The 57,671-nt window shown below is 50.4% G+C and carries 49 protein-coding genes, 1 other RNA gene and 3 pseudogenes (2 of these 53 cut by a window edge); 23 read left to right on the top strand and 30 right to left on the bottom strand.

The window, feature by feature from the left end; genetic code table 11:
- From gltA to QT397_21020, 5 genes are all read left to right on the top strand, one after another.
- Nucleotides 1-1,183, top strand: partial view of a citrate synthase gene (gltA, locus tag QT397_21000; protein ID WNZ55317.1) — the 3' portion only. Its footprint begins 107 nt before the window's first position; 1,183 of the gene's 1,290 nt are visible here — the last part of the coding sequence; its start codon lies off the left edge, out of view; it ends in the stop codon at nucleotides 1,181-1,183.
- A gap of 317 nt (nucleotides 1,184-1,500) precedes the next feature.
- Complete coding sequence (locus QT397_21005) at nucleotides 1,501-2,037, top strand: hemerythrin domain-containing protein (protein ID WNZ55318.1); 537 nt, start codon at nucleotides 1,501-1,503, stop codon at nucleotides 2,035-2,037.
- Nucleotides 2,038-2,525: 488 nt separating this feature from the next.
- Entirely contained in the window at nucleotides 2,526-4,553 is a 2,028-nt protein-coding gene (locus QT397_21010) for an FAD-dependent oxidoreductase (protein ID WNZ55319.1), read from the top strand.
- Nucleotides 4,554-5,906, top strand: coding sequence for a cytochrome c3 family protein (locus QT397_21015; protein ID WNZ55320.1), 1,353 nt, complete (start codon nucleotides 4,554-4,556; stop codon nucleotides 5,904-5,906).
- Between the two features lie 11 nt (nucleotides 5,907-5,917).
- On the top strand, nucleotides 5,918-6,466 hold the full coding sequence (locus QT397_21020; GenBank protein WNZ55321.1) for a DUF3365 domain-containing protein: 549 nt from the start codon (nucleotides 5,918-5,920) through the stop codon (nucleotides 6,464-6,466).
- A gap of 368 nt (nucleotides 6,467-6,834) precedes the next feature.
- On the opposite strand, the gene QT397_21025 is transcribed toward QT397_21020, so the two are convergent.
- Nucleotides 6,835-7,044, bottom strand: a complete 210-nt coding sequence (locus QT397_21025) for a DUF3820 family protein (protein WNZ55322.1) — start codon at nucleotides 7,042-7,044, stop codon at nucleotides 6,835-6,837.
- A gap of 148 nt (nucleotides 7,045-7,192) precedes the next feature.
- Here QT397_21025 and QT397_21030 point away from each other — a divergent pair, with 148 nt between their 5' ends.
- Complete coding sequence (locus QT397_21030; protein WNZ55323.1) at nucleotides 7,193-7,462, top strand: hypothetical protein; 270 nt, start codon at nucleotides 7,193-7,195, stop codon at nucleotides 7,460-7,462.
- Between the two features lie 457 nt (nucleotides 7,463-7,919).
- Here QT397_21030 and QT397_21035 read toward each other — a convergent pair whose 3' ends face one another.
- Entirely contained in the window at nucleotides 7,920-8,387 is a 468-nt protein-coding gene (locus tag QT397_21035; protein ID WNZ55324.1) for an Rrf2 family transcriptional regulator, read from the bottom strand.
- Between the two features lie 1,289 nt (nucleotides 8,388-9,676).
- Here QT397_21035 and QT397_21040 point away from each other — a divergent pair.
- Nucleotides 9,677-11,435: pseudogene (locus QT397_21040) on the top strand (nitric-oxide reductase large subunit).
- A gap of 240 nt (nucleotides 11,436-11,675) precedes the next feature.
- On the opposite strand, the gene QT397_21045 reads toward QT397_21040, so the two are convergent.
- From QT397_21045 to dcd, 3 genes are read right to left on the bottom strand one after another with little or no spacing between them, the layout of a single operon-like run.
- Complete coding sequence (locus tag QT397_21045; protein ID WNZ55325.1) at nucleotides 11,676-11,861, bottom strand: hypothetical protein; 186 nt, start codon at nucleotides 11,859-11,861, stop codon at nucleotides 11,676-11,678.
- Nucleotides 11,861-13,069, bottom strand: a complete 1,209-nt coding sequence (locus QT397_21050) for an NAD(P)/FAD-dependent oxidoreductase (GenBank protein ID WNZ55326.1) — start codon at nucleotides 13,067-13,069, stop codon at nucleotides 11,861-11,863. The genes QT397_21045 and QT397_21050 overlap by 1 nt, the downstream gene beginning before the upstream one ends.
- 33 nt (nucleotides 13,070-13,102) lie before the next feature.
- Nucleotides 13,103-13,672: a dCTP deaminase gene (dcd, locus tag QT397_21055; GenBank protein ID WNZ55327.1), complete on the bottom strand. Its 570-nt coding sequence runs from the start codon at nucleotides 13,670-13,672 to the stop codon at nucleotides 13,103-13,105.
- A 205-nt stretch (nucleotides 13,673-13,877) separates the two neighbouring features.
- Between dcd and imuA the strand changes: the two genes are divergently transcribed.
- The 5 genes from imuA to QT397_21080 all read left to right on the top strand — a co-directional run bounded on the left by imuA (nucleotide 13,878) and on the right by QT397_21080 (nucleotide 19,368).
- Nucleotides 13,878-14,585, top strand: coding sequence for a translesion DNA synthesis-associated protein ImuA (gene imuA, locus QT397_21060; GenBank protein WNZ55328.1), 708 nt, complete (start codon nucleotides 13,878-13,880; stop codon nucleotides 14,583-14,585).
- Between the two features lie 21 nt (nucleotides 14,586-14,606).
- The gene (locus QT397_21065; protein WNZ55329.1) at nucleotides 14,607-16,112 is read left to right on the top strand and encodes a DNA polymerase Y family protein; all 1,506 of its coding nucleotides are present in this window, start codon (nucleotides 14,607-14,609) and stop codon (nucleotides 16,110-16,112) included.
- Between the two features lie 81 nt (nucleotides 16,113-16,193).
- Nucleotides 16,194-16,553: a PHP domain-containing protein gene (locus QT397_21070; protein ID WNZ55330.1), complete on the top strand. Its 360-nt coding sequence runs from the start codon at nucleotides 16,194-16,196 to the stop codon at nucleotides 16,551-16,553.
- Nucleotides 16,481-19,102: an error-prone DNA polymerase gene (locus tag QT397_21075; GenBank protein WNZ55331.1), complete on the top strand. Its 2,622-nt coding sequence runs from the start codon at nucleotides 16,481-16,483 to the stop codon at nucleotides 19,100-19,102. The genes QT397_21070 and QT397_21075 overlap by 73 nt, the downstream gene beginning before the upstream one ends.
- A gap of 35 nt (nucleotides 19,103-19,137) precedes the next feature.
- Nucleotides 19,138-19,368: a hypothetical protein gene (locus QT397_21080; protein WNZ58574.1), complete on the top strand. Its 231-nt coding sequence runs from the start codon at nucleotides 19,138-19,140 to the stop codon at nucleotides 19,366-19,368.
- Nucleotides 19,369-19,514: 146 nt separating this feature from the next.
- Here the strand turns inward: QT397_21080 and QT397_21085 are convergent, their stop codons facing one another.
- Both QT397_21085 and QT397_21090 read right to left on the bottom strand, forming a co-directional pair.
- The gene (locus QT397_21085; protein WNZ55332.1) at nucleotides 19,515-20,255 is read right to left on the bottom strand and encodes a hypothetical protein; all 741 of its coding nucleotides are present in this window, start codon (nucleotides 20,253-20,255) and stop codon (nucleotides 19,515-19,517) included.
- A 65-nt stretch (nucleotides 20,256-20,320) separates the two neighbouring features.
- Nucleotides 20,321-20,878 (bottom strand): pilin, encoded by a 558-nt coding sequence (locus QT397_21090; GenBank protein WNZ55333.1) that lies wholly within the window; start codon nucleotides 20,876-20,878, stop codon nucleotides 20,321-20,323.
- Nucleotides 20,879-21,263: 385 nt separating this feature from the next.
- Here QT397_21090 and pilB point away from each other — a divergent pair, with 385 nt between their 5' ends.
- From pilB to yacG, 5 genes and pseudogenes are all read left to right on the top strand, one after another.
- The gene (gene pilB / locus QT397_21095; protein WNZ55334.1) at nucleotides 21,264-22,976 is read left to right on the top strand and encodes a type IV-A pilus assembly ATPase PilB; all 1,713 of its coding nucleotides are present in this window, start codon (nucleotides 21,264-21,266) and stop codon (nucleotides 22,974-22,976) included.
- A gap of 156 nt (nucleotides 22,977-23,132) precedes the next feature.
- A complete protein-coding gene (locus tag QT397_21100) occupies nucleotides 23,133-24,347 on the top strand; it encodes a type II secretion system F family protein (protein WNZ55335.1) in 1,215 nt (404 codons plus the stop codon).
- Nucleotides 24,348-24,352: 5 nt separating this feature from the next.
- A complete protein-coding gene (locus QT397_21105) occupies nucleotides 24,353-25,237 on the top strand; it encodes an A24 family peptidase (GenBank protein ID WNZ55336.1) in 885 nt (294 codons plus the stop codon).
- A gap of 111 nt (nucleotides 25,238-25,348) precedes the next feature.
- Nucleotides 25,349-25,956: pseudogene (gene coaE, locus QT397_21110) on the top strand (dephospho-CoA kinase).
- 52 nt (nucleotides 25,957-26,008) lie between these two features.
- On the top strand, nucleotides 26,009-26,224 hold the full coding sequence (yacG, locus tag QT397_21115) for a DNA gyrase inhibitor YacG (protein WNZ55337.1): 216 nt from the start codon (nucleotides 26,009-26,011) through the stop codon (nucleotides 26,222-26,224).
- 53 nt (nucleotides 26,225-26,277) lie between these two features.
- Here yacG and mutT read toward each other — a convergent pair whose 3' ends face one another.
- The 22 genes and pseudogenes from mutT to rsmI form a co-directional block, all read right to left on the bottom strand.
- Entirely contained in the window at nucleotides 26,278-26,676 is a 399-nt protein-coding gene (gene mutT / locus QT397_21120) for an 8-oxo-dGTP diphosphatase MutT (protein ID WNZ55338.1), read from the bottom strand.
- A 9-nt stretch (nucleotides 26,677-26,685) separates the two neighbouring features.
- Nucleotides 26,686-27,888, bottom strand: coding sequence for a bifunctional glutamate N-acetyltransferase/amino-acid acetyltransferase ArgJ (gene argJ / locus QT397_21125; GenBank protein ID WNZ55339.1), 1,203 nt, complete (start codon nucleotides 27,886-27,888; stop codon nucleotides 26,686-26,688).
- A 232-nt stretch (nucleotides 27,889-28,120) separates the two neighbouring features.
- A pseudogene (gene secA, locus QT397_21130) lies at nucleotides 28,121-30,870 on the bottom strand (preprotein translocase subunit SecA).
- Between the two features lie 163 nt (nucleotides 30,871-31,033).
- Nucleotides 31,034-31,969: a peptidoglycan DD-metalloendopeptidase family protein gene (locus tag QT397_21135; GenBank protein ID WNZ55340.1), complete on the bottom strand. Its 936-nt coding sequence runs from the start codon at nucleotides 31,967-31,969 to the stop codon at nucleotides 31,034-31,036.
- A 157-nt stretch (nucleotides 31,970-32,126) separates the two neighbouring features.
- Complete coding sequence (gene lpxC, locus QT397_21140; protein WNZ55341.1) at nucleotides 32,127-33,041, bottom strand: UDP-3-O-acyl-N-acetylglucosamine deacetylase; 915 nt, start codon at nucleotides 33,039-33,041, stop codon at nucleotides 32,127-32,129.
- A 394-nt stretch (nucleotides 33,042-33,435) separates the two neighbouring features.
- Nucleotides 33,436-34,677, bottom strand: coding sequence for a cell division protein FtsZ (gene ftsZ / locus QT397_21145; protein WNZ55342.1), 1,242 nt, complete (start codon nucleotides 34,675-34,677; stop codon nucleotides 33,436-33,438).
- 87 nt (nucleotides 34,678-34,764) lie between these two features.
- A complete protein-coding gene (ftsA, locus tag QT397_21150; GenBank protein WNZ55343.1) occupies nucleotides 34,765-36,000 on the bottom strand; it encodes a cell division protein FtsA in 1,236 nt (411 codons plus the stop codon).
- Between the two features lie 115 nt (nucleotides 36,001-36,115).
- A complete protein-coding gene (locus QT397_21155) occupies nucleotides 36,116-36,604 on the bottom strand; it encodes a cell division protein FtsQ/DivIB (GenBank protein ID WNZ55344.1) in 489 nt (162 codons plus the stop codon).
- Between the two features lie 327 nt (nucleotides 36,605-36,931).
- Nucleotides 36,932-38,395 (bottom strand): UDP-N-acetylmuramate--L-alanine ligase, encoded by a 1,464-nt coding sequence (murC, locus tag QT397_21160; protein WNZ55345.1) that lies wholly within the window; start codon nucleotides 38,393-38,395, stop codon nucleotides 36,932-36,934.
- A gap of 29 nt (nucleotides 38,396-38,424) precedes the next feature.
- Nucleotides 38,425-39,522, bottom strand: coding sequence for an undecaprenyldiphospho-muramoylpentapeptide beta-N-acetylglucosaminyltransferase (gene murG / locus QT397_21165; GenBank protein ID WNZ55346.1), 1,098 nt, complete (start codon nucleotides 39,520-39,522; stop codon nucleotides 38,425-38,427).
- Nucleotides 39,522-40,298 carry an FtsW/RodA/SpoVE family cell cycle protein gene (locus tag QT397_21170; GenBank protein ID WNZ55347.1) on the bottom strand — a complete coding sequence of 259 codons (777 nt, stop codon included), beginning with the start codon at nucleotides 40,296-40,298 and terminating at the stop codon, nucleotides 39,522-39,524. The genes murG and QT397_21170 overlap by 1 nt, the downstream gene beginning before the upstream one ends.
- Before the next feature lie 38 nt (nucleotides 40,299-40,336).
- On the bottom strand, nucleotides 40,337-40,744 hold the full coding sequence (locus tag QT397_21175) for an FtsW/RodA/SpoVE family cell cycle protein (GenBank protein ID WNZ55348.1): 408 nt from the start codon (nucleotides 40,742-40,744) through the stop codon (nucleotides 40,337-40,339).
- A complete protein-coding gene (gene murD, locus QT397_21180; protein WNZ55349.1) occupies nucleotides 40,741-42,123 on the bottom strand; it encodes a UDP-N-acetylmuramoyl-L-alanine--D-glutamate ligase in 1,383 nt (460 codons plus the stop codon). The genes QT397_21175 and murD overlap by 4 nt, the downstream gene beginning before the upstream one ends.
- Before the next feature lie 8 nt (nucleotides 42,124-42,131).
- A complete protein-coding gene (gene mraY / locus QT397_21185; protein ID WNZ55350.1) occupies nucleotides 42,132-43,217 on the bottom strand; it encodes a phospho-N-acetylmuramoyl-pentapeptide-transferase in 1,086 nt (361 codons plus the stop codon).
- The gene (gene murF / locus QT397_21190; protein ID WNZ55351.1) at nucleotides 43,217-44,596 is read right to left on the bottom strand and encodes a UDP-N-acetylmuramoyl-tripeptide--D-alanyl-D-alanine ligase; all 1,380 of its coding nucleotides are present in this window, start codon (nucleotides 44,594-44,596) and stop codon (nucleotides 43,217-43,219) included. The genes mraY and murF overlap by 1 nt, the downstream gene beginning before the upstream one ends.
- Entirely contained in the window at nucleotides 44,589-46,121 is a 1,533-nt protein-coding gene (locus QT397_21195) for a UDP-N-acetylmuramoyl-L-alanyl-D-glutamate--2,6-diaminopimelate ligase (protein WNZ55352.1), read from the bottom strand. Before QT397_21195 ends, murF begins: the two co-directional genes overlap by 8 nt.
- On the bottom strand, nucleotides 46,118-47,818 hold the full coding sequence (locus QT397_21200; GenBank protein ID WNZ55353.1) for a penicillin-binding transpeptidase domain-containing protein: 1,701 nt from the start codon (nucleotides 47,816-47,818) through the stop codon (nucleotides 46,118-46,120). The genes QT397_21195 and QT397_21200 overlap by 4 nt, the downstream gene beginning before the upstream one ends.
- 247 nt (nucleotides 47,819-48,065) lie before the next feature.
- Entirely contained in the window at nucleotides 48,066-48,341 is a 276-nt protein-coding gene (gene ftsL / locus QT397_21205) for a cell division protein FtsL (GenBank protein WNZ55354.1), read from the bottom strand.
- Nucleotides 48,342-48,345: 4 nt separating this feature from the next.
- The gene (rsmH, locus tag QT397_21210) at nucleotides 48,346-49,278 is read right to left on the bottom strand and encodes a 16S rRNA (cytosine(1402)-N(4))-methyltransferase RsmH (protein ID WNZ55355.1); all 933 of its coding nucleotides are present in this window, start codon (nucleotides 49,276-49,278) and stop codon (nucleotides 48,346-48,348) included.
- A gap of 12 nt (nucleotides 49,279-49,290) precedes the next feature.
- Complete coding sequence (gene mraZ, locus QT397_21215) at nucleotides 49,291-49,734, bottom strand: division/cell wall cluster transcriptional repressor MraZ (protein WNZ55356.1); 444 nt, start codon at nucleotides 49,732-49,734, stop codon at nucleotides 49,291-49,293.
- Between the two features lie 455 nt (nucleotides 49,735-50,189).
- Nucleotides 50,190-50,546: RNase P RNA component class A (rnpB, locus tag QT397_21220), an RNA gene on the bottom strand.
- A 59-nt stretch (nucleotides 50,547-50,605) separates the two neighbouring features.
- Nucleotides 50,606-51,448, bottom strand: coding sequence for a 16S rRNA (cytidine(1402)-2'-O)-methyltransferase (rsmI, locus tag QT397_21225; GenBank protein ID WNZ55357.1), 843 nt, complete (start codon nucleotides 51,446-51,448; stop codon nucleotides 50,606-50,608).
- 39 nt (nucleotides 51,449-51,487) lie between these two features.
- Here rsmI and QT397_21230 point away from each other — a divergent pair, with 39 nt between their 5' ends.
- The 4 genes from QT397_21230 (at nucleotide 51,488) to QT397_21245 (ending at nucleotide 54,999) form a co-directional block, all read left to right on the top strand.
- On the top strand, nucleotides 51,488-53,401 hold the full coding sequence (locus tag QT397_21230) for a penicillin-binding protein activator (protein ID WNZ55358.1): 1,914 nt from the start codon (nucleotides 51,488-51,490) through the stop codon (nucleotides 53,399-53,401).
- On the top strand, nucleotides 53,388-53,750 hold the full coding sequence (locus QT397_21235) for a YraN family protein (GenBank protein WNZ55359.1): 363 nt from the start codon (nucleotides 53,388-53,390) through the stop codon (nucleotides 53,748-53,750). Before QT397_21230 ends, QT397_21235 begins: the two co-directional genes overlap by 14 nt.
- Nucleotides 53,751-53,814: 64 nt before the next feature.
- Complete coding sequence (locus QT397_21240; protein WNZ55360.1) at nucleotides 53,815-54,405, top strand: SIS domain-containing protein; 591 nt, start codon at nucleotides 53,815-53,817, stop codon at nucleotides 54,403-54,405.
- A gap of 3 nt (nucleotides 54,406-54,408) precedes the next feature.
- The gene (locus tag QT397_21245; protein WNZ55361.1) at nucleotides 54,409-54,999 is read left to right on the top strand and encodes a BON domain-containing protein; all 591 of its coding nucleotides are present in this window, start codon (nucleotides 54,409-54,411) and stop codon (nucleotides 54,997-54,999) included.
- 70 nt (nucleotides 55,000-55,069) lie between these two features.
- On the opposite strand, the gene QT397_21250 is transcribed toward QT397_21245, so the two are convergent.
- The gene (locus QT397_21250) at nucleotides 55,070-56,260 is read right to left on the bottom strand and encodes an acetyl-CoA C-acyltransferase (GenBank protein ID WNZ55362.1); all 1,191 of its coding nucleotides are present in this window, start codon (nucleotides 56,258-56,260) and stop codon (nucleotides 55,070-55,072) included.
- A 174-nt stretch (nucleotides 56,261-56,434) separates the two neighbouring features.
- Here QT397_21250 and QT397_21255 point away from each other — a divergent pair, with 174 nt between their 5' ends.
- Nucleotides 56,435-57,031: a LemA family protein gene (locus QT397_21255; GenBank protein ID WNZ55363.1), complete on the top strand. Its 597-nt coding sequence runs from the start codon at nucleotides 56,435-56,437 to the stop codon at nucleotides 57,029-57,031.
- 2 nt (nucleotides 57,032-57,033) lie between these two features.
- Nucleotides 57,034-57,671: the 5' portion of a M48 family metallopeptidase gene (locus tag QT397_21260; protein WNZ55364.1), read on the top strand. The gene runs 1,270 nt beyond the window's last position; 638 of the gene's 1,908 nt are visible here — the first part of the coding sequence; the start codon lies at nucleotides 57,034-57,036; its stop codon lies beyond the right edge, outside the window.

A 57,671-nucleotide genomic window follows, 5' to 3' on the forward strand; every position in this document is an offset into this window, starting at 1 on the left:
GACCAGTAAAGGCTTATTTACTTACGACCCGGGCTTCGTATCTACCGCCTCATGTGATTCCAAGATCACCTTTATTGATGGCGGCAAGGGCCAACTGCTGCACCGCGGCTACCCCATCGAGCAACTGGCAGAAAAATCCGATTACCTGGAAACCTGCTACCTGCTGATGAATGGCGAACTGCCCAACGCAGAAGAAAAGAAGAAGTATGTAGACACCATTATGTCTCACACCATGGTTCACGAATCCCTGGTGAGCTTCTTTAAAGGCTTCCGTTACGATGCCCACCCAATGGCGATGATGTGTGGCGTAGTCGGTGCCCTCGCTTCCTTCTATCACGACTCCCTGGATATCACCAATCCGGAGCACCGCGAGATTTCCGCCCACCGCCTGATTGCCAAGATGCCAACCCTGGCAGCCATGTGCTACAAGCACTCCCAGGGCATGCCTTTCATGTACCCGGACAATAGCCGCAGCTATTCCGAGAACTTCCTGCACATGATGTTTGGCAACCCCTGCGAGCCAAGCAAGATAGACCCGGTTGTCGCCAAGGCAATGGACATCATCTTCCTGCTGCACGCAGACCACGAGCAGAATGCGTCCACCTCCACTGTCCGCCTGGCTGGCTCTTCTGGTGCCAATCCGTTCGCCTGTATTTCTTCCGGCATTGCCACTTTGTGGGGACCCGCTCACGGCGGTGCCAATGAAGCGGTATTGAACATGCTGCAGGAAATTGGCGACGAAAGCCGTATCGACGAATTCGTGAAGCGCGCCAAAGATAAGAATGACCCCTTCCGCCTAATGGGCTTTGGTCACCGCGTCTACAAGAACTTCGATCCACGCTCCCGCGTAATGCAGGGCATCTGTGATGAAGTTTTGGGCGCCATGGGTGCAGAAAATGATCCTCTGCTGAAGATCGCCAAGAAGCTGGAGAAAATCGCCCTTGAGGACGATTACTTCGTAGAGAAGAAACTCTACCCGAACGTAGATTTCTACTCCGGCATTATTATGAAGGCTATCGGTATCCCCACCGATATGTTCACCGTAATTTTCGCCACCGGCCGTACTTCAGGCTGGATTGCACACTGGAATGAAATGATTTCCAATCCGTACAAAATTGGTCGTCCTCGCCAGCTGTATACCGGCTACCCGCAGCGCGATTATGTACCGCTCGAGCAACGCTAAGCTCAAGCAATTAAAAAAACCCGGCTATGCCGGGTTTTTTTATTAATTAGATATTTAAATTTATTTTGATTCTACCGGCAATAATCAACTGCATTTCGATAAAAATTAAAAAGCAAAGATCTAAAATGTGACACAAGTCCCACTTTGAAAATTTTGCTTTACTCGCCCCTTCCATAACAGTTAAACCAACTGTCATCCAATGTAAAATCCGCCACGCCCGCCGGGACCCAAATAGCTTTGCTTTCTTTAAGTTACCCCCAACTTCGCGGCGCGATCAAACCTAATAACAAACCTTTAAATTTACTGAGACTAAATTCATGCTTAGTTTTATTTCTGGAATGTTCCGAAGTAACAAAACAGAAGACGCGGCGGACCTTGAGGAAAAATATACTCGCAGCTCTTATGCAGGAGCTAAAGGTGCCCGCACAATCTCTTACGATCCCACTCTAATTAAAGCCCTTGAAGACGATCACCGCACCTTGATCAGTATTTTTCAGCGCATGTGGTCAGAGGGTTATGAGAAGCAGAACTACCGCCAGCTATCGCAGCTACTGACCCAATTTAAATCTGGCTTCCAGGCCCATCTAATCAAAGAAAATGTACGTTTTTACGTATACCTGGAGCAAGCACTGGCTGGCGATGCCCACACACTGCAAGTAGTTAAAGATTTCCGCACCGATATGAATGAAATTGCAAATGCTGTTGTGCAATTTTGCAAGCGCTATAACCACGAAGCCTTCACTCCTGAAATGGTTCGCGACTTCAAAATGGATTATCAGAAAATCGGTGAAGCGCTAACTCGTCGTACTGCCCTAGAAGAAAAAGAACTCTACGTCCTTTACCAGCCCTCCTAAAAGCAACGTTTAGTTTTTTTATCAGGAGTAGTGAGATATTTAACCTAGGAATGCCGATAGGAAACAAATCTTTACAATAGGCATACTATTTTACAGTCCGCAGCCCACAAGGACGGGGCCGCATATTTTTTGGCCGCTCAGCGGTCACAAAGTAACTGGAAAGCACTCCCCTCACCCCACCAATTTTTCACAGCCAAATTAAATTTAAGCACTGAATTTGGGCAAGATACATTTAGCCCCCCAAAAAAACTGTGCGCATCAGTTAAATCCAGCCTTATTTTCCGACCTGACCTTACTTTACACCCAATTCTCTATCGTCATGTTCTAATCGGTACTAGACGTTTATTTAATTTTGTTTAAACATATAGGGATTAGAATTCAAAAAAACACCTAAGAGTGGGATATTAGTCTAAGAAAATTAGCAGGCCATCTGGCAGACAAATTAAAAATACAAAGACTAATAGAAAATCAAAGCAGTCGGGGGAGGTATGACTGAGCTAGACGACACACTTGTCGAGCAATTACCAAGCGGCATCCACACTAATGATAACAGTTACCCAATTTATGTAATTATCGGTACTGGTCCGGTGGGTGTGCGTTGTGCACAAAAATTATTAGAATTCTGTGATGAAGCTCAAATTGTTATCTATGGAGCAGAAACAGAGTCTCCCTACAACCGGGTTAAACTTTCTCAATATCTATCAAGCCATGTAGAGTTGGAGGAGCTTGATAACCCTATTCTCAGTCAAAGTGACCACCGCCTGGCAGAATATATTGACCGTAAAATAGTCTCTATTGATCGCTCCAAAAAAACAGTCACCGATGCTGCAGGGAATATACAACCTTATTCCAAGCTAATAATAGCGACTGGATCAAATCCTATTATTCCGAAGATTCCGGGTGCGGATCTGCCTGGTGTTTACCCTTTTCGAAGTCTGCGTAACACCAATGATTTACTTGAGTTAAGGGAGCAGAATGCAGACATCTGTGTTATCGGTGCTGGTGCTCTGGGCCTTGAAGCTGCAACCGCGTTAAAAACACCTAAAAACAACATCACTTTACAATCCAGAGGACACTTACTCAGCGGGCTCCTGGGTGAAGAAGGAGAGGAGTTCCTAAAGTCCGCACTCACTGCACTGGGTGTAGAGTTAAAAATTTCGGACTCCCTAACATCCATTGAAGAGAGCGATAGCAAGCGCCTACTCACTTTTGAAAGTGGCGAAAAAATTCCCGTCGACGCTATCGTGTTGTGCACTGGAATTAAGCCGGAAATTAGCCTGGCCGAACAGAGCGGACTTTCAACTAAACGCGGAATCGTAGTCAATGAATGGATGCAAACTTCCGACCCGGATATTTACGCCGTAGGCGAGTGCGCTGAGTTTGACAAGAAAGTCTACCAATTGGTCCGACCGGGCTACGAACAAGCTGAAAGCTGCTGCTCACATATTCGTCGCAACCATAGCGGTAAATCTCTCTCGCAGCCCTACTCCGGCACTTATACCGATATTCAGCTGAAAATTGCCCATATTCCCTGCGGAATAATGGGAGAGGTAACCCCGGAAAACCTCAATCAGCAAGAGGGCGTTGAGAGCCATGTCTATCGCAATCGTTTTAAGGGGATCTATAGACGCTTATTTATCAAAGGCGAATACATCGTTGGGGCCATTTATATTGGCAGCTGGGATGAAGCCAATGAATTGCGTCAGACTGTAGCACAGGAACAAAAAATCTCTCTGCGCACACTGAAAGACTTTGAAAGCGAAGGGCGAGTGTTTGCCAAAAAAAGCGGCAATAGCATTAAAGATTTTCCCGATAGTTATCTAGTCTGCCAGTGCAACTCTGTCACCAAAGGGGAATTATGCAAGGCTATTTCCGCTGGGAAGCGCAATTTAAATGAGCTGCAACAAGCGACAACAGCCGGGTCTGTTTGTGGTAGTTGCCGCCCACTAATGGCTGAGCTTCTGGATGTGCCAGCTCCCAACTTGGTAATGCGGCACTCCAAGGGGATATTGATAACTTCTGTTCTGTCATTAATCCTGATAGCCCTGGCTTTCCTGATGCCGCCAGCTCCAGTTTCCCCCTCAGTACAGACTGCACTTTTTTGGGAAAAGCTCTGGTACGACAATTTTTGGAAGCAGGTTACGGGCTATACCATTCTCGCTATGTGCTTGTTTACTGCCGCTCTCAGTATCAGGAAACGTTGGAATAAACTTAGCCTTGGGCATGTCGATCACTGGCGCTATGCACACAGCGTTACAGGTTTAATCGCTCTACTTGCTCTCGCTGTACATTCAGGCTTCCGCCTTGGTGAAAACCTGAATTTGGCATTGATGCTGGTATTTCTAACTGCAACCGCAACTGGTTCTCTCGTCGGCGTTTTTATGGCGCGCAACCACCACTGGACTGACCTGAAACTTCGCGAACACCGAAAATGGTGGTCCCGAGTTCACTATGCCCTGCTCTGGGCCTTACCGGTCCTTCTCGCCTACCATATTTTTGCGGTTTATTACTTCTAGATGAAATCATATCAATTTAAATTCTGGCATTACGGTGTATTGCTAACGCTGGCTATCGGCTCTGCGGTGGCATACAACCTTAACGTTGACGATAAATCTCTATTTATCAGTGGAGATGCCACGCACGGTCACCATCAAATTGAGCTGGCTTGTACTTCCTGCCATACCGATGGCTTTGCCGGTGAGGATGCTGTTCAGCAAGCTTGCCTGAATTGCCATGCGGAAGAACTGGAGCTTGTAGACGACTCACACCCCCGGCAGAAATTTTTAGATCCGCGCAATGCTGTACTTCTGGAGACTCTTGACGCCCGGCTATGTGTAAGTTGTCACACTGAGCACAAACCACAAATCACCGGAGAGATGGGAGTAACCCTGGCGGGCGACTTTTGCTTTCACTGCCACAGCGATATTGCCGAAGAGCGCAGTAGTCACAAAGACCTGGGATTTGAAACCTGCGCAAGTGCGGGCTGCCACAACTATCACGATAATGGCTCCCTCTATGAAGACTTCCTTATCGCCCATGTTGATCAACCTGATCTATTGGAAACTGCAAAGCTTCCCGCTCGTACAGCAGTTCAGTCCTGGCTAAATGAGCATTCAGATAAAGCCCCTTTAAAAGTTAGCGAAGCAGACATTAGCAGCTCTAGCCAGACTGCAGAAATCGCAACGGTCTGGGCACAGAGTATTCACGCACAAACAGAGGTGAACTGCAGCAGCTGTCACGTCGATGGGCAAATGCTATTCAGTAGCGTTGAGATTGTCGAGCAATGTGCTAGTTGCCACAGCGATCAAAAAGAATCCTTCACTCAAGGAAAACATGGAATGCGCATGTCCAACAAGCTGGAAGAAGGCTTTATCCAGCAGGTCGGTGCCATCTCCCCGCAACAGGCCCGCCTTCCCATGAATACCAGCGCAACGGATGAATTGAGCTGTGTCAGTTGTCACGGGCCCCATGAAGTAAATCTGCAATTTGCCGCTGTAGAGGCTTGCCTGGGTTGCCACAGTGATGAGCACAGTCTCTCTTACAAAGAGTCCCCTCACTTCGATACCTGGAATTCAAACCCAGAGGGTGGCGTAAGCTGTGCCAGCTGCCATTTACCACGGGAAACCCATGGCGAACAGGTTGTAGTTAACCATAATCAAAATCATAACCTTCGCCCCAATGAAAAAATGATGCCCGTTTGCCTGAGCTGTCATGGAGCCGAATTCTCCCTTGCTGCCCTGGCTGACAAAACTCTGATTAACAATAATTTCAAGCATAAACCCGCAGAGAAGCATGAAACCTTCGAGCTGATCCGCGAGCGTATTGCAAGGATTACCAAAAGCAAAAACAAGCAAAATCAATCCCAATAGGAGGGGAAAATATGCGTATTGCCGCTTGTATTATCGCTGGACTGGCACTGCTCACCGGCTGTGAGAAAAACCAGGGAGTTGCTCCGGAGCGAATGGCGGATGCCATCTTTGCCGTTATCGAGGCAGACAGGGCCAACTACACCAACAAGGTTGTAAACCGCCTGCAGAACGAGGAGAAAATCCTCGACGCTGATGAGCACTGGCAAGATAAGAAATTGCTACCACTCCCCGCGCAGATGATGCGTATGGGAGCTGAGCGTGTTGCCGAAAATGAGTCTGGCTTTAACTATGCCCTGCTCTCTCTGTGGCCAATCAACAAGCAAAACAAACCGCGCACTGAGATGGAAAAAGAGGGCTTGCAGTACGTAATCGACAACCCAGGGAAAAACTTTTACGGCCGCGAAAAACTAGGTGATACCGAGTACTTCACTGCAGTATATGCGGATGTAGGTGTTTCACCTGCTTGTGTGAGCTGTCACAACGATCACGTAGACAGCCCGCGCACTGACTTTGAGCTGGGCCACACTATGGGTGGTGTTGTTATCCGAATCCCACTCTGATCAGTTAGTTAGTAGATAGTTGCGTCCGACTTTCGAGTCGGGCAACTCTCTCACAAAATATTTCCGGCGGATATTAGTCGGTGAGAACTGAGTTTAGAATAATTTAAAAGAGTGGCGGCCGAATTCGTTTCGACCGCTCCCTCTTTTAAGCTGACTGGCTCTACTCCCGCTACTACCTCGCTGAAATCATTCAGACCAGTGGTTACCCGCTGTGGGCCTATTTCCGGGTCAGTCCAGTCTCCATTACGGCCCGCTTTTTCTTGGGCTTCGCTCCGCAAAGCACACCTAGGCATTACTATATTAATGTCAAAGTCCCGCAGAGCAAACCGACCAAGGTGATTGCAATACTGGGAAAACCTGCTAAAAGGTCAGCGCAGTGGATCAATAAGCCCCTGCAATCCCGCTACTTTTATCTCCAAGGCTAATGCCATCAACTGTCCTAGACGCCCCTCTGGAAACCCCTTTTTTGCGAACCAAAGCAGGTACTCCTCAGGCAAATCTATTAAAACCCGGCCCGAGTATTTTCCAAATGGCATTTTGAGTCGAGCCAGTTCTACCAAGTCTTGTTTTTCGAACACCTTAACAACCACCTAAATATCGACAAAAAAAGGGAATGAAACTCCCAATTTGGATTTGTTGCCAGTGCATGCGGACTCTACACTGGCTCCGAAATAGTCGGCCTGCGCCGATTCTTTATACCTCAACCTTCCAGTAACAGAGGTGTCTATGCGTATCAAAGCTATCAAATATCTCAGCTTGGCCGCAGTATTGACTGCAAGCCTTGGAGTTACGGGCTGCGCCAATATGAGTGATACCGACCGCCGAATCGGCACCGGTGTCGGTATAGGCGCAGTAACAGGTGCCTTGATCAGTGGCGGGCGCCCTGGTGGCACTGCCGCAGGTGCGGTTATTGGTGCCGGTGCAGGCTACCTCTATGATAGGGAAAGAAAGCGCAGAGATTACTATCGTTATCGCGGTCGCTACTATCGTTATTAATTCGCTGCTGCTTTTAAGTTGTTAATCAGTATCGTGCGGGTTCGTAGTACTTCGATACTCGCACTACTCAGGCAGGGAAGCCGACTCCCGATTAAACTGATTCCTTTAAGACAAAATTGACACAATCCTCGCTTTCGTTTTGCCACAGCACTCATAACGATATTCAGTAACCATCTCCCAGAACAAGGAGTTGCGCTTGTGCAGGAGCAATAAATTTGTGCGCTGAGTATTTCCCTACTCCAGGAAGCACTCCCAATACCCCCTAAAACCTAAAAGTCAGACCAACGTGCATTGAGTGGCTATCCTGATATAGGGTGAAAGGAAATTGAAGATCGGCTTTTCATCTGGTGGGATAAAAAGCCCCTTATGTAATAAAGATCCTAGAGTATGAATATTCCAGGCTTTGAATGGAAAACTGTACTTTTTCTCCCTCAAGCAAATATTAGATAAGCCTAACCTAGGGACCTTGCTGCGCCCTCTCAGTTTTCGCAGGAAAAGCTAGTATATTGATAAGGTCAGTCTGACTCGGGCCTGATACCAGGTCTTCCAAGGTGTATTGCTCCAAACAAATAAAAAAATTTTCCATAGCCTCGGCGAACATTTTCTTTAACCTACACGCAGGAGTTATGACACATTGATTATTTGTCCCAAAGCATTCTACTAACACGGTATCTTGCTCCAATAATCGAACTAGCTCTCCAACATTAATGTCTTCAGGAGTTCGGCTTAGCCGAATGCCACCATACTTACCCCGGGTTGCAATCAAGTAGCCTTTGAGATTCAACTCTTGTACCACCTTCATTAGGTGGTTTTTAGATATTTGGTAGCGCTCAGCAACTTCTCTGATGGTTACTAACTCTCGATCCTGTATAGCAAGGTACATCAACACTCGCAAAGAGTAGTCGGTAAATTGCGTGATCTTCATTGGCAAAGTCCCTCATTGTGAAGCCAAGAATTTTCATCCCTTGAAAATTTAAAGATGCATCTAGTTTACATCATTGGGATTTAGGTGTAAATTGCCACGCAAAAGATGCATCTTATATGCATGTATAGATAAAGGGGTAGAGAATGCTCAGTCTCAAATGTTCGTTCAACCTAGCCCTTAGGCTGCGGTTACAGCCGAATGTGCTATTTATGACTGCCCCAAAAGCTATTAGAGGAATTTCGAGCGAAAGCACCCTGAAGTCAGAGGCTGCTTTCCTGAATTCAAGGTCGCTAATTAATCCAAGAGGCCGAGAAGTGAACATCGATATATTCGCTTACGTAAACTCTACCCAGGAGCGGCAGATTAACAACGATTAATGGTCACTTTTCATTACCCAAATACAAGGTATCAGTCACCTAAAAATTCAATGTCTTACAAGACCAAACATTATTTTGAGAAACCCATTCTCAATTTGATTTATTCAAGCAACACAAGGAAAAGGAGAGTTTATGTTTTTTCTGTTGCAAGTTAACGCCTCTACTGGAGGCCAATCTCGTGAGATCAACACAGCTAAGCAAGAACGTGAAAAGTCAGGCTTAAAACCTATTAACACTCAATCAGGTAGCATAGATCCACTCCAAAAAATTAGAGATACCCGATGTTTACGTTGTTTTGTTTTACAAGCAGCCTAGGGAGATATACAAAAATTAATAGTTTAAATAGCATATTGCTAAAAAAGCCAATTTATATTGGCAAGGATAATTCTGATGAGAACTTACAAATCTCTTTGGTGGACATTGATCGGCGTTTTAGCTGTAACCTTTTCAATACTCGGATATTTTGGCAGTGAAATATATCGGAAAGCACCTCCGATACCTGACGCCTTTGTCTCAGAAAATGGCAACATACTGACCACTAAAGATAAAATTTTAGATGGTCAAACTTCTTGGCAATCCGTTGGAGGAATGCAACTGGGATCTATTTGGGGACATGGAGCCTATCAAGCCCCAGACTGGACCGCTGACTGGTTACATCGAGAGCTAATTAATTGGTTATCAATAGCGGCAAAAGAGGAATTTGGCCTACCATATGAATCTTTATCCAAAAGAGAAAAACACAAACTTCTGTATGATCTTAAATTAGATTATAGAACCAACACCTATAGCAGCGAATCTGGAATTGCCACTTTATCTAAGCGAAGAATCACAGCTATAGAGAAAACTGCAAAATATTATAATGCACTTTTTGGAGGTGATCCCGCTTTACAGCCAACCCGCGCAAATTACGCAATGAAAGAGGTTACACTGCCCGATGCTGATCGCCGAGCACGACTTACTGAGTTCTTCTTTTGGACATCCTGGGTAGCTTCAACCGAGCGTTCAACAGGTGGCGCAACCTACACTAACAATTGGCCCCACGAACCATTAATTGACAACAAGCCAACTAGCGAAAATATTATTTGGTCTATTATTAGTGTGGTCTTATTGATTTCCGGTATTGGCGCCCTAGTTTGGGCATGGGCGTTCCTACGCACCGAAGACAAACACCCAACTGCCCCCAAGCAAGATCCAATCAGCACCTTTAAATTAACTCCCTCACAGAAAGCTCTTGGAAAATACTTACTAGCTATAGTAGGACTATTTACTTTCCAAGTTTTCTTAGGTGGTTTCACTGCACATTATACCGTCGAAGGACAAGGATTCTACGGGATAGAAACATCGGAGTGGTTTCCATACAGCCTGGTACGCACCTGGCATATACAGGCTGCTCTATTTTGGATAGCTACAGGATTTTTAGCTGCCGGACTATTTCTTGCTCCAATTATCAACGGTGGAAAAGATCCTAAGTTCCAAAAACTTGGTGTTGATATATTGTTTTGGGCATTAATAGCAGTCGTTATTGGATCATTTGTCGGCAATTATCTAGCCATTGCGCAAACTCTGCCACCAGAACTCAGCTTTTGGCTAGGTCATCAAGGATATGAATTTGTAGATCTTGGCAGACTATGGCAAATCGGTAAATTTACCGGCATCGTATTATGGTTGGCATTAATGCTGCGCGGCATTGTTCCAGCATTAAAGCAAAAAGGTGATAAAAACCTGCTAGCCCTGTTTACTGCCTCCGTAATTGCCATAGGATTGTTTTATGGTGCTGGCTTCTTTTATGGCGAGCGCACACACATATCGGTCATGGAGTTTTGGCGCTGGTGGATAGTGCACTTATGGGTAGAAGGTTTCTTTGAAGTTTTTGCTACAACTGCGCTTGCATTTATCTTCTTCAGTATGGGCCTTGTATCTAAACGCATGGCTACTGTGACTTCTCTAGTATCAGCGTCATTATTTCTACTAGGGGGTACCGGGAACTTTTCACCACCTATATTTCTCAGGGACGACAACACCCGTTATGGCGGTAGGGGCCACATTTAGTGCGCTCGAAGTGGTCCCACTTATCTTATTGGGTTATGAAGCCTGGGATCACTATAGCTTAAAAAATCGTGCACCCTGGATGGTGAAAATCAAATGGCCTTTGATGTTTTTTGTAGCTGTTGCTTTCTGGAATATGTTAGGAGCAGGCGTACTTGGCTTTACCATTAATCCACCGATAGCGTTATATTATCTTCAGGGCTTAAATACCACAGCCACACATGCCCATGGTGCATTGTTTGGAGTATATGGGTTCTTGGCATTGGGCTTTAGTTTACTCGTTCTTAGATATATTCGTCCCCAGTTTATATTTAGCGAGAAATTGATGAAAACGGCATTCTGGTGGATGAATATAGGTTTGGCTTTAATGTTGTTCACCAGCCTTTTGCCGGTCGGTATTATCCAGTTTATGGCGAGCGCTTCAGAAGGCCTTTGGTATGCCCGCAGTGAAACCCTAATGCAAAGTGGAACGCTAGTTACTCTAAGATGGATACGAACTATTGGTGATGTCGTGTTTATCGTCGGTGCACTGGCTATCACATGGCAAGTAACACAAGGCGTGCTGAACCTAAAGAGGCACAGTTCAGTAGACTATCTATCAGGGCAAACCAAATCAGTCTCTTAATCTACTTATAAACCTATGCAACGTTGCTGCGCAACTCATCAGTAACGTTGCATTATTTGCTAACCCCGTAATCATAGATAGGTGAATTATAGAAATTCCTGAGACCCCAAAATATCTTTTCGCAGTAATCACCCGTATTAGAGATGTTGAATTTTGACAACTCTCTTAGTAGGGGAAAGTAAATTACCTAATTATTAATTGAGTCGGCCTATGAATGCCCGATCTGGCGGGAATGAAAATTTACAAGTGTTTAATTTTCTTTTTTCCGCAGCGTTCACAGCGATATTCAGTAACCAACTTTCCCTGCTTTACGTCAAACTTGCGCTCGGTGACCACTTTCCATTTATGAAAACCTTCCCTGCACAGGGTGCTGCCCTTGTGCTTTTGCCAAGCGGTTTTTCTTTTGAAAGGAATAACATCTCCCATTAAGCCACCTCTCCTGCAGCATGACCTGAAGCCCAAGCCCATTGGAAGTTAAACCCGCCGAGCCAGCCGGTTACATCGAGAACCTCACCAATAAAATAAAGCCCCTGCCGGGTTTTACATTCCATAGTACGAGAAGAGACCTGTGCAGTATCGACTCCACCTAATGTTACCTCAGCAGTGCGATATCCCTCAGTGCCCGCCGGTACCAATTTCCAGCTTTGTAACTTTTCCCCAGCTTGCTGTAACTCCCCCTCCCCAAACTGTTTTAGGGGGCGGCTAACAATTTGCGCTCGCTGCAGGAAAAACTGTACTAACTTTTTGCTCCAAACCTCAGCCAAAACGCTGTGTAAGTGGCTATCCGGGCTCTGTTGTCGGCGCAGCGGTAACCACTCTGCCAGATTTTTCTCTGGAGCCAAGTCAAATATTACCGTTTGACCTTCTCGCCAGTGGCTGGAAATTTGCAAAACCGCAGGGCCACTTAGCCCCCGGTGAGTAAACAGCATCTGCTCGTGAAAACTGCCCTCAGCACAAGAGGCTGTCACCGAAAGAGAGGTACCGGGCAGGGTGCTCTGGCGCTCCAACTGGCGTTTATGCTGGGTAAACGGCACCAGTGCGGCTCGTGTCGGGACTATCTCCAGTCCAAACTGCTGGGCAATCTCATAGCCAAATCCACTCGCCCCCATGGTGGGAATAGAAAGGCCTCCAGTAGCCACGACCAAGGATTCACAGGTAACCGTCCCCATACTGGTTTCGACCTTATACCCCTGCCCCAAAGCTCGAATTTGAGTAATGCTACAGCGCGTGCGGATCTGTGCCTTGGCCGCACGGCATTCCGCTAGTAACAAGTCGACAATATCCCTTGATTTATTGTCGCAAAAGAGCTGACCGAGGGTTTTCTCGTGGTAGGTAACCCCGTGCTTCTCCACCAGTGCAATAAAGTCCCACTGGCTATAGCGAGCCAAGGCGGACTTACAAAAATGGGGGTTATTACTGTAGAAGTTCTCTGCACTGGTGTAGAGATTGGTAAAGTTGCAGCGGCCACCACCAGACATCAGGATTTTCTTTCCGACTTTGTTGGCGTGGTCTAGGACCAACACGTTGCGCCCGCGCTGGCCCGCTGTAGCCGCGCACATTAGTCCAGCTGCCCCAGCGCCAATGACCAATACATCGACGCTTTCCGGTAGCTGGCTGGTAGAAACCTCTGTCATAGGTAGGAAATAGTACTGCAGTAAGACCGGTGATCAGGTGCGAGGCAGGGTAACGCCGCGCTGGCCCTGGTATTTGCCACCACGATCGGCATAGGACACATCACAAACTTCATCGGATTCGAAGAACAGCATCTGTGCCACGCCCTCGTTGGCATAGATCTTCGCGGGCAAGTTAGTGGTGTTGGAGAACTCCAAAGTCACATGACCTTCCCACTCCGGCTCCAGTGGCGTCACATTGACGATAATACCGCAACGGGCATAAGTGGATTTACCCAGGCAAACCGTCAATACAGAGCGCGGGATACGGAAATACTCCACCGTACGCGCCAGGGCAAAGGAGTTTGGCGGAATAATGCAGTGGTCGCCTTCAACATCCACAAAGCTGTTTTCATCGAAGGTCTTGGGATCAACTGTCGCTGAGTGAACATTGGTGAAAATCTTAAATTCACGAGCACAGCGAACATCGTAGCCATAGCTGGAGGTGCCATAGGAGATGAGTCGATCGCCATTATCGTTATGACGCACCTGACCAGCCTCAAAAGGCTCAATCATACCGTGCTGCTCTGCCATGCGGCGAATCCACTTGTCGGACTTGATACTCACTCCGTCCCCCTGAATAGAATAATTAGTGCTCAATTAAAGAGGCGGAATCATAGCCGGTTTAGGCTGTGCAAAAAAGTGCCTATCCAATGAATTCTCACTTGTTGCCACTGGATGGATACTGTATAAATTAACAGTATCACTGTATACACATACAGATTAAGACGAAGACAGTGGCCAGATCGGACTAAAATTCAGTGGTGGAATCGTGGGCAGCGCAGAAAACTTCATAGAAAACAATCAGTTAGAAAGCCAGGCAAAACACCAGAAACTGGCACAGCTACTCACCAGAGCCGATATCTGGCAAGCAGCGAATGAACCCCGACGACAGCGAAACGGCATCGCCAGTGGTTTTCCAAGCCTCGATGCCCTCCTAGCGAACCACGGCTGGCCAAGAGGGGCCACTACTGAGCTACTCATGGACCAGATGGGTATCGGTGAACTCACCTTAATACTACCGGCCCTGGCAGGCCTCACTCAGAGGGGGCAAATGGTCATACTGGTCAATCCACCCCATATCCCCTATGCGCCCTCATTGGCCAACAGTGGTATCCGCCTTGAGAACCTGCTGATCCTGCACCCCCGAGGCCCCAAGGATACTCTCTGGGCGATCGAGCAATCCCTACAATCCGGAAGCTGTGGTGCCTTACTCAGCTGGCAGGGGCGGCAATCCATGAACCATAAAGATCTTCGTCGCCTGCAACTCGCTGCCCGCAATGGGGACTGCCTGCACTTCCACTTTCGCCCTCAGTGTGAATCAGCAAACCCCTCACCCGCGAGCTTGCGCCTACAGCTCACCCCCAGGGAAGGAGAGCTGGCACTAAGGCTTTTAAAGCAATTGGGTGGAAATTCAGGCCAAAACCTCTATTTGGCAAGAGCAGCAAAACTGGTCCGACGGGACCAACCAATGCACTGAACGGTTTCGAGGGATAGCTCCATGCTCTGGCTTTGTATTCAATTCCCCAGGCTTCCGTTAGAGGTTCTGACCCGCGCTCAGCTACAAGGAGAAGAGGCTCTAGCCCAAGTTGTGGTTGAAAAACAGTTGGTGATTGATAGAAACCCAGCGGCATCCCAATGCGGCGTTGAGACCGGGCTCAGTATTGCTACTGCGTCTGCTCTCTGTGCAGACTTACAGCTGCTACAACGCGATTCCCAGCGGGAACAACAAGAATTACAGCAACTGGCCCAGTGGGCATACAGCTTTACACCGCTTGTATCACCTCAGTCCGCAGGGCCTATGAGCAATGCTGAGAGCACTCCCGCCCACCTCTACCTGGAACTGAGCGGCTGCCTAAAGGCCAGCGGTGGCTTCAAGGCATTGATACAACAGCTGAGCGATGAGCTTGAGCAGATGGGAATCCACAGCCTGATGGGCCTCAGCCACAGTCCCAGTGCGGCTCATATGCTAAGCCAACTGACCGAACACCGGCGCTGGCTTGCGCAATCAGATTCTCCCCCCAGCCCTCAGCAGTGGAGACAGTGGATTAGCTTTGCCCCATCCAAGCTCCTTAATTGCGACAACAAAACTATTTCCAAGCTCTACGCATGTGGTATCAAGCGAGTAAGCCAGCTGCTCGCTATTCCACTCTCTGAGGTAGGCTCTCGTTTTGGTCGTCCATTTGTGGACTACCTGGCACGCCTGAACGGAACTCGCCAAGATCCAGTCTGTAGTTATCAGCCCCCAGCACAATTCCGCAGCGAGCTATTTTTCCCCAGCCCCTTGGATAATAGCGAACAGCTGCTATTTCCTATCGGTCGCCTACTAAGGGAATTATGCTCCCAGTTGCAGCGGCGCCAGCTCTACACACAACAGTTAAATTGGCATATGGATTTCGGCCAAAATAAATCTCAGGAAATAACCGTAGAACTCTCCACTCCGCAGTTGGACCCTCAACGCCTAATAGCACTAACCAAACTGCAATTGGAAAGAGCAACTCTTGATCAGCCAGTACAATCGATCAGCTTAAATTGCAAGCATTTACTCCCCTTGGAGCAGGGATCACTGGATGAAGATTTATTTGGTGAAGGCAGCCAACACAAACGCAACCAACAGCTATTAGACAAATTAAAAGCCCGCCTCGGTCATCAAGCACTCTCGGGAATCGCCCTGAGAGAAAGCTACCTACCGGAGCAGGCCTGGCAAAATACAGATACCCTGATAATTAAAAGTAACGCTAAGGGACAGCAAATTAAGCCCATCCAAGCACCGCGCCCCAATTGGCTATTAGCTCGTCCAACCAAACTGGAAAGTAGCGAGCACAAATTATTTTATCAGGGAGAGCTACAACTATTACAGGGGCCAGAGCGAATTGATGGCTATTGGTGGCAGCACGGGCGTCACGGGCGGGATTACTATATCGCAAAAAATAGAAGAGATGAGCTCTACTGGGTCTTTCAGGATCTTACAACCGAAGAGTGGTTTTTACATGGTGTTTATAGCTAAGCCTAAACCCCTTCGTAATACTGATCTTCACCAAAATCCAAATCCCATCACAATCAACAGATAGACGCCGAGAGAATCAGCATGAGGTACGCCGAACTCTTTTGTCAAAGCAACTTTTCTTTTCTGCAGGGGGCATCGCATCCGCAGGAATTGGTCTACACTGCTTACAATCTGCAATATACAGCCCTTGCTATCACCGATGAATGCTCTCTTTCCGGAGCCGTTAGAGCCTATAAAGAACTTGAAAACATCAAGTCTACAGACTCTAAAAACCCTGAGTTTAAATTAATTTTTGGCAGCTATTTCCGGCTGCATGACAACATAGAAATAGTTCTACTGGCTCCCGACAAAACTGCCTACAGCGAGCTATGCCAGTTAATTTCAAAATCACGCTTAAGGGGGAAAAAGGAACCTACATTACTTATCAAAGTGACTTGGTAGAGTTATGCAAAAACCTAATTGCCATCTGGATTCCAAATTTTATTAAGATAGAAATACCTGAAGAAATCAAGAAAACCTTCAGCGAACGGTTTTACATTGCCATCAACAACCACCTACACGCAGAGGAAAGCCTTAAGTCCAATAGAATTACTGAGCTTGCAAGAAGAGAGAATATTTCCTTGGTTGCAACCAATCATGTGTTGATGCACTGCTATAGCCGAAAGCCATTACAAGATGTACTCAACGCAAATTATCATAACTGTACCCTGGATAATCTAGGGTATCGTATTGAGCAAAATGCTGAACGTTACCTTCGCAGCTTAGGTGATATCCAGTCATTACACTCCAAAGAATCTATAGATAATACCAACTTCATTGCCAAACAGTGTACTTTTTGCTTGAGTGAACTCAGCTATGAATACCCATCAGAAGTTATCCCCCAAGAAAGTAATGCGAGCAGCTATTTAAAGAAGCTAGCTCAAATAGGAAAGGCTGCTCGCTGGCCACAGGGCCCTGAAAAGCGAATTGATGAGATTATTAATAAAGAGCTCGCAATAATAGCAGAGCTGCAATATGAGCATTACTTTCTAACCATTTACGATATAGTCCAGTTTGCCCGGAAAAATCATATCTTGTACCAGGGCCGTGGCTCCGCAGCCAATTCAGTAGTTTGCTACTGCCTATTCATCACAGAGATAGATCCTCATAAAATTGGATTACTATTTGAACGGTTTATCTCACGGGAACGCAATGAACCCCCCGATATTGATGTAGACTTTGAGCACGAACGACGTGAAGAAGTTATTCAGTATATTTACACAAAATATAGCCGCGAAAGAGCTGGACTTACCGCTAGCAAGATCACCTACCGCTTTAAAAGCGCCGTAAGGGATATCGGCAAAGCCCTTGGTATCAACGCTGCCACAATAGAACAACTTATTGCTGAACGCGCCTGGTGGGACACTCTAGATGGTTTCCCCCAGCAGATGCAAAAAGTGGGAATAGATCCGAGCAGCGCAATAGGAAAAATGTTCCCGCAGTTACTGCAGCAAATATATGGTTTTCCAAGACATCTATCGCAACATGTAGGCGGTTTTGTTATTACAGAACAACCATTACACCAGCTGGTTCCAATTGAAAATGCCGCTATGGAGGATCGCACCCTAATCCAATGGGACAAAGAGGATATCGAAGATTTAAAACTAATGAAGGTCGATGTGCTCGCCCTGGGTATGCTGACTGCACTGCGTAAATCCCTGAATTATATTGCTCTATACGGCCCCAAATTGCGATTGCAGGATATTCCCGGCGAAGACTCACAGGTCTACGAAATGATGTGCAAGGCCGATACCGTTGGAGTCTTTCAAATTGAATCTCGCGCTCAAATGAGCATGCTGCCAAGATTACAACCTCGAAATTTTTATGAGCTTACTATAGAAATCGCCATTGTCCGCCCCGGGCCAATTCAAGGCGGCATGGTACACCCCTATCTGAAACGCAAGCAGGGATTGGAGACCGTGCGCTATCCTCATAACAGTTTACGCCCAGTGCTTGAGCGCACTCTCGGTGTCCCTATATTTCAAGAACAAGTTATTCAACTATCGATGGTCGCAGCAGGGTTTAGCGGCGGTGAAGCAGATGAGCTTCGCCGAGCCATGGCCAGCTGGGGAAAAAATGGGGACTTGTATAAATTCAGGGATAAGCTTGTGCGGGGAATACAAAGTAATGGCTACAAAGAAAATTTTGCTGAGCAGCTCTTCAACCAGATGAAGGGGTTCGGCTCCTATGGCTTCCCCGAATCTCACTCTGCAAGCTTTGCGCTTTTAGCCTATTTTTCTGCCTGGATTAAATATCATCATCCAGCTGCCTTTTACTGCGGACTACTCAATAGCCAACCGATGGGCTTCTATGCACCGGCACAACTGGTTTATGACGCCCAGCGGCATGGGGTGAAGGTTTTGCCTATTGATGTACTTTATAGCTATTGGGATCACAGCTTAGAGATACAAGAGCTCTCTTCACCTCAACAAAGAGCCTCATCAAAAAATTACGATACTAAAGGAAAAACATCAGTTAATACGCCGGCAATGCCGTCCAAGGAAAATTCAGCATTCAGCAATAAAACTCCCGCTTTACGCCTGGGCATGCGTCTAATTAAAGGGCTAAAAGAAACCACAGAGAAAGCTATCCTAAAGCTTAGAGCGGATGCAAAAGTCCATTCTTTAGAACAATTTCAAGAACTTTCAAAGCTAAGCCATGAGCAGCTTTCCTGCCTTACTAAGGCTAATGCATTTATCAGCTTGACTCGAAATCGCCATAACGACAATTGGACGTCTATAGAAACCGATCACAGCAAGCCACAGACAAAATTTTTACCGCGAAATTATATAAAAGACAGTAGCGATATTGACTATAGCAGTACAGGGCTAACCCTTGGTGAACATCCTGCCGCATTACTAAGAAGGCAAAAAAGTTTCAGAAATATACTAAAGCAAAGGACCTTACCCACTGCCGTGATCGGGAAAGAATTGAGATCATTGGACTGGTAACTTGCCGACAACGGCCCGGAAGCGCATCTGGAGTGATGTTTTTAACCCTCGAAGATGAAACAGGCTGCATAAATGTAGTGATTTATGAGGCCTATCAAACCTTATATAGAGCAGAGATTATCCATGGAGGCATATTGATTGTTCATGGGGAGCTACAAGTCTCTAAAGGGGCCAATAACAACAGTTATAAGACCACCCATGTCATCGCCAAAAGAATATCAAGTATCAGTGAGAAAAATCACCAGAAGACAAGAAATTTTCATTGAAGAGACTTCCCCTAGACGTACTCCAGTGACCTTATCGAGCAACCCTCACTCAAGTAACTCTACTTCACTTAGTAAGGGAGGAGTTTACATCTAAGTATAAGAAGACAGAAGGCTGTAAACTCACATCACTGGCAACCCTAAAGTCATTACTGCTCAAAAGGATAGATATTATAGTAGGTCGCGTTATCAACTCCCTCTTCCTTCGTAAAAACGGCGGTCCAAGCCCCAAATCGTGTTACAACGGGCAACCATAAGAAGTCTTGATCCTGTAGATCTGAAGGTAGAGATTGCTGTTCGGCCTTGGCAATAAGTTCAAAATTGTCCCTTCCAAAGGCCCTACCAGCTATTTCACCCTTAAAGCAGGGTCGGTAATATTTAGGGTACAACTGGATGTCTTTACCTTTCAACGCTGAGATAAGCAAATCTGATTTTTCCTGAGCATCCACTGGCCCCTCTGTACAGACCAGCTTTGGGCCGAACCAGGGCTTATCCGTATAGCCATTAGCTCCCGCTTTCATATCAACGGCATCCAACTCAGAGGCGGCAACAACTTCTATTCGATCTTTAACAAAAACCAGATAGACCGGCCGCGATAGTGTGACTACATACAACCCATAAATTAATGCCGCCAGCTGTACAGCTCCCACCAAAAGATAATCACGGACTAACTCACGCCTGGGCTTCTGGGGATTAAAGATCACGAGGGACATCAAAGGCCCCATAGCCAACTCTACCCCCATTACAAGCAAAAAGAGATTCGCCCCCGCCATCATGTCGGCAAGTTCGCCTGGATACCAAATCCCATAAACGGCAACCAGCATCAAAGCCGCTACCGATAATGTAATCAGAGCGTGGTAGCCCGTCGCTTTTAACTTTGCTTGTAACATCTACCTACCTTATCAACAAAAAAAGCCCCCTATAAAGGAGGCTTTTTATCACAACTTAAGCAGGATTATGCGCGACATTCAGCCGGTGCAATATTGCCTGGCAGAGTTGCCTGTGCTGGAGCATTAGCCTTACCTGCAGCGTAGCAAGTCCAGATAATTGGTGCGGTTGGGCGAGTACCTACCACTAGGGCAGCGCCTGCAGCAGTGGGAATCAGGCTCAGGGTCTCAGTACCTGCAGCGGATACACGAGTACCGAAAGCGATATCAATCTGACCAGTAGAGGTTGTTACCGCAATGGTGTTTACATTCTGGGAGCCACCTACAGCACCGTTATTACCCAGAGTCAGGGTACAAGTACCGGCAGCAGCACAAGGGGTAGTCGCAGCATTAATTGCAGCAGAGGTTGGGTAACCGGCTGCAAAGCCACCGGCAGCATCCGGCACTACGTTAGCTGCGTTGTCAGCAACAATTGCGCGCGCTTCAGTAGCCAAAGTGAGGCCCTCTGCTACTCGGGAGCGAGCGGTGTAATCTTGGTAAGCCGGCAGAGCTACGGCTGCCAAAATACCGATGATCGCGACTACGATCATTAATTCAATAAGAGTAAAACCCTGTTGCTTTTTCATTGTAACCGTCTCCATACAGACTATTTGAAATAGTGAATCCCGTGAGGAAGTCGCAGAACAATATACAAGCTTTGTGCCAACGTTAACAAATACTAATTACAACCCCATCCTGCAACTGCGTTACTGATCACACATTCGTTCTCTGCATCAGATTCACCCTATGGAGATTGACACTAATCTTCGATATCCGACAAAAATTGTCACTCTTTAGCAGTTGACGGCTATACCCGAGACATTTAGTCAAGCTTTCAATTTATTGGCTCTCGTTCATTATTTCGCTATATTCCGTTCGATATCCTAAATATACGCTTTGGATGTAATGCTTTAGGCTAACCCAGCTTCTTAAGCAACAAGCATGTAGTAACCCTATACGGCAGTGTGACCAATGACAGCACCCCCTCTTAGCGGCCTAGCCAAGCGTTTGGTTGCCGATCAAATTTTTGATGAATCAACCGCGCTATCTGCCGTTAAAGCAGCCCGGCGAGAAAATCAAAGCTTTGTCCAGCATATAGCGGAAACCAAACTGGTTAAAAGCTCTGAACTCGCCAAGATCGCTTCACTGGCATTTGGCACTCCGCTTTTTGACCTCAGCAGCTATAACTTTGAACTGATTCCAAGGGATATCGTCGACGATAAGCTTGTCATCAAACACTTCGCTCTTCCGCTGTATAAAAGGGGCAACCGGCTATTTGTAGCGGTGGCGGACCCAACCAATCTTGCCGGCCTGGATGAGATAAATTTTAATACTGGATTGAATACTGACCCCGTTATAGTCGAAGCCGATAAGCTCGCCAAAGCCATTGAGAACTACCTGTCCCAGGGTGACGATATGGGAGCAGGTCTCGATGGCATGGAGGACGAGGAACTTGATTCCCTCAATGTTGGTGAGGACGATTCCGATCGCGGCAGTGATGAGGAACCCGGTGGCGATGAAGCACCGGTAGTTCGCTTTGTGAACAAAGTGCTTCTCGACGCAATCCGCACCGGAGCTTCGGATATCCACTTTGAACCTTACGAAAAATCCTACAGGGTGAGATTTCGTACCGATGGGGTCTTGCACGAAATTGCCAAGCCTCCCATTCAATTGGCCTCCAGGCTTTCCGCACGCCTCAAAGTGATGTCCAAGATGGATATTTCTGAGAAGCGGGTTCCCCAGGATGGCCGCATAAAAATGAAGCTCTCCAAAACCAAGGCTATCGATTTCCGCGTTAACAGCCTGCCGACTCTCTGGGGTGAGAAAATTGTACTGCGTATTCTCGACCCCTCCTCTGCCAAGCTCGGCATTGATGCCCTTGGGTATGAGGATGAGCAAAAGCAAATCTATATGGACGCCTTGGCCCAACCGCAGGGAATGATCTTAGTTACCGGCCCCACAGGATCAGGAAAGACGGTCTCGCTTTATACGGGACTTAATATCCTGAACACCCCGGAGCGCAATATCTCTACCGCAGAGGATCCGGTGGAGATCAATCTCGAGGGCATCAACCAGGTCAATGTTTCAGCAAGAGTCGGACTCGACTTTGCCGAGGCCCTGCGTTCGTTCCTGCGGCAGGATCCCGATATTGTTATGGTGGGGGAAATTCGGGACTTGGAAACGGCCGAAATCGCCATTAAGGCAGCACAAACCGGGCACTTGGTGCTTTCAACACTACATACCAACTCTGCACCGGAAACCCTGACTCGCCTAATGAATATGGGCGTCCCTACTTTTAATATTGCCACCTCTGTGAGCGTTATTATTGCGCAGCGCCTGGCTCGAAGATTGTGTAATGAGTGTAAGAAACCAGCCACCCTTCCACCCGAAGTACTCGAGGCTGAGGGCTTTTCCGCCGTTACAATCCCCGAAAGCGACTGGAGCATCTTTCAGCCCGTGGGTTGTGAGCACTGTTCTAAAGGCTATAAGGGCCGCGTAGGTGTGTATGAAGTGGTTCGCATCACTGACGGCATCTCCAGAATTATAATGGAAGGAGGCAACTCTATTCAGATTGCAGATCAAGCTCGGCAAGAGGGCTTCAACAATCTGAGAGTTTCAGCACTGAGAAAGGTTGTGATGGGTGTCACCAGCCTGGAGGAGGCCAACCGGGTCACGAAGGATTAACTGCTATTAGCCTAATATGGGATTAGGCTCCGCAGTGAAATCTCGTTTTAAGCCGGTATAAGCCGCCGAGTTTTAAGATATCGAATAAAGAATCAAAAGCACTCTTCTGTCGACTTCAAAAATGCAGAAGTGAAAAGTATATCCAGGGTAACATTTATGGCCAACGCTACAGCAGTTGCATACATCTACAAGGGAGTAGACAGTAAAGGGGCTAAAATTCAAGGTGAGATCAACGGTACGAGCCCAGCACTGGTAAAGGCCCAGCTGCGCAAACAGGGAATCATCGCCAATCGCGTACAGAAGAAGCCTACCCCCCTGTTCGGCGGCGGTAAGAAAAAAGTCAAACCTGCCGATATCGCGCTGTTTACTCGGCAGATGGCTACCATGATGAAGGCTGGTGTACCTCTGGTACAGAGCTTTGAGATTGTTGCTGACGGCATGGATAACCAGGGGGTCAAAGAATTAGTTTATAAAATACGCACCGAAGTTGCCTCGGGCACGGCATTTGCTGATGCACTGCGTAAACACCCCATGTACTTTGACGATTTATTCTGCAACTTAGTTGCCTCTGGTGAACAGTCTGGCGCACTGGAAACCATGCTGGACAGAATTGCTACCTATAAGGAAAAAACAGAATCCTTAAAGGCAAAAATCAAAAAAGCAATGACCTACCCTATTGCGGTAATTGCAGTTGCACTTGTTGTAACTTCAATTCTGCTAATCAAAGTAGTCCCTCAATTTGCCACCACTTTCTCTAGTTTCGGAGCGGATCTACCCGCATTCACAAAACTGGTCGTCAGCATGTCAGAATGGATGCAGGCAAACTGGTTTATAGCCCTTGTTATTACTATTGTCGGTATTGGCGGCACGATCGAAGCCAAAAAGCGCAATAAAAAAGTGGCCGAGTTTTTTGACCGCCTTATTTTAAAACTGCCAATTATCGGCCAAATTACCTACAACTCTATCTCAGCGCGTTTCGCCCGTACCCTTTCGACAACCTTTGCCGCCGGGGTTCCCTTGATCGACGCACTTAAGTCTGTTGCAGGAGCAACCGGAAACAGTATCTATACCGAGGCTACCCTTAAAATAAGAGATTCTGTCGCAACGGGTATCCCCCTCAATACCGCGCTGCGAACATCGGGGGTTTTTCCCACCATGCTGATACAAATGACAGCCATCGGTGAAGAGTCTGGTGCCCTGGATGAAATGCTGGGTAAGTCAGCCGACTACTACGAAGAGGCTGTAGACAATATGGTCGACAACCTTACCACTCTGCTTGAGCCGCTAATTATGGCAGTGCTGGGTATTCTGGTCGGCGGCTTGATGATCGCCATGTACTTACCTATTTTCCAGCTGGGTCAAGTTGTTTAAAACAGATGATTGAAACCCTAACCTTTTACCCGGCGCTGCTCATAGGCAGCGCCTTTATTTTGGGCCTACTTATAGGCAGCTTCTTAAACGTCGTAATCCTGCGTCTCCCCGTTATGATGGAGCGGGAGTATAAGCGGGACTTCTATAGTTACTTTGATAAAAAGCCTCCTAGCGAGGAGCAGAAAGAGTTAGAAAAGCCTTTTAATCTGGTACTACCACACTCCCACTGCCCCAAATGCCAAGTTGAGATCAAAGCCTGGCAAAATATCCCCGTTATTAGCTACCTATTTCTTCGCGGTAAGTGCGGTTCCTGTGGTACCTCCATTTCCAAACGTTACCCAATGGTGGAACTGATTACCGGCATTTTGACCGCTATCGTTGTCTGGCAATTGGGCTTCACCTGGCAGGCTTTGGCTGGATGCTTTTTTACCTGGGCTTTGATTGCTCTAACAGCTATCGATTTTGACAAACAACTACTTCCAGACAGTATTACTCTGCCGTTACTCTGGGCCGGTTTGCTAATCAATATTTGGGGAGTGTTTGCTTCTCTGCAGGACGCTGTAATCGGTGCTATTGCCGGCTACCTATCTCTTTGGCTGGTGTTCCACATCTTTAAGATTGTTACCGGCAAAGAAGGTATGGGGGCTGGTGACTTTAAAATCCTGGCAGCTATCGGAGCTTGGTTTGGCTGGCAGGTGCTACCGATGGTCATCCTGCTTTCTGCCGTCGTAGGGGCTATCGCGGGAATATCCTGGAGCATTGCCGTAGGGCGGGACCGAAACCTGCCCATCGCTTTTGGTCCCTATCTCGCTGGTGCCGGCTGGATCGCTATGCTTTGGGGGGATCATATTATGAACTGGTATTTCAATATCTCTGGGCTTACCGGTTAGGCCGCCAGCTACCTACTCTCCATCCAATTGCATTACCATGACCCCGGCCAGCTATCTGGCCGGGGTTTTTATTTATACCGCAACCTTATTTATTCTTGGGGAGGGCAGCCATTGTTTACCGTAGGCTTAACCGGCGGGATCGGTAGCGGAAAGTCAGCAGCAGCTGGGTATTTCCGTGGTCTGGGCATTAATGTAGTAGATGCAGACTGGGCGGCAAGGGTTGTGGTACAACCGGGAAAGCCCGCTCTGGAACAGATAGCCCGACACTTCGGGGCCGATGTCTTACTGGAAAGTGGCGAGTTAAACCGGAGCAAACTGCGCACACTGATATTTGACGACCCAGGCGAACGGCAATGGCTGGAAAGCCTTTTACATCCACTGATTAGAGAAGAAATAACTTCCTCACTGAACGCAAATCAGGGGCCCTACGCAATATTGGAATCCCCCTCCTGATTGAGTCAGGCCAATATGAGCTCGTTAACAGGATTTGTGTAGTCGATCTACCCGAGGCTTTGCAGCTTGAGCGCGCCAGCGCGCGCGATAACAGCCAACAGGAACAGATTCGCAAAATCATGACGGCCCAACTGACAAGGGAGCAAAGACTAGAGAAGGCGGATGATGTGCTGGATAACGCTAGTGACTTAGCCTCACTCAAAGCTCAAATAGAGCAGCTCCATCGGGAATACTTGCAGATTGCCCGGTCAAGACAATCGAACTAAGTTAATTAGAGTACAATTCCGATCCAGATCACTTTAGAGCCCAAGCTAACTTATGCCTAAATCCAGCGTAACGCCGACACTCAACTGCCCTACCTGCAAAAAGCCCATTGAGTGGAGTGATAAGTTTCCCTTCAAACCTTTTTGTAGCGAACGTTGCAAGCTGATTGATCTCGGCGAATGGGCTAGTGAGGGACACAAGATTCCCGGGGAGTCAGTGTATGACGATGTGCTGAGTGATGACCTGGACCCGAACAAGCCCCGCCATTAAGGCCATCCAACCCATTTGAACAGCTGCCTGCAAGCAGCTGTTCAAGATGAAGCTTAGGAGAAATTCCCTTTTACCGCTTCAATAATCGCTTGATTAGCATCGGGGAAGTGGAAGTTATCCAGCTCCCCAGCAGACACCCACTTGATTTCCTGCTGCTCTCGCCCGAGGGCCTCACCCGTGAACTGCGTTACCTGCCAGGTATCCAGCAGCACGGTTTTTTCAGGGTAATCGTGGCGAATTTCTACCAGAGGCTGCAACTCCTGTACTTCAATGGCCACTTCTTCAAGTAGCTCTCTATAGAGCGCCTCCTGCACAGACTCACCAGCTTCCACCTTGCCACCGGGAAATTCCCAGCGCCCCCCCATATGCAAATGGTCGGGACGGCGGGCAATCAGGATCTTGCCGTCCCCTCGGGTTACTACACCGACAGCAACATGGACAACCTTACTCACTCTACTACCTCAAGTCCGATATTCTGCGTTGATGGTGACATACTCGTGAGAGAAGTCACAGGTCCAGATGTGCTCACTGCTGGCACCGCGACCCAGCTCTATACGGATTGTAAATTCAGGTTTTGAAAATACCTGCTCTCCAGCCTGCTCTTGATATCCAGATGCGCGCCCACCGGCACTGACCACCTGTACATCATCGAGGAAAATCTCCACCTTATCGGTGTCTAACTCGCCTTGGATAGCATTACCGATCGCCATAACCAGCCGACCCCAGTTAGGGTCTGAGGCATAAAGTGCAGTTTTCACCAGCGGAGAATCACCGACTTCAAAAGCTACTGCCAAGGCCTCTTCACTGCTGAGCGCGCCATCCACTTGTACGGTAACAAACTTGGTCGCCCCCTCACCGTCCCTGACAATGGCCTGGGCCAGTTCTATATGTATTTCCGAAATTACTCTGTACAGCTCCAGGTAGCCAGTGTTCTCAGAGCTGCTGATCATCTCCCCCCGCGCACCTGTGGCCATCAAAACACAAGCATCATTCGTCGAGGTATCTCCATCTACGCTAATTCGATTAAATGAGGCCCCGACAACTTCACGCACCATTTGATCTAGCAGGGGCTGCGCCACACCGGCATCAGTGGCGACATAGGCGAGCATGGTCGCCATGTTCGGCTGGATCATGCCGGATCCTTTGGCAATACCGACAACGGCAATCTCTTCACCATTAATCATTAACTTGCGGCTCGCAATCTTTGGCCGGGTGTCCGTAGTCATAATGGACTCGGCCGCCAATTCCCATCCGGCGGGATCAAGCTGTCCAGCAGACCCCGGGATAGCAGTGAGTAACCTCTCCATCGGCAAGTGCTCACCAATGACACCAGTACTAAAAGGCAATACTTGTTCAGCAGAAATCTTCAGTGCATCTGCCACCGCCTCGCAAGTAGCCCGGGCATCCGCCAGTCCCCTTACCCCAGTAGCGGCATTAGCATTGCCGGAATTAACCACCAGGGCTCGCACTTCTCCTTTGGCGATATGCTCTTTGGCCACCGTTACTGGAGCCGCACAAAAAGTATTCTGGGTAAAAGTGGCTGCAACTGAAGTTCCTTCAGCAAGCTCAACCAACAACAGGTCATTGCGTTCCCAGTCTTTGATCCTGGCAGGCACACTGGCGAGGCGAACCCCTTCGACAGCGGGTATGGATAATTCAGGCATAAGAATAACGACTTTGGGCTATCACAGCTGCAGGTAAACCTAGACCCCAGTTCACCCAAACGGAATAGCGGAAATAAATGAGCGGCCGACATTATCAAAGCCGAAACTCAGTAAGGCAAGCCAAAAATAAACTTATCTGCGGGATTGGAATTCTTTTCCGCAGATAATTCTTTTTCCAGTTAAAAAAATACCCCACTAAGCGGGGCATTTTCTGAATTCAAGCAGTAGAGAATTAGCTCTGGGTAGAGGAAGCCAGCTTGCCGTGACACTGCTTGTACTTTTTCCCGGAACCACAGGGGCAGGGATCATTGCGCCCGACTTTAGGACCGCGACGCTCCGGTGCCGGGGTAGCCGGCTGCTGCTCCTTGGGCTCACTTTCTGGAAGCGCCGAAGCTTGAGCGTGTTGCAGCTCAAGCTGCTGCCTGCGCTGCTCTTCCAGGCGACGCTGCTCCATCTCTTCCGCTTGCTCACGAGTCATCGGCTCTACGTGGGCAAGAATACGCACCACTTCATGCTTGAGGTTCTCCAGCATGCTCTGGAACAGGTGGAAAGACTCGCGCTTGAATTCCTGCTTGGGGTTTTTGTTGGCGTAAGCCCGCAAACCAATACCCGCACGCAAGTGGTCCATGCTGGAAAGGTGCTCCTTCCACAACTGATCCAATACTTGCAGCATAATCTGACGCTCGATAGTCGGCATCAGATTGGCATCACCGGAAGATTCACCAATGCGGGAGACTTTTGCAGCATAGGCTTCCTGCGCGGCGACAGTAATCTTTTTCCGCAGGCTCTCTTCGTGCAGAGTGCGATCTTCATCGAGCCACTGCTGAACCGGCAACTGGATACCCAATTCGCCAGAGAGCTGCTGCTCCAGGGCTGGAATATCCCACTGCTCTTCCACGCTCTGGGGGGAATAGAACCGGAGACAATGCCGTCAACCACATCTTCACGAATGGCAGAGATCGTATCACTGATAACCTCAGCTTCCAGCAGCTCATTGCGCTGGCCGTAAATCACCTGACGCTGGTCATTGGCCACGTCATCGTATTCCAGCAACTGTTTGCGAATATCAAAGTTGCGGCCTTCAACACGGCGCTGGGCTTTTTCGATAGCGTTGGAAACCATGCGGTGCTCAATCGCCTCACCGCGCTCCATACCCAGCATCTGCATAAAATTCTTCACCCGGTCGGAGGCGAAGATGCGCATAAGGTTATCTTCCAGGGATAAGTAAAAACGAGTAACACCCGGGTCACCCTGACGACCTGCACGGCCTCGCAGCTGGTTATCAATACGGCGGGACTCATGGCGCTCAGTACCGATAATATGCAGACCGCCCGCAGCGATCACCTGCTCGTGGCGCTTATTCCAATCTTCCTTGACTTGTGCGAGCTCCGCTTCGGTCAGCTCACTACCCTTCTCCTGGGCCAGGGCTGCCGCTTCAGCCTCCCAGTTACCACCGAGAACAATGTCGGTACCGCGACCAGCCATATTGGTAGCGATAGTCACTGCACCCGGGCGACCCGCCTGAGCGATGATCTGTGCTTCGCGCTCGTGGTATTTCGCGTTGAGAACCTGGTGCTTAATTCCCGCCTTTTGCAACTTGCGGGACATTTCTTCAGAGGTTTCGATAGAAGCGGTACCTACAAGGATTGGAGCCTGCTTTTCACGACAGTGCTTCACATCCTCAATAATCGCTTCCATCTTCTCTTCCTGGCTCAGGTAAACCAGGTCATTGAGATCTTCACGTTGAATTTGCTTATTGGTGGGGATCACCACCACGTCCAGGCCATAAATTTGCTGGAATTCAAAAGCTTCTGTATCCGCAGTACCGGTCATTCCCGCAAGTTTGGGGTAGAAGCGGAACAGGTTCTGGAATGTTGTAGAAGCGAGGGTCTGGCTCTCACTCTGAATCTGCACACTCTCTTTTGCTTCCAGCGCCTGGTGCAGGCCTTCGGAGAGACGGCGACCGGGCATGGTCCGACCTGTGTGCTCATCAATTAACACCACCTGGCCGTTCTGCACGATGTAATCCACATCGCGGTTAAACAGCACATGCGCGCGCAGGGCGGCGTGCACGTGGTGCAACAGGCCCAGGTTCCCAGGGGCGTAAAGGGACTGATCTTCCTTCATCAACCCACTGCGTGACAGCAGGTCTTCGATCAACAAGTGGCCCTGCTCCGTCAGCTCAACCTGGCGAGTCTTTTCATCAACGGTGTAGTGCCCCTCCCCACCTTCTTCGGCACGCTCCAGCTGGGGAACCAACTTATTCATTGCCATATAAAGGTGGGACGAGTCTTCGGCGGCTCCAGAAATGATTAGCGGAGTACGCGCCTCATCGATCAGGATGGAATCCACCTCATCGACAATAGCGAAGTTCTGAGGGCGCTGGGTACGGTCCTCTTTGCGCAACACCATGTTGTCACGCAGGTAATCAAAACCGAATTCGTTATTAGTGCCGTAAGTAATGTCAGCCTCATAGGCCGCTTTCTTTTCTTCCGGTGGCTGCTGGGAAACAATAACTCCCACTGTCATACCCAGGAATTCATACACCGGGCGCATCCAATTGGCATCCCGCGAAGCGAGGTAATCGTTCACCGTAACAATATGAACGCCCTTGCCTTCAAGTGCATTCAGATAGGCCGGCAGGGTTGCAACCAGGGTTTTACCTTCACCGGTACGCATTTCTGCAATACGCCCTTCATGCAGGGTCATCCCGCCGATCAGCTGAACATCGAAGTGGCGCATACCCATGGCCCGGCGACCCGCTTCACGCACCGCCGCAAACGCCTCAGGCAGGATTTGATCGAGTTTTTCCCCGTCAGCGAGTCGCTGCCTAAACTCATCCGTTTTAGCCCGCAGGCCTGCATCATCAAGCTTCTGGAAATCCTCTTCCAAAGCGTTGATCTTTCCCACGACGCGTCGCATGCGCTTCAGCTCGCGGTCATTTTTTGAACCAAAGACCGATTTAATCAGTTTGCCAATCATTATCTAGAAACCACTTATCTTATTTGCGCTGTCGGCGCTAATATCGGGCAGATCGATGCACCGACGCTCCTTTATGCGAGGGGTGCAAGTAAACAGGAAGGCGCAAGCGCTGGCAACTCTTATGCCAAGCTACCAACAATTACGCGTAAAGGAAGGATAGTTCTTATCTGCCTGTGCGGCGGATATAGCTAGCTGGATCAACCGTGCGGTTGTTCTTATATATCTCAAAGTGAACATGGGGCCCGGTAGAACGGCCACTGGAACCCATCAGGGCAATAGTCTGCCCCCTCTTGACCACGTCACCCAACCCCACTTTCAGCTCACTATTGTGCCCATAGCGGGTTGAATAACCATTGCCGTGATTAATTTCTACCAACTGACCATAACCATGGCGCTCATCAGCCCAGGTGACAACACCTGCGGCTACCGAAACAACATCGGAGCCCATCTTGCCAGCAAAATCCACACCCTTGTGCCAGGTCCTACGGCCAGTGAATGGATCGGTGCGATAACCATAACGGGAAGACATCCATCCCTTGCTGATCGGGCGGCCCGCTAAAAACTGCTCGTCCTCAAGCTTGAGGTTGGCCATCAGGGATTCGAGTGTGTTCAGCTGCATTTGGCGATCTTCAATCTGATGAGAGAGATCTCCAATAACATCCAGGAATTCCGGTGGCTGATACGGCAACTCCGATGCACCTGCGATTCCGGGGTCTTCCGGCCCACCGATAGCAGGTGCACTGCCAAACTCAAACTCTCCTTCATCGAGGTTGGCAACAGAGGTTAAACGCTCACCCAGTGCATCAAGGCGAGTTAAACGCGCCTGCAACTCTGCAAGCTTAACGGTAAGAGCTGCCAGCTGCTCCCGCGCCTCTCTATCTGCTTCAGCAATTTCTTCCTGCTGTTTGCGCAGTGCGCGGCTCCAGGCCTTGGCCGTTCGGGAATCAAATAGGTCAGTTTTAGTAACCGGTAAATTCGCCCCCAGCAGAAATGCACCCACAGGGAGGCTCAGCAAGCACAACCCCAACAGGGCTTTGCTCAAACTGCCAAAATTAAAGCTGCGAGTCGCACCGCGCTCATTAACCAGGATTACTTTCATAGGAGCTGTGAGGAGTTCGACATTTTTAATTTTCGTTAGTCCCCAGCTCACAAGCCGAGGTGCCAAACCAATAAGGATACCAAAAATCTATAGGCTTTCTCTGTGAAACAATCATACAAAAAAGCCGGCACTATAATGCCGGCTTCTTGCGAAAGTATCAAACTGCCAAAATAGGCTTAATATAAGAGATCGGTGCTTCTTCCTGCTCACCTTCAAAGGTGACCATTTCCCAAGCATCCTCCTGAGCCATCAGGTTGCGAAGGGATTTATTGTTCAGCGCATGGCCAGACTTAAAGGCCTTGAACTCACCAATCAGGCTGGTCCCCAGAAGATAGAGATCGCCAATCGCATCCAGAATTTTATGTTTCACAAATTCGTCTTCATAACGCAACCCGCCTTCATTCAGAATGCGGTACTGATCAATCACAATTGCGTTATCAACGGAACCACCCTGAACCAGGCCCTTGGAGCGCAGGTACTCGATTTCGTGCATAAAGCCAAAGGTACGGGCGCGACTCACTTCCTTCACAAAGGAGGTACTGGAGAAGTCCACGGATGAACTCAGGTTACGCCCCTGGAAAACCGGGTGGTCAAAGTCGATTGTGAAGGACACTTTAAAGCCATTAAAAGGCAGGAAGCTGGCAACCTTATCGCCATCCTCTACAGTTACTGGCTTCTTGATTCGCAGGAATTTCTTCGGAGCTGCTTGCTCTTGGATACCTGCAGATTGAATTAGAAATACAAATGGGCCGGCACTGCCATCCATAATGGGCACTTCTTGCGCGGATAACTCGACAACCGCGTTATCAATGCCAAGGCCCGCCATTGCCGAGAGCAGGTGCTCTACCGTAGCAATGCGAACATCACCCTTTTCCAGGGTGGTTGAAAGGAGAGTGTCGCCGACATTTTCCGCACGAGCCTCGATTTCAATTACCGGGTCCAAATCGGTTCTACGGAACACGATACCGGTGTCTACGGGCGCTGGTTTAAGGGTAAGTACAACTTTCTTGCCAGTGTGCAGACCTACGCCAGTGGCGCGAATAGCATTCTTAAGCGTGCGCTGTTTGATCATGAAACTATCTTTTCCCCGTCGGTGGACTACGCCCCTAAGGCGCAGCAAGCCATCGATACTAGCACAATTGCGACGCCAATACCAATTCTGGGCGAGTGGTCACCACAACTGTGCACCACCTACCTATATGAGGATAGATCAAGCAAAGATTGCAGCGCCAACGCATGTCGCTATGACAGCATTCTAAGATCCTAAGCTCCGCAAGCGCTGTTAATAATTGTTAATTATTTTAGATAGTTATTGCGACTCACCAGTTCTGATCAAAATCTACACAAACGGGGCAAGGGCCCACCCATTCGACAAGGTAGACCCGAGCAAAAGCCGCACCGCAGCGGCAATACCCAGCCGGAGCCGGGCAGACATGAGCGGTGTTCTGCCTCTGCGGTACCGTTTCCTAGTCTGCCTGACGGCGCAGGAAGGCTGGAATATCCAGGTACTCCATATCCGCATCAGCGGGATTCAGGGCAGGAGCCGGGCGCTTGGGGCGCTCCGCTTCAGCACGAGGGCGCGGATCAATGGCCTCGCGGCTTGCCAGTCCCGCAGAGCTGTGGCCAGCGTGAGCGCTGTGATTATCGCGAACCTCACGGGTTTCACGAACAGGCTCGCGAGGCTCTGGGCGGCGAGTATTATCCACCACCTTCGCCGGACGCGCTGCAGGAGTACCCTCTCCAAGACCTGCGGCCACAACGGTAACCCGCATCTCATCACCGAGCTTATCATCTACCGCTGTACCGATAACCACAGTAGCTTCATCGGAGGCGATTTCCTGGACAATCTCACCTACTTCAGAGTACTCACCCAGGGTCAGTTCCTGACAGCCCGCCTCTTCGCTACCGGTGATGATATTCACCAGGATACCGCGAGCACCTGCCAGGTTGACGTTATCCAGTAGCGGGCTTCGCACGGCTTTCTCAGCCGCTTCGCGCGCACGGTTTTCACCGACGGCAGAACCGGACCCCATCATCGCCATGCCCATTTCAGACATTACGGTGCGCACATCGGCGAAGTCCACGTTCATGATGCCCGGACGAATCATCAGGTCGGCAATGCCTTGTACAGCACCCAATAAAACGTTATCTGCCTCTTTGTAAGCAGATTTCATTGTGATCTTGCTACCGAGTACTTCCAGCAAACGATCGTTGGGGATAGTAATCAGAGAATCAACTTTATCACGCAGCTCAAGGATACCCTCTTCAGCTACAACTGTGCGTTTGCGCCCTTCGATCTTAAATGGGCGAGTAACTACCGCAACGGTAAGGATGCCCAGTTCTTTTGCAATCTCAGCGACAATCGGCGCACCACCGGTACCGGTACCACCGCCCATACCGGCAGTGATGAATACCATATCCGCACCGGTTAATACCTCAGCAATGCGATCGCGATCTTCAAGTGCGGACTGACGGCCAATATCCGGGTTTGCCCCTGCGCCCAAACCGCGTGTAATTGTGTTACCCAGTTGCAGGATAGTGCGGGCCTCAACATCTTTGAGGGCCTGTGCATCTGTATTTGCACAGATAAAATCTACGCCCTCAACATCATTGGCGATCATATGCTTAACAGCATTACCACCACCGCCGCCGACACCAATCACCTTGATGACAGGCTTATCCTGTACGCTATCAACTAGTTCGAACATTGCTGTTCCCCTTTCTTGCTCATGTCGAATTTTACAGCCATGCCTAAAAAAATCCTTCACCGGATGGCTAAATCTGGTTGCACTCTATTACAAATTTCCGCGAAACCAGTGCTTTACCTTGTCCCACCACTGATTATCGTTGCGCACAGGCTGTATTTTGCCCTCTCGAGCCTCTTCCTGCTGCATCGCATACATCAATAATCCAACTCCAGTGGAATAAATTGGGTTGCTGACGATATCCGTCAAACCTGCAATACCCTGAGGCACTGCTAGGCGAACCGGCATATGAAAAATTTCCTCAGCCAGTTCAACCGCGCCCTCCATTTTTGAAGAGCCGCCGGTAAGTACTACACCCGCCGCACACAAATCTTCGAAGCCGCTGCGACGTAACTCCGCCTGTACTAATGTAAACAATTCGTCGTAGCGCGGCTCAACGACCTCGGCCAATGCCTGTCGGGATAAATCCCTGGGCGCGCGATCACCAACGCTCGGCACCTTGATGGTTTCACCTTCCCGAGCGAGCTTTGCCAATGCGCACGCATATTTGATTTTCAAATCTTCTGCGTGCGGTGTCGGTGTGCGCAAAGCCATGGCAATATCATTGGTAACCTGGTCTCCAGCAATCGGTATCACACCCGTATGCCGAATAGATCCACCAGTAAACACAGCAATATCGGTAGTTCCTCCACCAATATCTACCATGCACACTCCCAACTCTTTTTCATCTTCGGTCAGGACTGCGTAACTTGAAGCCAATTGTTCAAGAATGACATCTTCTACTTCCAGACCACAGCGACGAATACACTTTTCAATATTTTGTGCGGCATTCACCGCACCGCTGACCAAATGGACCTTTGCTTCGAGGCGAACACCAGACATTCCGAGAGGTTCTTTTACCCCTTCCTGATTATCAATCAGGTATTCCTGCGGAAGCGTGTGCAAAATCTTCTGGTCCGCAGGAATAGCGACAGCCCTGGCAGCATCAATAACACGATCGAGATCCTGCTGGGTAACCTCTCGATCCTTAATCGCAACTATACCGTGAGAGTTCAAGCTGCGAATGTGACTTCCCGCAATCCCTGCGTACACAGAGTGAATTTCACAACCCGCCATCAACTCAGCTTCTTCCACAGCGCGCTGTATAGATTGCACGGTTGATTCAATATTAACCACTACGCCCTTTTTCATTCCAGTGGAACGATGAGAGCCGATACCGACAATATTAAGTTCCCCATCACCGGAAGCTTCACCGACAATAGCGACTACTTTAGAGGTGCCTATATCCAGTCCAACAATCATGCGCTGATCGGATACCTGTGTCATTTTCGTGCCAACCCCGCTGAGCTGCATTCTGTTTCAGGTTCTGCTATCGGACCAGAACACAGCATTCGCTTTTAAACTTTTATCTATAAAACAGCCACCCGGGCTGTCTCGATGTTTACTTTTCTTCGTCTTTCCACTGAACCGCTACCGCATTGCTGTAGCGCGTATCGACGCTGACAACTTTTTGCAAGTGCGGCGCCAGTACACCCCGACTCAAATACAGAAAACGGTGTACCCGCTCCAATAAAGCATCATGGCCAAGTTTTAATTCAATTCCCGACACTAACTCCAGATGCCAACCGCTTAGGTCGTCAAATGACAACCGCTTAACCTCCATATCCCGCGTGGTCAGTAACCCCGCAAGCGCGCGGTATTGCAGCATAATCCGCTCTACCAATTCTTCATCCCCGGCAAGCTCGGGCAGGGACTGAACCCCCATATGTGACGGACGCGGCAGCAGATCCCCACTCGCTACCAACAATTTATCTTTACCCCAGGTCGCGAGAGGTTGTGCTTCAGTGATATCAACCTCAACACCCTTCGGCCAACGCCTGCTCACCGAGGCGGAAGTAATCCAGGGGTTAGACAGTAATGTCTGCTGCATCGCCTGAATGTCCGCTGAAAAAAGCCCGCTTTCAAGTGAGGAAGAAGCACCTCTCTTAACTCTTCTTCAGTTACCGCATTAAAAGCCCCGCGTACTTCAACTTGCTCCAGGGCATCAACATTACTCAACTCAACCGATGGCACCCATCGCCATAACCAAACTGCACCATAGAGCAAAGCACTAAAGCCTGCGAACATCACCAATAAAAAAAACACCGCTTCCAGTTCAGACGAAGCTTCTCGGGATCATCGGTTCCAAGAGGGCTCGCTCCGCGAGCTGTCTTTTTTTCTCCCGGCTGATTTCGTTCCAGCTCCTTTCACTAGCTACTTAGCCCTCGCCGCTGCGCTCGCCCAAGCGCCAATCAGCCAACCTTTGCGAAAGTGCTCCGACGTTGCCAGCTCCCTGGGTCAGGACAATATCACCTGGCTCCAACAGATCAGCTAATACCGGGGGAACCTGATCGATAGTTTCCATAAAAATCGGATCTACCTGTCCCCTGTTGCGTAAACTTCGCGCAAGCGTTCTGCCATCGGCACCGGCAATTGGCGCTTCACCCGCACTGTATACATCCAGCAAAATCAACTTATCCACTTCAGAGAGGACCTGAACAAAGTCTTCAAACAAGTCCCGTGTACGGGTATAACGGTGGGGCTGATAAATCATTACCAAGCGACGATCCGGCCAGCCATCTCGAACTGTCTTTACAGTAGCGGCTACCTCACGTGGGTGGTGGCCGTAGTCATCTACCAACATCACCTTATCAGCTTCGGTATCATCGCTAACGGCATAATCACCGTAGATCTGGAATCGACGACCAACGCCCTGGAAGCCTATTAGACCTTGGCGAATTGCTTCATCACTAACGCCTTCATCACTAGCTACAGCAATTGCTGCAGTCGCATTGAGAACATTGTGAATACCCGGTGTATTCACAGAAACCTGCAATAGATCACCTTTGGGTCTCTGTACCGTGAAATGGCTGCGCAGAGGTTCCTGCTTTACTTCAACGATGCGGTAGTCATTACCCTCATCAAATCCATAGGTCAGAACCGGGCGGGAAAACTTGGGGATGACTTCCTGAACATTGGTATCATCCCCGCAAACTACCGCCAGACCGTAAAATGGCAGGTTGTGTACAAAATCAATAAAGATCTGTTTCACCTTTTCGAAGTCGCCACCATAAGTTTCCATATGGTCCGCATCGATATTGGTAATCACCGTCACCATCGGCTGTAAGTGAATAAAAGACGCATCGCTCTCATCAGCTTCAGCCACTAGATAGCGACTTTCGCCCAAGGCAGCATTGGCACCGGCAGCGTTGACCAGGCCACCGATAACAAAGGTCGGATCTTTTTTATCTGCTGCAAAGATTGAGGCGATTAAGCTGGTCGTGGTGGTCTTTCCGTGGGTTCCCGCCACAGCAATGCCATAGCGATAGCGCATCAGTTCACCGAGCATTTCGGCACGGCGTACAATAGGGATTCTCTTTTCTCTCGCTTCAATCAGCTCCGGGTTATCGCCATGTACGGCAGAGGAGTTAACAACAACATCAACGCCGCGAACATTTTCCTCGCTGTGTCCGATTTGGACCTTAACCCCTAATTTGCGCAATCTATCAGTAACCGCAGATTCACGCAGGTCAGAACCTGAGACTTCGTAGCCCTGGTTCTGCAATACCTCTGCAATGCCGCTCATACCGGCACCACCGATCCCAATAAAGTGGATACGGCGGATACGGCGCATGGCCGGTACCGCATAACTTTTATCTTCGTTTGTCCGCACTGAAGACATTACTTTAACCTTCGTCCACTTATTCTGTGTTACCTGGCCGAGGCCAGCTCTTCTCTGCAAGCGTTAACCACTTGCTCAGTCGCATCAGTTTTTGCCGCGCGCCGCGCGGAGGTCGCCATTTGCAATAGTTTCTGACGATCTTCTAACAGGCTTTGTAACAAGCCGGATAACTTCTGCTCGTCCATTTCCCGCTGCTGCATAACAATCGCTCCGCCAGCATTTTGCAACCACTCGCCATTACGCGTTTGATGATCATCAATTGCAAAGGGGAAAGGCACCATGATTGCACCGACTCCCGCCGCTGAAATTTCAGAAACAGTCAAAGCCCCGGAACGGCAAATAATCAGGTCCGCAGAGCGGTAGGCCTCAGCCATATCCGCAATAAAAGGGAGCACCTCAGCTTCTACTGCCGCCTCTTTATAGGCGTCTTTGGCAGCCTGAAGGTGGCGCTCTCCAGCCTGGTGGACCACTACCGGGCGCAGGGAGGGTTTCAGCAATGCGATTGCCTTAGGAACCAGTTCATTAATTGCTACAGCACCGAGACTACCGCCCAATACCAAAAGGCGCAGAGACGACTGGCTGCCAATTCGTGTTTCTGGCTCAGGCAATTCTGCAATTTCTTTGCGCACTGGATTACCCACCTGCCTGGCACCGGGTAACCCACTGGGAAATGCTTCAAGCACTTGGCTGGAAATCCGCGCTAACAAGCGGTTTGTCGTTCCGGCAACAGCATTTTGCTCGTGAATAATCAACGGTATCCCCCTGAGACGGGCTGCAACGCCCCCTGGGCCGGTCGCAAAGCCGCCAAAGCCGAGTACTGCATCAGGTTGTACCTGCTTAACAACTGTCCTGGCCTGAGCAATTGCCCGCAAAATTTGCAACGGGGCTTTAAGTAAGGCCAACTTTCCCTTCCCCCGAATACCCTCCACTTTAATGCAGTGCAAAGGAATATTCGCCGCAGGTATTAAACGGGATTCAATCCCACGGGCAGTACCTAACCACTCGACAACAGCTCCCTGCTCTTGCAACGCTTTAGCCACAGCCAACGCTGGGAACACATGACCGCCGGTACCACCGGCCATCAGCAAAAACTTCTTTCCAGAAAAACGCTTATTTACTTCAGACATCAAACCGTTTCTCCGTTGCTGCCCTTCACACTGAACTTGGTTGAATGGAATATTGGCAGCTGACGCAAAAGCTCAAGCCCCCCGCTTCCGTTTTCAGCAGGCTCTTTTAGTTCAGCCCGAATCCGCATCGCCAAGCCAAGTAATGCACAACATACAATCAGGCTGCTGCCACCAGAGCTGACAAATGGCAGCGTTAGCCCTTTAGTCGGCAACAGGCCTGAAGCAACGCCCATATTCACGAAAGCTTGTCCTGCCAATAGCACTGCCATACCAAAAGCTAGAAGTGCAACGAAAAATTTCTCCTGCACCAGGGCCTCTTTTACCAGGCGGAGCAGTGAGTAGGTGAGAACAACAAAAAGCCCTACCAGCACTACGCCACCCAACATTCCCCATTCCTCTGCCAGAATGGCAAAAATAAAATCCGTATGAGCCTCAGGCAGATAAAACAGTTTCTGCACACTATTGCCCAAACCAACTCCAAACCACTCTCCGCGACCAAATGCAATCAGGGACTGGGTAAGTTGGTAGCCACTGGCAAACTGATCCCCCCAAGGATCCAGAAACGTCAGCAATCGCTGTAAGCGATAGGGACTCATCAGTGCCATTAACGCCAGTCCACTCGCAGCCGCAGCTACCAATAAAAAAGTATGGGGGAGGCGCGCTCCCGCCAAAAAAACCATTGCCAGCACGGTGCCTGAAATTACAACCACCGAACCGAAGTCCGGCTGTAAAAGCAGTAACAGAGCAACCGTTGCGAGAATCACCACTGGCACCATAAAGCTGGTCCAATGGCGTAGTTGCTTATTTCGACGTGTTAAAAAACTGGCAAAAAAACTAGCAGACAGAACTTAGCCACTTCCGCGGGTTGCACAGTTATGCCTGCAAATACCAGCCAACGCCGGCTACCGTTCACCTCCCGTCCAATCCCCGGCACAAGCACTGCAATCAATAACAGGCAAGCAAACAGTAATAATGGCCAGGACAGTCGCGACCAAATTGACAGGGGAATCTGACTAACGACAAATCCAGCTAATCCGCCAACCATCAAAAAAGCCAAATGACGCCTGAGGAAATACCAGGGGTCACCATAAATATCCGTAGCGAAGGCGATAGATGCTGAAGCAACCATCACCACACCGATGCTAGCCAGAACCAGAACACTGAGTAGCAGCAGCCCATCCTGCCATTCACTACCTTGAGCCTTGATAACCTGGGCACTCAAAGGGAGTCACCAGCGGTATCGCATAATTCCAGAACGGCCTGGCGAAAATCATCACCGCGGGCTTCAAAGTTCTGGTACATATCAAAGCTGGCACATGCCGGTGATAACAATACATAGTCACCGCCATTGGCTAATTGTCTGGCCTCAACGACGGCCTCTGCCATTGTGCTAGCCCTGCGAATCTCACACAGGCCATCAAAGACACCTGCTATTTTGTCTCCATCTACACCGATACAAACCAGAGCCCGGAGTGCTCTTGCACTTTTCCGTAAGGGGGCAAAATCAGCACCCTTGCCATCCCCTCCAGCAATAAGCACTATTTTACTGGTTGCCGTAGCCAAGCCATCCAATGCCGCCTGGGTTGCTCCTACATTGGTGCCTTTTGAATCGTTAACATAAACAACATCTTCAAAATCAGCCACGCGCTCACAGCGATGTTTCAACCCGCGAAAGTTGCGTAAAACTTTTAGCATCGCCTCAGTGGGCAGGTCCAGTGCATAGCCCATTGCCAGGGCTGCCAAACCATTGGCAATATTATGCTTACCCACCATAGCCAAATCGGCCACAGGCATTAAAACTTCTGTGCCTCGAGCCAACCAGTTCTGCCCCTCATGCAAGCGCAGGCCAAACTGATTGAGATCCGGCTGATCAAGCCCAAAACTCCACTCCCGTCTCTCTCGGGAAAGAGGCCCCTGGGATAAAGGGTCCGCGCGATTTATCACGAACTGATCCGCTCCGCGATAAATACGCTGCTTGGCCCGGTGGTACTCCACCATACTGGGGTAGCGGTCCATATGGTCCGCGCTCATATTTAAAATGGTGGCTACAGTAGGCGCCAGCGAGTAGGTGGTTTCCAATTGAAAACTGGAAAGCTCCAAAACAAAGATGTCCGGCAGAGGTTTCTCAAGCAAATCCAGCACCGGTACACCGATATTGCCACCCACATCAACTATCAGCCCCGCTTCTTCAACCATCTCCCCCAGGAGTGTGGTCACTGTACTCTTTCCGTTGGAGCCGGTGATCGCGGCGAGCTTTGCTGTCGACTGCATCCGAGTCAGAGCCTGGGCAAATAACTCAATATCCCCAACCACAGGAATCCCATCCGCAATCGCCTGCTGCAATACGGGTTCAGCAAGCGCAACTCCGGGGCTGGCAATAATCAAGCTCGCCGCGAGTATTGTCCCCGGGCGCAATGGACCTGTTTCCACCGCAACCTCTGGGAACTCCTGACGAAAAGCTTCGAGCCCCGGCGGGTTATCGCGACTGTCTGCCACGACCGGCGTATGGCCGTGACGCAGCAGGTAGCGCACCACCGACTTTCCGGTAGCGCCAAGACCTATTACCACTTTCTGCTGTGAAGAAGTCGCGATCAGGCTCATTTATCTATTTATCGAATTTTCAGTGTTGCCAAACCAGCCAAGACCAGAATGACGGTAATAATCCAAAAGCGCACAATGACTCGGGGCTCCGGCCACCCTTTTAACTCAAAGTGGTGGTGCAGAGGCGCCATGCGAAAAATTCTCTTCCCCGTTAATTTAAAGGATGCCACCTGCAAAATTACGGAAACCGTCTCCATCACAAACACACCACCCATGATGAACAGAATAATTTCATGACGGGTAATTACCGCAATAATTCCCAGCGCCGCCCCCAGTGCCAGAGCGCCCACGTCCCCCATAAACACCTGGGCCGGATAAGTGTTAAACCATAAGAACCCAAGTCCGGCACCACCGAGAGCAGCGCAGAACACCGCCAACTCCCCAGCTCCTGGAATTGCGGGAATATGCAGGTAGTCAGCAAATTCCATATGGCCGGATAAATAAGCAATCACCCCAAGTGCTCCACCCACCATCACAGTAGGCATAATCGCCAAGCCATCGAGGCCATCAGTCAGGTTAACCGCGTTACTGGAGCCAACAACGACAAAGTAGGTCAGCAATATAAAAGATATCGGTCCCAGGTTTATCGCAACATCTTTAAAAAAGGGAACAAAAAACTGGGTCTCTGCCGGGCTTGAAGCACTCATATACAGATAAATAGCTGCACCCAACCCGGCAACGGATTGCCAGAAATATTTCCAGCGAGCAATAAGGCCACGGGGGTTTTTATAAACGACTTTTTTATAGTCATCCACGAAGCCCACAGCACCGAAAACAAAGGTAACTAATAAAGTAACCCACACGTAACGATTGCTGAGGTCAGACCAGAGTAGGGCTGAGGCAAAAATTGAGGCGAGAATCAAGGTGCCGCCCATAGTCGGGGTGCCAGATTTACTCAAATGGCTTTGTGGACCATCATCGCGAACAGCCTGCCCCACCTGTAAATGGTTCAACCAGTGAATCATGCGCGGACCCACAAGTAATGAAATACCCAGAGCCGTCAAAGCAGCAAGAATTGCGCGCACTGTCAGGTAGTTAAATACCGAAAATCCGCTGACATGTTGTTGTAATAGCTCCGCTAGCCAAAGCAGCATTACTTCTCCCCTCTGCTATTGCCAAGCAGTGCCTGCGCTACCAATTCCATACGGGCGCTGCGTGATCCTTTAACCAAAACTGTGGTTTGTTCATCCAATTGTTGAGCGAGAGCAGTAACCAGGGGTTCTCTCTCGCGATAATTGCGCAGCGACTCTTGCCTCCCCGCAGAAAAGGCCATGCTGGCGGCAGTACCCAGCGGCCCCAAGGTAAACAGCGCATCCAAGCCCCGCTCTCGTGCCAAAGCTCCAACGCTTCTATGCATTTCCTCCGCGTCCGGCCCCAACTCGGCCATATCCCCCAGCACCAGAATTTTTTTACCTGAACGCTGTGACAGCAAGTCAATGGCCGCACCTACTGAGCCCGGGTTCGCGTTGTAACTGTCATCGATAACGGTTGCACCGGCTATACCTGCCTGCTCCTGCAAGCGCCCAGCAACCCCCGTCACCGTGTTAAGTCCGCTGATTATTTCCACCGCAGGTATTCCCGCAGCAAAAGCACATCCAGCAGCAACGAGAGCGTTGTGAACGTTGTGCTCACCAAGCAATTTCAGGCTAACAGGGTGGGCAACGCCTTCAATTACCAAGTCAAATGAAGGGCAACCGTTAGGGTTCAATACAATATTATCCGCATGGATAGCACACTCATTGGATAAGCCAATACCCAGAGTCTTTACCCCTTCGGGCATATTCTCCAACCAGTAATTCGCATAGCCATCATCGGTATTGATCACCGCCGTCGCCGATACATCCAAACTGGTATAAATTTGGCCCTTGGCTTTTGCAATAGCATCAACAGAGCCAAAGCCCTCGACATGCGCTGGCATTACGTTATTTACCGCCGTCACCTGCGGCTTGCCGATACTACACAGGTAGCCAATATCGTCAGGGCCGTTAGCTCCCATTTCGAGAATCAACACATCGTGTTGCGCTGTCAGCCCAAACAAAGTCATGGGTAAACCGAACTGGTTGTTCAGGTTTCCCTCGGTTACGCAGGGTGTATGACTCTGGGAAAAAATTGCAGACAGCATCTCTTTAACAGTGGTTTTACCGCAGGACCCTGTGATCGCCACAACCGGACCGTCAAACTGCTCACGACACAGTAAGCCAATTTGTCCCAATGCGACCGTCGTATCTTCAACGCGCCACTGCGGTAAACTGCAACTGGGTACTTCACGATCGACGACCAATCCCAATACCTGGCCATCCAGCTCACCGACAAAGTCGTGAGCATCAAAATTTTCGCCAACCAGAGCAACAAATAAAGATTTGGGGTCCAGCTCGCGGGTATCCGTACAAACCAGTTCAAACTCCACAGAGCCATTGATTAACTCACCACCAAAACGGCTTTGCAGTTGCTGCAACGTAAGGGAATTAATCACCTTGGCTCTCCTTGCCTTCACTTGACTGGCCCGGTTCATCCACGCGGGCTTTGAGAGCTGCAGCAGCTTGCTCACGATCGCAGAAGTGAATTTTTTCACTGCCGATAATTTGGTAATTCTCGTGCCCTTTACCGGCGATCAATACAATATCCCCCGGTTGGGCTGCAGATACCGTCTGAGATATCGCTGTCGCGCGATCAATTTCAACTTCGATATTACTGGCAGCCCCTTCGAGAATATCGTCGATAATTTTTTGTGGCTCCTCGCTACGCGGATTATCGCTAGTCACAATGGCACGGTCCGCCATCTCGGAGGCAATACGCCCCATCGCCGCGCGCTTACCCGTATCCCGGTCACCGCCACAACCAAAAACACACCACAAATTACCGCGACAGTAAGGGCGCGCTGCGGCTAAAGCCGCGCGAAGAGCATCTGGTGTATGGGCATAATCCACCAATACACCCACATCATCGGAACCCTCAACCAGGACACGCTCCATACGCCCCGGTACCGCTTTAATAGTGGGGAAAGCGGCAAGAATATCTTCAAAAGGCATGCCCTCTGCCGCTGCAGCAGCTACGACAGCCAAGGCATTGTGAATATTAAAATCGCCGATTAAGGGTGCGTGCAGCTCACCGCTGCCCCAGGGGGAATTAAGTTTTACAGAAAAACCGCGCTCATGGCGACGCAGATCAGCAACATATAAATCACCCGCCTGCAGCCCATAAGTAATAACGCGCAGGCCACGCAATTTGCAGCGCTCTGCCAACTGGGCGCCAAACGGATCATCCAGGTTAATGATTCCTCGCTTCAATTTAGGCAGTCCGAAAAGTTTCTCTTTGGCTGCGCCGTAAGCGGCCATATTGCCGTGATAATCCAAATGATCGCGGCTCAAATTGGTAAAAATTGCCGTATCAAAAATCAGCCCATGCACACGTCCCTGAGAAAGGGAATGCGAAGAAACTTCCATTGCGGCAGCGGCAACGCCACTATCGCGATAATTTGCAAAGTCCGCTTGTAAACTCACCGGGTCAGGCGTTGTTAAACCCGTTTCCTGCAATTCGATTTGGTTATCTTTCCAGACACCATTGCCGATGGTGCCTATCAATGCTGCACTGCCAAAGTGGCGAGCCAGTAATTGGGAAGTCAAATAGGCGCAAGTGGTTTTACCGTTAGTGCCAGTCACTCCAACCAAGTGCATTTCACCACTGGGATTACCGTGGAAGCGCGCGGCAATTTCCCCTACCCGCTTTGCCAGACCGGGAACACTGACCACCTGGATATCACCACGGCTTTTACATTCCAACTTGTCGCCGTCGGCAAGCACTACCGCAGCACCTGCAGTAATTGCCGCATCGATATATTCCCGACCATCGACCACAGAACCGCGCAAGGCCATAAATGCATCGCCCGCTTTTATCTTGCGGCTATCCAGGGCAATACCAGTGACAGAAATATCGGGAATACCGGCGTATCCCGGCACTAATTCTTTGATAGAAACAGAATGTTGTTCGCGCTGACTCACGATTTTGAACCCCTCTCGCTTAACTGCGCGGCCAATTGCCCTTCCGCCGATTCAATTTTTTCCGGCGGAACCTGCAACAGGCGCATAGCACCAGTCATCACCGCACCGAATACCGGTGCAGCAACTTCACCACCGTAATATTTGGCGTGACTGGGATCATCAATAACAACTACCGCGGCAAGGCGCGGATTATCAGCGGGGATAAAGCCCGCAAATACTGAGCGATAGCGATTATCCGCATAGCCACTACTGCCAACTTTGTGCACAGTACCGGTCTTGCCGGCGACACGATAACCTTCTACAGCGGCAAGGCGTCCGGTACCCTTAGCACCAATCACCGTCTCCAACATCGCAGTAACCTGCCCAGCCAAGGACTGCTCAATAACCTGCTCAGGCTCGCCCGGAACTTTGTCACCGGATAAAACCAGGGAAACAGGACGCTTAACCCCTTCATTCGCCAGTACACTGTAGGCTTGTGCCAGTTGCACAGCGTTAACTGTTAAACCGTAGCCGAAGGCGAAATTAGCCCGCTCGATTGGGTGCCAGCGGCTGCGACTGGGCAAGATCCCCTGTGCTTCACCGGGGAAGCCGCTGCCCACTGCCTCGCCCAGACCCAAGCGATAAAAGAGTCCCCGCAGAGAATTTGGTTCCAAATCGAGAGCAATTTTTGTAATTCCCACCTGGCTCGACTTGGTAATAATCTTGGTGAGGTCTATTTTTCCGTAATTAACCGGATCCACCAGGGTTTTTCCCGGCACGCGAATATATCCAGGGCTGGTGTTTATTTCTGTTCTTGGGGTGTAGCGCCCGGTTTCCAAAGCCGCCAATACTGTTAAGGGTTTCACTGTAGAACCCGGCTCAAACTGGTCGATCAGCGCACGGTTGCGCATAGCCGCCGATTTAACCCCTTTGCGGTCATTGGGATTAAATGAAGGCTGGTTGGCCATGGCCAACACATCGCCACTGTGAGTATCGAGAATCACCATAAAGCCGGAAGCGGCGCCGTTTTCCGACACCGCCCGCTTTAATTCCCGATAGGCCAAATATTGCAGGCGCATATCGATAGACAAACGCAGATCCCTGCCCGGTTGCGCTTCCTGACGAATTGCCAAATCCCTTACCGTACGCCCTTTCAGATCTTTAATTACCTGACGTGATCCCGGCTGTCCGGACAGCCAATCGTCGTAGGCCAATTCCATTCCTTCCTGGCCGCGATCATCGATATTGGTAAAACCGAGAAGCTGGGCTACGACCTCCCCAGCAGGATAGAAGCGCCGATACTCTTTTTTACTGAAAACACCTGTAATACCCAGGTCCAGCACTTTCTCAGCCTCTTCTGGAGACAGGTGCCGGCGCAGGTACATAAATTCTTTGTTTCGGTATTTCTTCAGGCGAGAGCCCAGTTTGGAAGACGGTAAATCCAGCGCGCGAGCCAAGCGCACTAAATTCGCATCGCTTATTTCACTCAACAGCTTGGGATTGGCCCACAGGCTGTGTACCGGTGTACTGACAGCGAGAAGCTCACCGTTTCGATCGACTATTGAGCCCCGATAGGCAGCAATCTCTTCGGTGCGCAAGGTGCGGGCCCGGCCCTGGTCTTGCAGGAAACGATATCCGCGCTCAGCAGCAGGCACTACCTGCAGTTTGGCCAAGTGGAACACAAGGGTAAGAGCGAGCAGGCACAGCAGGACCGCCACCAGCGCAAAGCGCCAGCGGGCTATACCCGGCTGAATATCCTTTTTTTGACTGCGCCCATGTTTTCCCAGTTGGCGTTATCTATTTATTTTGCATCCCGGCTGAGCATGCCACTCTCCAGGGCCTGAACTCCAAAACTCAATTAACGCAAAATTCTTTATAATTATTTAAAGGCCAAAGCCCCCAAACGCAGAAACCCCACCGGGCAAGCAGTGGGGTACTTACGTCTTCATCCAAGGCGGTTAAAACTTAATCCGCCACTACCAATACCTGTTCCGAAGGTGCTGGCATATGCATTTTTAATTTTTCTCGAGCGACCTGTTCGACCCGGCTATAGGCAGACCAGGCACTTTTCTCCAAAAGGAGACGCTCCTGCTCATAGCGCAATTCATCGTGGGCTTTTTGTGCCTTACCGAGCTCAGCAGTTAACTCTCGGCTTTGTTGGGTGGTATGAATAACAGATAGCGACGACAGTATTACCGCTATCCACATTACCCCCACTCCAAGTAGAGCCTTGCCAGACATAAACTCAGCTTCCCGCCAGCTTTTCTGCCACCCGCATTACTGCACTGCGGGACCGCTGATTTTCATCCACTTCAACCGTGTTGGCTTTCACTGCCTTGCCCACCGAACGCAGTGACTTGGCTATCTGACTATCCATAACCGGAAGGCCACGAGGCAACTGGGGACCGCGCTCTTTTTCCCGAATAAAACGCTTCACCATTCGGTCTTCAAGAGAGTGGAAACTGATAATCACTAGGCGCCCACCCGGTGCCAGCAACTGCAGGGATTTATCCAATGCGCTCTGCAGATCATCCAACTCGCCATTAATATGGATACGAATAGCCTGAAAGACTCGGGTAGCAGGATGTTTACCTTTTTCCCAAGCCGGATTCGCCTCTTTCACAACCTCGGCAAAATCGAGGGTGCGCTCAAATGGTTTTTCCAGCCGGCGCTTTACAATGGCAGCAGCCATTCGACGGGCAAAACGCTCCTCGCCGTACTCTTTAAACACCCGGGCCATTTCGGCCTCAGCCTCAGTGTTGACCCACTCCGCTGCACTGATACCCCGACTGGTATCCATACGCATATCCAGGGGGCCATCCTGCATAAAACTGAAACCGCGCTCGGCCTGATCCAGTTGCGGCGAAGACACTCCTAGATCGAGCAATATTCCACTGACCTTACCGGCAGCTTGCCCGGCAGCCTTATCCATATCGGCAAAAGACCCATGCCAAATGGAAAAACGGGATTCACCGGAAAACCGCTGCTCTGCAAATTCAACAGCCTGGGGATCTTTATCCACCCCTACCAACTGGCCATTGGGCCCCAAATGCTCAAGGATTGAGGCGCTATGCCCACCCCGGCCAAAGGTGCCGTCGATATAAAACCCATCCGGCTCAGTCACCAGAGCGTCTACGGCCTCGCGTAACAACACACTGCGATGCAATTCTTGAGACACCCGGTACTCCCCTTATAAAGAGAGGGATGCCATTTCCTCAGGCATACCCTCTTCGTCTTCACTATCATCGAGCCAGGACATCCAGCGCTCCTCACTCCAGAGCTCCAGCTTTTTCCCCTGACCCACTAACATCAATTTCTTTTCCAGCCCCGCGTACTCACGCAGAGTTGGCGGAATCAATACCCTGCCATTGCCATCCACCTGCAGCTCACAGGCATACCCGATCAGCAGGCGCTGAGCGCGCCGAGCCACTTTGTTAAAGCTGGGCAATGCTTCAATCTTCGGGAGAATTTGCTGCCACTGGGGCGACGGATACACCAACAAACAGCGTTCCTCTGTATGGGCAGTCACCACCAAGCACCCCGCACACTCATCCAATAGCCTATCGCGGACGCGTGCCGGTATTGCCAGACGCCCCTTGGCGTCCATATTGATTGCGTGGCTGCCCAAATACACGTTTAGTGGTTCTCGCTTTGGAGATCGCGCCTCTCGCGACTCACTCCCATATGGCAGGTCAATGGAGAAAGATGTTCGACTTTAACCTGGCGGTGTGAACACCCACTTACTTATCGCGAATAAACCACAAATTTCCACGATTTTCCACTTTTTCCCACTCTCGACACTATAAAACTGGTCGACACAAAGTCAAGGAATTCGACCCCAAAGTCCCCATAACCCCTTGTAAAATCGCGGCCTCCAGAGAAGTGGCGCATATTGGCACATTGAAACTAGTCGGAACAGCCCTATCTGGCACGATCGCCCCCTTAACAGTTAATCAATTTTTTTGCGCCAAGAAGAGGCTTTAGCCGAAATTAAACGAGAAGAAATAGGCGAACACAAAGAGGGCTACCGGAGCCAGGACCACCACATCAGGCAAACAAAAAAGCCCGGCGAATGCCGGGCTTTTGAAATTGTTGAGCTGGCCTGTAAGCCGGGTTCTGTCGAGGACAATCATTCATCTGGGATGCCTGTCACCAGACACCTCAAGCGACCTACCCGCCCTCAGTGCGGGTCACACCTATAGAGGGCCTATTTGGTCTTGCTCCGAACGGGGTTTACCATGCCGCGGACTGTTACCAGCCGCGCGGTGCGCTCTTACCGCACCCTTTCACCCTTACCTGTACTCCCAAAAAAGGAGCCATCGGCGGTCTACTCTCTGCTGCACTTTCCGTAGGCTCGCACCCCCCAGGCGTTACCTGGCGTTCCACCCTATGGAGCCCGGACTTTCCTCCATCGCACAAGACGACAGCGATTGCCCGGCCAGCTCGCGGCGAAGAGTAAAGAGGCGACAGACGGATTGCAACAGGCAATTGCAGCAATCAGTGCCTTATTTTTGCTCCAGGCTCCAGTTGTACAGGGCTTTCTTTTTCACTCCAGTAATTTCGGCAGCGATCGCCGCCGCTTTTTTCGGCGGTAACTCTGCCAGCAACAGTGACATCACACGCTGCGCCTCCCCATCCAGCTCACTGTCACGAGAGCGCTCCGCACCACGTACCATCAAAACAATCTCACCGCGCTGCTGATTGCTGTCAGCGCGGACCCACTCAACCAACTCTGCCAGAGGCATCAACTGAAAAGTTTCAAAGGCCTTGCTGACCTCGCGGGCTATCACCGCTTCGCGATTGCCGCCGAACACGGCCGCCATTGCCTCCAAAGTGTCGGCAACCCGGTGAGGGGCCTCGTAGAACACCAGGGTACGGGTATCACTGGCCAACTCCTGTAGGGCTCGCTCACGGGCACCGGACTTAGCCGGCAGGAATCCCTCGAAACTAAACTTGTCACTGGGGAGTCCGGCGGCGCTCAGTGCGGAGATAAAAGCACAAGCCCCCGGTATCGGGGAGACTTTGATTCCACGCTCCCGGGCTTCACGTACCAGGCGATAGCCGGGATCTGAGATCAGTGGGGTGCCCGCATCGGAAATCAGGGCAATGGTCTGGCCCTGCTCCAAACGCTGCAAAATCTGCTCTGTGCGCTTGTCATCCGAGTGATCGTGATATGCCATCAATGGCGTATCGATATTAAAATGGGAAAATAATCGCTGACTGTGACGTGTGTCCTCCGCCGCAACCAGATCGGCACATTGTAGAACTTCGATCGCTCGCGGTACCATATCGGCCAAATTACCAATGGGCGTAGCGACAATATAAAGCAGCGCCTGATCCGGCCCCATAGCTGTTCACTCCAAATATAAATATTGCGGGAGAAGATTATGTCCGCCTCTTCCCGGCGCACCTCTACTGTAATCACCAGAATGGCAGCTGCCTCACTGGCAGTCGCACTGGCTGCTTGCCAGACACCGGCTTCCCGGCCAAACGTTTACCAGCCGGATTATTCGGCCGGCCACACCGCAAGCCGCAGTGAAGCTGTACGTATGCTGCGCAGTGCCGACACCCTGCCGGCACCGGCGCGGGATCAACAGCGCCTGCAAGCGGCCGCTATTCTATACGAGCTGGGAGATAAAGAGACGGCAAAAGAGGCGGTAATCAAAATTACGCCCGAACAGCTGGACGACAACCTCTTCGCCAGCTATGCACAGGTCTATGGCAGCCTACTTGCCGCAGACGACGACTTCTTTGAGGCCCTCGACCTGGCAGCCTCTCCACGCCTGGAAAATGTGTGGCCGGAGTTACCACAGAAGACTGCCTTACCTCTACGCAGCCTGCGCGCTGACCTATGGGGACTTCTGGGAAATCTCGACAGCGCAATTAGTGAGCGGCGCGAAATCTCCTATATCGCCCAGTCCGACGAAGCGATCACAGAGAATAACAACGGCTTTTGGCATCTCTTGACCCAGCTGCCCTCCAGTGAATTGCAGGCTCGCGCCACCCAAAGTAATGACACCCAGATGCGCGCCTGGTATCAACTCGCCCTGCTGGGCCGCGACACCCAGACGGATATCAGCTCACAGCTGACCGCACTCAGCCGCTGGCGCGAGCGCTGGCCCGCCCATAGTGCCAATTCCCATCCGCCACAGGCATTGCAGCTGTTAGAGCGCTTGGCCGCCCAGCGGGCAGACCGCGTGGCGCTGCTCTTGCCACTGTCCGGCCCCCTGGGCAACGCCGGCAGGGCAATCCGGGATGGCTTTATGGCCGCCCACTACACCGCTCTGAATGCTGGCGGCGCAACTCCGAAAGTGATGGTTTACGACACCGGTTCCGATCAGCCATTTGAGGAAATTTACCAGAGCGCCGTAGATGCCGGTGCGCAGATGATTGTTGGCCCACTGGATAAGAGCAAGGTAGCCAACCTGCTTGCCACAGAAAAACTGCCAGTGCCTACTCTCGCCCTCAACTACGGCGATGAGGGGCGCCTGACCACAGACCTGGTCCAGTTTGGCCTGGCAATAGAAGATGAAGCGCGGCAAATTGCCCAGCACGCTTACCGGCAGGGCAAGCGACAGGCAATGGTCCTCACCGCTGACAATAGCTGGGGGCAGCGCGGCGCTGAAGCATTTGAAGAAGAGTGGCTGCGCCTCGGTGGCTCAGTTAGCATTCGCCGAACGTTTAAGGACAACAGCAAGTTCTCAGCCCTGGTCAGCGATGCCCTGTTAATTCCCGCCAGCAACGCGCGCAAGAAGGAATTGCAGAGTCGCCTGGCGGCAAAGCTGGAATTTACCCCCAGACGCCGTGACGATGTCGATATGGTATTCCTGGCAGCACAACCCCAGCAGGCGCGCCAGCTCAACCCCATGCTGACCTACTACTACGCCAGTGACCTGCCCGTATACGCTACCTCTCATGTCTTTGGTGGCAGCATCAACCGCAATCGCGACAGGGATATGAACGGTATTCGCTTTACCGCCCTGCCCTGGCTATTTGAAAGCAATCAAACCAAGCAGGATATCGAGGAGCAGGCGTCGCCCGTACCGGCTTTTGCCAGACTGTATGCCCTAGGTGCCGATGCCTTCCGCCTCTACCCGCGCTTGCCTATGTTGCGCCAATTCCCGGAACAGAAAGTACACGGTCTCACCGGCGCATTGAGCCTGAGCGCTGATGGCCGCATAGTGCGCGAACAAATGTGGGCGCGAATCGACAAAGGGGTGCCGGTGCCCATCACTACCGTCGAGCCCCAGTTGCCGCAGCGGGAGCCGATTGAATTAAGTGGGAATCGTGAGGCTTTTTAAGGGCTCAAGCGGTACTGTCGGCAGCCAAATGGAGGCTGCCGCAGCCCGCTATTTGCAGCGCGCGGGGCTCACCTTATTGGAGCGCAATTATCGCAGTTCACACGGAGAGATAGACCTTATCGCCCGTGAAAGCGATACTGTCGTGTTCGTGGAGGTGCGCTTCCGCCGTAAGAGCCAATTCGGCGGGGCCGCAGCCAGCGTGGATTCACGCAAGCAAGCTAAGCTACTGGCCACTGCCAGCCGCTATTTGCAGCAACATAAACTGGACTGTCCGTGCCGCTTCGATGTCCTTGCCATAGATGGCGATGCACAAAACGTCCAGTGGATTAAAAGCGCCTTCGAAGCCTGAGGCAAAACCGAGATTTACCCCGTCAAGTTATGGTGAGTTCGAGCTCACCTGAATTAAGGACACAATGGAACAGCGAGTCGTAACCCTTTTTCACCACAGCCTTGAAGCCACAATGAACGCTGGCGAGATACTGGCCCCGCTGATTGCAGAAGCCAGCGAAATGGTGGTGCATACACTCTTGGCAGAGAGCAAAGTCCTGCTCTGTGGCAATGGTGTCAGTGGCGCATTGGCGCAAAGTTTTAGCTCGCAACTGACCGGCGGCTTCCAGCGCGAACGCCCCGGCTTACCGGCTATGGCCCTCAACAGCGACGGCGTCTCCATGGGCACTGTTGCCTCGAACCACGGCGGTGCAGACACCTTCGCACACCCGGTTCGCGCCCTGGGGCAGCCCGGTGATCTTCTCGTAATCATCAGTAGCGATGGGCGCGACTCAAACCTGGTTCAGGCCATGCGTGCGGCTCGGGACCGGGATATGGGCATACTCGCACTGACCGGCGGTGATGGCGGCGACTGCGCCGCCCTGCTCGATACCCATGATATTGAACTACGGGTGCCATCCGATGTCGCAGCAGAGGTACACCAAGTACATCTTCTGACAATTTTTTGCCTGTGCGACCTAATCGACAGTAGTTTGTTTGGTGGCTACGAGGAATAAACGATGAACAACAAAAAGTTGACCCTGGGGAAATATCTCCTGGCTGCCTTCGCGGCAACCACCTTGTTAGCTGGATGCAGCACTGTATTGGAGGCCACCCATGACGGTCCCATACAGCAGGACCCCGGCGAGCGATCTTTTGGCACCTATATTGATGACCAGCGCATCGAGACAGTGACCACAGTCAATATCAACAAAGCTCACCCGGACCTGAAAACCTCGAATATCAATATCAATTCTTTTAATGGTGTTGTACTGCTCACCGGCCAGGTGCCCAGCCAGGAACTGCGCCTGCTCGCCGGGCGCACAGCGGAACAAGTACAGAATGTTCGCCAGGTCTACAACGAAATTCAGGTGCGCGGTAAAGTCACTTTACTGGCTAGCACCAGCGATACCTGGCTAACCACCAAGGTGAAAAGCAACTTGTTTGCCAATAAGGAAGTAGACAGTGGTCGCATCAAAATCGTGACCGAGAATGGAGTTGTTTATTTGATGGGACTGCTAACTCCTGCCGAAGCGGAACGGGCAGCCGAAGTGACCCGCTCGGTAGGCGGGGTACAGAAGGTTGTAAAAGCAGTGGAATACATCAACTAATACTTCCCGCACTACACAAACAAAAACGGAGGCAACTGCCTCCGTTTTTGTTAGCGCTCAAGTCTGTAACTTATACGCGCTCTATAGCAACCGCTGTAGCCTCACCGCCACCAATGCATAGGCTTGCCACGCCCTTCTTGGCATCGCGCTTTTCCATCGCTGCCAACAGGGTAACCAGGATACGGGCACCGCTAGCACCTAACGGGTGGCCGAGGGCACAGGCACCACCGTTAACATTGACCTTTTCCCAGGGCAAATCGAGCTCACGCATTGCAGCCATAGTCACTACCGCAAATGCTTCATTAATCTCGAATAGGTCCACATCCGCCGCAGACCAACCGGCATTCTCCAGCAGCTTGTGCATAGCGCCGACCGGAGCCGTAGTGAACCACTCAGGCTCACGGGCAAACTGGGATTGCCCCTTGAGAACAGCCAGAATTTTCAAGCCGCGCTTCTCGGCTTCACTTTTGCGCATCAACACCAGCGCCGCAGCACCGTCAGAAATAGAGCTTGAGTTCGCAGCGGTTACAGTGCCGTCTTTACGGAACGCCGGTTTTAGCTGAGGGATTTTGTCTGGACGGGCATTACCTGGGGCCTCATCGACACTCACCTCAATCTCACCTTTGCGAGAGGCAATCGTGACCGGGGAGATTTCACGAGTAAAATCACCACCTTCAATCGCGGCCTGGGCACGCGCCAGAGATTCCAGGGCAAAAGCGTCCTGCTCTTCGCGGGTGAAATCGTACTTATCGGCAGTAGATTCGGCGAAAGTACCCATCAGCTTGCCATCTGCAGCATTTTCCAGGCCATCCAGGAACATGGAATCTTTGACCTCTCCATGACCGAGGCGCATACCAGAGCGGGCCTTGGCCAGCAGGTAGGGGGCATTGCTCATGCTTTCCATACCACCAGCAACGATAACCTTACCCTCACCCATCAGCAGGGCATCGCGGGCCATCATCACAGTCTTCATTCCGGAGCCACACACCTTGTTAACAGTGGTGCAAGGAGTGCCGACAGGGATGCCTGCACCCAGTGATGCCTGGCGTGCCGGAGCCTGACCGACACCTGCCGGGAGCACACAACCCATCAGCACTTCATCCACATCGGCAGGTGCCACACCCGCGTCCTCAAGGGCTGCGCGAATCGCCGCAGCACCCAACTGCGGGGCAGTGAGGGCTGAAAGGCTGCCCTGCATAGCGCCCATTGGCGTACGCGACATTCCGACAATCACTACAGGGTCCGAAGTTACATCACTCATTCTGGCTGCTCCAAGTTCTGTGCCGCCATCACTGTGGTGGCGGCAATTGTTTTAATGTCGCCGCATTATAGCCGAAGCCCCACCCCGCTCCGCCAGGGGTGCGACCGGTGCGTATCAGTATCAGCCCATCGTGTTACTATTTACGCCACCAACAGGGATAAATAGGGGAGCGTTATGGGGTCTACGGGACTTATTGTGCTGGCGGTGGTCATCGCACTGTTCTTTTTCATCATCAGTATCTTTAACAAACTGGTTTCACTGAAAAACCACAGCGAAAATGCTTTTGCGCAGATAGAGATACAGTTAAAGCGACGCCACGACCTGGTACCAAATCTGGTAGAGAGTGCCAGGGCATACCTAAATCACGAGAGGGAAACCCTGGAAGCGGTAATCAGTGCGCGTAATACCGCAATTTCAGACCTTAAATCTGCCGCTAAAAACCCTACCAATCCGGCCGCTATCGATAAGCTCGGCCGCGCAGAAAGCCTTCTCAACAGCGCTCTGGGTCGCCTGAATATGGTGATTGAGGCCTACCCGGAATTGAAAGCCGACCAGACCCTTCGCGAACTCAACGAGGAGTTAAACAGCACCGAAAACCGCGTGGCATTTGCACGCCAAGCTTTTAACGACTGCGTCACCAGCTACAACATCTACAAGCAGAGCTTCCCCCCAGTATTTCTGGCCGGCTTTTTTGGCCACAGAGCCAACGCCCAACTGCTTGAGTTCGCAGACTCAGAAACCTTTCAAGTCGCGCCACGTATCGAGTTTTAAATATGAACTTTTACGTTCATCAGGACAAAGCCAAGCACAGCAGTCGTTTGCTGGTTTTCCTCTTCAGCCTGGCCCTCATTGCCCTAATTAGTTTGAGTACCCTGGCTACGGCGGCCATGGTGTCACTGTCTCGCGGCCAACCATTTACTCCCTTTGAAGTTGTGCAACTTCTGGGCTGGGAGACCCTTGGCTCAATAGCCTTTGTCATCGGTACCGTCGTTATTCCGGGCAGTCTGTACAAGTTCCATCAATTATCCCCTGGGGGAAAGGCTGTGGCGGAATCCCTGGGAGGGCACAAACTTAATACTTCCGCGCGGACTGAGCGGGAAAAGAGAGCACTCAATGTTGTGGAAGAGATCGCTATTGCAGCAGGTATTCCGGTACCCGATGTCTACATCATTGAGGACAGCACCATCAATGCCTTTGCCGCTGGCCAAAACCCTACCAACGCCATTATTGGCCTGACGCGGGGCTCCTTGGAAAAGCTTACCCGGGAGGAACTACAGGGAGTTGTTGCCCACGAGTTCAGTCATATTCTCAATGGAGACATTCGTCTAAACACCCAAATCACCGGGCTGCTCCACGGAATCTTAATTATTGGACTTTTGGGGCAGCTCCTTATCAGAAGCCCAGCACCCCA

It is taken from the genome of Microbulbifer sp. MKSA007 (assembly GCA_032615215.1).
Classification (GTDB): Bacteria; Pseudomonadota; Gammaproteobacteria; order Pseudomonadales; family Cellvibrionaceae; genus Microbulbifer.

Excerpts from the sequence above, each read along its gene's own strand:
- QT397_21005 (WNZ55318.1), top strand. The coding sequence starts at position 1,501 with ATGCTTAGTTTTATTTCTGGAATGTTCCGAAGTAACAAAACAGAAGAC.
- QT397_21010 (WNZ55319.1), top strand. The coding sequence starts at position 2,526 with ATGACTGAGCTAGACGACACACTTGTCGAGCAATTACCAAGCGGCATC.
- QT397_21015 (WNZ55320.1), top strand. The coding sequence starts at position 4,554 with ATGAAATCATATCAATTTAAATTCTGGCATTACGGTGTATTGCTAACG.
- QT397_21020 (WNZ55321.1), top strand. The coding sequence starts at position 5,918 with ATGCGTATTGCCGCTTGTATTATCGCTGGACTGGCACTGCTCACCGGC.
- QT397_21030 (WNZ55323.1), top strand. The coding sequence starts at position 7,193 with ATGCGTATCAAAGCTATCAAATATCTCAGCTTGGCCGCAGTATTGACT.
- QT397_21035 (WNZ55324.1), bottom strand. The coding sequence starts at position 8,387 with ATGAAGATCACGCAATTTACCGACTACTCTTTGCGAGTGTTGATGTAC.
- QT397_21045 (WNZ55325.1), bottom strand. The coding sequence starts at position 11,861 with ATGGGAGATGTTATTCCTTTCAAAAGAAAAACCGCTTGGCAAAAGCAC.
- QT397_21050 (WNZ55326.1), bottom strand. The coding sequence starts at position 13,069 with ATGACAGAGGTTTCTACCAGCCAGCTACCGGAAAGCGTCGATGTATTG.
- QT397_21065 (WNZ55329.1), top strand. The coding sequence starts at position 14,607 with ATGCTCTGGCTTTGTATTCAATTCCCCAGGCTTCCGTTAGAGGTTCTG.
- QT397_21070 (WNZ55330.1), top strand. The coding sequence starts at position 16,194 with ATGAGGTACGCCGAACTCTTTTGTCAAAGCAACTTTTCTTTTCTGCAG.
- QT397_21075 (WNZ55331.1), top strand. The coding sequence starts at position 16,481 with ATGCCAGTTAATTTCAAAATCACGCTTAAGGGGGAAAAAGGAACCTAC.
- QT397_21080 (WNZ58574.1), top strand. The coding sequence starts at position 19,138 with ATGTTTTTAACCCTCGAAGATGAAACAGGCTGCATAAATGTAGTGATT.
- QT397_21085 (WNZ55332.1), bottom strand. The coding sequence starts at position 20,255 with ATGTTACAAGCAAAGTTAAAAGCGACGGGCTACCACGCTCTGATTACA.
- QT397_21090 (WNZ55333.1), bottom strand. The coding sequence starts at position 20,878 with ATGAAAAAGCAACAGGGTTTTACTCTTATTGAATTAATGATCGTAGTC.
- pilB (WNZ55334.1), top strand. The coding sequence starts at position 21,264 with ATGACAGCACCCCCTCTTAGCGGCCTAGCCAAGCGTTTGGTTGCCGAT.
- QT397_21100 (WNZ55335.1), top strand. The coding sequence starts at position 23,133 with ATGGCCAACGCTACAGCAGTTGCATACATCTACAAGGGAGTAGACAGT.
- QT397_21105 (WNZ55336.1), top strand. The coding sequence starts at position 24,353 with ATGATTGAAACCCTAACCTTTTACCCGGCGCTGCTCATAGGCAGCGCC.
- yacG (WNZ55337.1), top strand. The coding sequence starts at position 26,009 with ATGCCTAAATCCAGCGTAACGCCGACACTCAACTGCCCTACCTGCAAA.
- argJ (WNZ55339.1), bottom strand. The coding sequence starts at position 27,888 with ATGCCTGAATTATCCATACCCGCTGTCGAAGGGGTTCGCCTCGCCAGT.
- QT397_21135 (WNZ55340.1), bottom strand. The coding sequence starts at position 31,969 with ATGAAAGTAATCCTGGTTAATGAGCGCGGTGCGACTCGCAGCTTTAAT.
- lpxC (WNZ55341.1), bottom strand. The coding sequence starts at position 33,041 with ATGATCAAACAGCGCACGCTTAAGAATGCTATTCGCGCCACTGGCGTA.
- ftsZ (WNZ55342.1), bottom strand. The coding sequence starts at position 34,677 with ATGTTCGAACTAGTTGATAGCGTACAGGATAAGCCTGTCATCAAGGTG.
- ftsA (WNZ55343.1), bottom strand. The coding sequence starts at position 36,000 with ATGACACAGGTATCCGATCAGCGCATGATTGTTGGACTGGATATAGGC.
- QT397_21155 (WNZ55344.1), bottom strand. The coding sequence starts at position 36,604 with ATGCAGCAGACATTACTGTCTAACCCCTGGATTACTTCCGCCTCGGTG.
- murC (WNZ55345.1), bottom strand. The coding sequence starts at position 38,395 with ATGTCTTCAGTGCGGACAAACGAAGATAAAAGTTATGCGGTACCGGCC.
- murG (WNZ55346.1), bottom strand. The coding sequence starts at position 39,522 with ATGTCTGAAGTAAATAAGCGTTTTTCTGGAAAGAAGTTTTTGCTGATG.
- QT397_21170 (WNZ55347.1), bottom strand. The coding sequence starts at position 40,298 with ATGGTGCCAGTGGTGATTCTCGCAACGGTTGCTCTGTTACTGCTTTTA.
- murD (WNZ55349.1), bottom strand. The coding sequence starts at position 42,123 with ATGAGCCTGATCGCGACTTCTTCACAGCAGAAAGTGGTAATAGGTCTT.
- mraY (WNZ55350.1), bottom strand. The coding sequence starts at position 43,217 with ATGCTGCTTTGGCTAGCGGAGCTATTACAACAACATGTCAGCGGATTT.
- ftsL (WNZ55354.1), bottom strand. The coding sequence starts at position 48,341 with ATGTCTGGCAAGGCTCTACTTGGAGTGGGGGTAATGTGGATAGCGGTA.
- rsmI (WNZ55357.1), bottom strand. The coding sequence starts at position 51,448 with ATGGGGCCGGATCAGGCGCTGCTTTATATTGTCGCTACGCCCATTGGT.
- QT397_21230 (WNZ55358.1), top strand. The coding sequence starts at position 51,488 with ATGTCCGCCTCTTCCCGGCGCACCTCTACTGTAATCACCAGAATGGCA.
- QT397_21240 (WNZ55360.1), top strand. The coding sequence starts at position 53,815 with ATGGAACAGCGAGTCGTAACCCTTTTTCACCACAGCCTTGAAGCCACA.
- QT397_21245 (WNZ55361.1), top strand. The coding sequence starts at position 54,409 with ATGAACAACAAAAAGTTGACCCTGGGGAAATATCTCCTGGCTGCCTTC.
- QT397_21250 (WNZ55362.1), bottom strand. The coding sequence starts at position 56,260 with ATGAGTGATGTAACTTCGGACCCTGTAGTGATTGTCGGAATGTCGCGT.
- QT397_21255 (WNZ55363.1), top strand. The coding sequence starts at position 56,435 with ATGGGGTCTACGGGACTTATTGTGCTGGCGGTGGTCATCGCACTGTTC.